This is a genomic window from Serratia quinivorans (assembly GCF_946227985.1).
In the GTDB taxonomy this organism is placed as follows: domain Bacteria; phylum Pseudomonadota; class Gammaproteobacteria; order Enterobacterales; family Enterobacteriaceae; genus Serratia; species Serratia quinivorans_A.
Genome location: NZ_CAMKGL010000010.1, coordinates 1 through 56,270, shown reverse-complemented (window position 1 = coordinate 56,270; position 56,270 = coordinate 1). Strand labels below are relative to the sequence as shown.

Below are 56,270 nucleotides of genomic sequence, written 5' to 3'. Positions count from 1 at the left end.
CTTAGTCCCAAATCTGTCCCACGAGGGAAATGAAAAGCTTGGGTGATTTTCGTAAGCAGTTGAATCTAAATGGTACGCCCTACAGGGCTCGAACCTGTGACCTACGGCTTAGAAGGCCGTTGCTCTATCCAACTGAGCTAAGGGCGCATTGGGATGCGGCAACCTGAGTTGCGGAGTGCGATTATACGGTCAGGGGTTACTGAGTCAATGCCTTTTCATGACGTTACGGCGCTGGTCGTACTTTATGGTGGTTTTTCCACCATTCCCCCTGCCGTTCGCTAAATTCACCTCATCATTCGCAGCCTATCCCCTTCCGATGCGTCTTCTCAGCATAGCCTCCGGCACAGCGCACGCAGGCGTGCTCGCCAGGATGGCGGTGCTTTGTGTACCGCGAGCTGATGCAACACCATCAACTGCGCCACGTCCGCCGGATGCATTGACGAGTCGAACACCGTTTCGCCCACGTGTTTGGGCGGGTTAATCGGGCTGGCAATCTGCTGATGCCATGGATGTAGCCGGGTGATGATCATCATGATAGTGGCTCCGTTAGCGCCTGCGGCTGGCGCGAATACCGCAGTGTGAATAGCCACAGCTTAGGTAGCGCAAGGTAAAAAAGGCGTAGAGGATCATTCTGTTGGCATAAAAAAAGCGTAAATCTCCCCCGGCAAACAGCGTCGAACACGATTCAGCGCCTGACAGCGCGCTCCGCTTCTGACAAAATAGCGCCATCCCCGCTTTTCTTAATTGATGGATTTCCTCACTGATGTCAGCAAAGATTATTGATGGTAAAACGATTGCGCAGCAGGTTAGAAACGAAGTGGCTGAGCAAGTTAAACAACGTCTGGCCGCCGGAAAACGCGCGCCGGGCCTGGCAGTCGTGCTGGTTGGCGAGAACCCGGCCTCACAGATTTACGTCGCCAGCAAGCGCCGCGCCTGTGATGAGGTGGGCTTCCTCTCCCGCTCCTACGATTTGCCTGCCACCACCAGTGAGGCCGAATTGCTGGCGCTGATCGATCGGCTGAATGCCGACGGCGAGATCGACGGCATCCTGGTGCAGTTGCCGCTGCCTGCCGGCATCGATAACGTCAAAGTGCTGGAGCGTATTCATCCGGATAAAGACGTCGACGGTTTCCACCCTTACAACGTCGGCCGTCTGTGCCAGCGCTCGCCTAAACTGCGCCCATGTACCCCGCGCGGCATCGTCACCCTGCTCGAGCGTTACAACATCGATACCTATGGCCTGAATGCCGTCGTGGTTGGCGCATCCAACATCGTTGGCCGCCCGATGAGCATGGAGCTGCTGCTGGCCGGTTGCACCACCACCGTGACCCACCGTTTCACCAAAAACCTGCGTCATCACGTTGAAAACGCCGATCTGCTGATCGTCGCGGTCGGAAAACCGGGCTTTATTCCGGGTGATTGGATCAAACCGGGCGCGATCGTGGTGGATGTCGGCATTAACCGTCTTGAAAGTGGTAAAGTAGTCGGCGACGTAGAATTCGATGCCGCCAGTGAACGCGCGGCCTACATTACTCCGGTTCCGGGTGGCGTTGGCCCAATGACCGTTGCTACACTGATCCAAAATACCTTGCAGGCCTGCGAGGTTTATCACGACGTTCAACCTAAATAAGTAAGGCAGTATGGAAACTTTTAATCTGGATAATCACCCGCACGTCGAACTGTGCGACCTGCTCAAGTTCCAGGGCTGGTGTGAAAGTGGCGGTGCCGCCAAAGAAGTCATCGCCGATGGGCAGGTGAAAGTAAACGGCAAAGTAGAAACGCGCAAGCGCTGCAAAATCGTCGCCGATCAGGTGGTGGAGTTTAACGGCGGCAAGGTTGTAGTTAAGCCATAAACCGTGCTCCATAGAAAAAGGCGCTGAGGGTTAACCCAGCGCCTTTTTTATTTTAAGCCTAAAGCGAATTACTTACGGCGCCAGGTGGTTCCCTGCGGGCCATCTTCCAGCACGATGTTCATCTCGTTCAAACGGTCGCGTGCGGCATCCGCCAGCGCCCAATCTTTGGCTTTGCGCGCGTCATTACGCTGTTTGATCAAGGCTTCGATCTCCGCCACTTCACCGTCGTCCGCCTGTGCGCCGCCCTGCAGGAACAGTTCCGGTTCTTGCTGCAACAGGCCCAGCACCTTCGCCAGCTTGCGCAGTTCTGCCGCCAGGCCGTTGGCTGCAGTCAGATCTTCCGCTTTCAGGCGGTTAACCTCGCGTGCCAAGTCAAACAGCGCCGAGTAAGCTTCCGGGGTATTGAAGTCGTCATCCATGGCTTCGCGGAAGCGGGCTTCAAACACGTCACCACCGGCCGGTTGCGCGTTAACGTCGGTACCGCGCAGCGCGGTGTACAGACGCTCCAGTGCGGTACGCGCCTGTTTCAGGTTCTCTTCGCTGTAATTTAGCTGGCTGCGATAGTGGCCGGACATCAGGAAGTAACGCACGGTTTCGGCGTCGTAGTAACCCAGCACGTCGCGGATGGTGAAGAAGTTATCCAGCGATTTCGACATTTTTTCTTTGTCGATCATCACCATACCGGAGTGCATCCAGTAATTGACGTACGGGCCGTCGTGCGCACAGCTCGACTGGGCAATCTCGTTCTCGTGGTGCGGGAACATCAGATCGGAACCGCCGCCGTGGATGTCAAAATGGGTGCCCAGCTGCTTGCAGTTCATCGCAGAACATTCAATGTGCCAGCCCGGACGGCCTGCGCCCCATGGCGATTCCCAGCTAGGTTCGCCCGGCTTGGACATCTTCCACAGCACGAAATCCATCGGGTTGCGTTTTACGTCATCGATTTCTACCCGCGCACCGGCCTGCAGCTGATCCAGATCCTGGCGTGATAACAAACCGTATTGCGGATCGCTGTCGATGGAGAACATCACGTCGCCGTTGCTGGCCACGTAGGCGTGATCGCGATCGATCAGGCGCTGGGTGATCTCAACGATCTCGGAAATATGCTGAGTGGCGCGCGGCTCGATGTCCGGGCGTTCAATCAGCAGAGAATCGAAGTCGGCGTGCATCTCTGCCAGCATACGCGTGGTCAGTTGATCGCAGCTTTCGCCATTCTCTGTCGCACGGCGGATAATTTTATCGTCAACGTCGGTAACGTTACGCACGTAGTTCAGCGAATAGCCAAGGTAACGCAAATAACGCGCAACGACGTCGAAAGCAACAAAGGTACGCCCGTGGCCGATATGACACAGGTCATAGATGGTTACCCCGCACACGTACATGCCAACTTTACCGGCATGAATGGGTTTAAATTCCTCTTTTTGACGACTCAGGGTATTAAAAATCTTTAGCATCGGGACATTCCGTGGTGTGCGTGATAACAAAAATAGTAATTAGGCGATTCACCCAGCAGCGTATTGAAACCCGAAGCCTGATCTAATGCAAGGTTAAGGCCGCGCTTTGCTAAGCTGAGAGGTGGAAAACGGTGAGAAATCAGCGATCGCCACCAACGTTATAATATAACAATTATCGTTTTACCACAGCCAGCGTGCGGTTTACCCGCTGCTGACTGATTAAAGGAGATATGTTATAACGGCGGTCTGATTGTTCACTCGATCCTTGTGACATCTCAATTCATCTTGTTAGGACTAAAACTATGGTTACTTTCCACACTAATCACGGCGATATCGTTATCAACACCTTTGCTGACAAAGCGCCGGTTACCGTTGAAAACTTCCTGAACTACTGCCGTGAAGGTTTCTACAATAACACCATTTTCCACCGTGTTATCAATGGCTTTATGGTTCAGGGCGGTGGTTTTGAGCCGGGCATGACCCAGAAAGACACCAAAGCGACTATCAAGAACGAAGCCAACAACGGTCTGAAAAACACCATCGGTACCCTGGCAATGGCTCGTACCAACGATCCACACTCTGCGACCGCACAGTTCTTCATCAACGTGGCAGACAACGACTTCCTGAACTTCCGCGGCGAAAACGCCCAGGGTTGGGGCTACTGCGTATTTGCTGAAGTGGTTGAAGGCATGGACGTGGTTAACAAGATCAAAGCGGTGAAAACCGGCCGTAGCGGCATGCACCAGGACGTACCGGTAGAAGACGTCATCGTCACTAGCGTTACCGTCAGCGAGTAATCGCGGCTGCATGAACACGCTGTTCATCGCAGACCTGCATTTAAGCGCACAGGAACCGGCAATCACTGCCGGTTTTCTGCGTTTTTTGCGGCAAGATGCCATACACGCCGACGCCCTGTACATTCTTGGGGACCTGTTTGAAGCCTGGATCGGCGATGACGATCCCGAGCCGCTGCACGGTGAAATTGCCGCGGCGCTGAAGGCGCTGCAACAGGCTGGCGTGCCCTGCTACTTTATCCACGGCAACCGTGATTTTCTGGTCGGTAAACGCTTTGCCCGTGCCAGCGGTATGCAACTGCTACCAGAAGAGAAAGTGCTGGAGCTGTATGGGCGAAAAATCCTGATCCTGCATGGCGACACGCTGTGTACCGACGATCAGGCCTACCAACAGTTTCGCCGTAAGGTACACAATCCGCTGATCCAAAAGCTGTTTCTGGCAATGCCGCGGCGCTGGCGTCTTAAGATCGCAGCCAAAATGCGTGCTCGCAGCCAGCAGAGTAATCAGTACAAGTCGGACTCCATTATGGACGTCAACCCGCAGGCGGTTGAGCAGGCGATGCTGCGCCACCAGGTTCACTGGATGATCCACGGCCACACTCACCGTCCGGCGGTGCATGAATTGGCATTGAGCAGCGGCAAGGCCCACCGCGTGGTGCTGGGAGCCTGGCACCTTGAAGGTTCAATGATCAAAGTCAGTGCCGACGCCGTCGAGCTGATCCAATTCCCGTTCTAAGTTCCTGACTTGTCGCGCAGGTAAAAAAATTCACGCTTTTGGCAATGAAAACCGGCGACGCAACCGTTTTCCTCGCCGAGCGCTCATGGTATGCTCTGTGCCCTCATTCGGCCTCCCGCCGCAGGCAACCGGCCGTCGTTTGTACAATACAGGAGCCTTACACCCATGGGAGCCAACGCCGCTTCAGCCACCCACGCTGGGGTTAAAATCGCAATCGTAATGGGATCGAAAAGTGACTGGGCCACCATGCAGTTTGCCGCCGAAGTCCTGACCTCGCTCGATGTCCCGTTCCATGTCGAAGTCGTTTCCGCTCATCGCACGCCAGACAAGCTGTTCAGCTTTGCCGAGCAGGCAACTGATAATGGCTTTGACGTGATCATTGCCGGTGCTGGCGGTGCTGCGCACCTGCCGGGCATGCTGGCGGCGAAAACGCTGGTTCCGGTGCTGGGTGTTCCAGTGCAAAGCGCTGCCCTGAGCGGTGTAGACAGCCTGTATTCGATCGTGCAAATGCCACGCGGTATTCCAGTGGGCACGCTGGCCATCGGCAAAGCCGGTGCTGCCAACGCCGCCCTGCTGGCGGCACAAATTCTGGCGCTGCACGACGCCGAGCTGGCACAACGCCTGGCCGATTGGCGTCAGGCACAAACTGACGAGGTGCTGAACCACCCGGATCCGCGGGAGGAAGCATGAAGCCGGTTTGCGTACTGGGCAACGGTCAGTTAGGGCGCATGCTGCGCCAGGCCGGTGAACCGCTGGGCATCGCCGTATATCCGGTGGGCCTTGACGCCGAACCTGAAGCCGTGCCCTACCAGAACAGCGTGATCACCGCCGAAATCGAACGCTGGCCGGAAACCGCGCTGACGCGCGAGCTGGCAACCCATAACAGCTTCGTCAACCGTGATATTTTCCCGCGTCTGGCGGACCGCCTGACGCAAAAACAGTTGCTCGACCAGCTTGGTCTGGCCACCGCGCCGTGGCAACTGCTGGCTGACGCCGCCGAATGGCCACAGGTGTTCACTACACTGGGTGAACTGGCGATCGTCAAGCGTCGCGTTGGCGGTTACGACGGCCGCGGCCAGTGGCGCTTGCGCCCAGGGCAAGAGGCCGAATTGCCGGCCGATGCCTATGGCGAATGTATCGTCGAGCAAGGGATTAACTTTTCCGGTGAGGTGTCGCTGGTCGGCGCACGCGGGCATGACGGCCAGTCGGTGTTCTATCCGCTGACCCATAACCTGCATGAAGAAGGCATTCTGCGCACCAGCGTGGCACTGCCGCAGCCCAACCCTGCCCTGCAACGGCAGGCGGAGCAAATGCTGACGGCCATCCTTGATGAACTGAACTACGTCGGCGTGATGGCGATGGAGTGCTTTATCGTTGGCGATCGCCTGTTGATTAACGAGCTGGCCCCCCGGGTGCACAACAGCGGTCACTGGACGCAGAACGGCGCGTCCATCAGTCAGTTCGAACTGCATCTACGTGCTATTCTCGCCCTGCCGCTGCCGAAGCCGGTAGTGAGCACGCCGTCGGTGATGGTCAATCTGATTGGCACAGCAGTGAATCAGCAGTGGCTGGCGCTGCCGCTGGTGCATCTGCACTGGTATGAGAAAGAGGTGCGTGAAGGCCGTAAGGTCGGGCACCTGAACCTGAACGATCCTGACGCCGCTGCGCTGCTGCAGACTTTGCAGGCACTGGCACCGCTGCTGCCGGCCGAATACCAAAGCGGTCTGGCCTGGGCGCAGCAAAAGCTGGCTTAAGCGTTTCCCCGTGCCAAAAGTTGTTTCATGGTAGGGGCGCTGCATACCGCGCCCTATCATATAATCAACGGGTTAAGTCGGGGCGAACATGTTCGCCCCCTACCGGTTTAGCCTTTATGCAGGTTTGTTAGCGGGTATAGCCCTGCGGATTTTTACTTTGCCAGTTCCAGGTATCACGCATCATCACGTCAAGCCCGCGCTGCACTTGCCAACCCAGCTCCTGTTTCGCCAACCCGGCATCGGCCCAGAAGGCTGGCAGGTCGCCCGCACGGCGCGGTAAAATCTGATACGGAATGGCCACGCCCGAGGCTTTTTCAAACGCCTGCACCATTTCCAGCACCGAGTAACCGACCCCGGAACCCAGATTATAGGCTTTAAACCCGGCAATCTGCGCTAAACGATCCATCGCCGCCAGATGGCCCTGCGCCACATCCATTACGTGAATGTAGTCGCGCACGCCCGTGCCGTCTTTGGTTGGATAGTCGCCGCCAAACACGCTCAGAGTTTCCCGCTGACCAATAGCCACCTGTGCGATATAAGGCAGCAGATTATTGGGAATGCCGCTCGGGTCTTCGCCAATCAGGCCCGACTCATGCGCGCCTACCGGGTTGAAGTAGCGCAGTGCAATGATCGAAAACGCCGGTTCGGCCCTGGCAAAGTCCTGCAGGATCTGCTCCACCATCCATTTGGAGGTGCCGTAAGGGCTGGTAGTACCGCCGATCGGCATATCTTCCCGATAAGGTACCGGCGCATGTTCCCCGTACACCGTGGCGGAGGAGCTGAAGATAAACTGATGCACTCCCGCCTGGCGCATGGCCTCCAACAGCACCAAGGTACCGGCCACGTTATTCTGATAGTACTCCAGCGGTTTTTGGGTGGACTCCCCCACCGCCTTCAGGCCGGCAAAGTGGATCACCGAGGCAACGTTGTTTTCCTCAAAGATGCGCTTCAGGCAACCGGCATCCTGTACATCTCCCCGATAAAACGTCGCGGCCCTGCCCGTCAGTTGCTCCACGCGGCGCAAAGACTCTTCAGACGCATTGATCAAATTATCCAGCACCACCACATCTTCACCACGTTCCAGCAAAGCCAGCACCGTATGTGAACCAATGTAGCCGGCGCCGCCGGTAACCAGAATAGACATAATTTCCCCTTAATCAGTATCAGGAGCGAAAGCCCGCCGTGTCAGCGGACCTCGTGTAACTGGCATGCCGCTTAGCGAGAGCCAATGTTGCGTAACGGCTTACCGGCCATCAGATTGCGTTCGATATGTTCCAGCGAGATATTTTTCGTTTCCGGGATCAACGCCAGCGTGATGAAGATAAACACCAGGTTAAGCGCCGCGTAGACCCAGAAGGTGTAGGCGCTGCCCAGCGAATTAAGCATGGTCAGGAAGGTCGCCCCGACGATCATGTTGGCGATCCAGTTGGTGGCAGTGGAACAGGTGATACCAAAGTCACGGCCTTTCAGCGGTTGGATCTCAGAACACAGCACCCAAATCAGTGGGCCGGCGCTCATGGCAAAACCGACAATAAACATCAGTAACATGATAACGGCGAAGTATTGCTCGGCAGGCGAACTCATCCCCACATGCATCATCGTCCCCAGTGCCCCCATGCCCACCGCCATGACGATAAAGCCCAGCGTCAGCGTCGGTTTACGGCCCCAGCGGTCAACCAAACCAATGGCGATAAAGGTGGCCAGCACGTTGACCAGACCCACAATCACCGTCCCCCACATCTGCTGTGCGGTACTGGCAAAACCCGCCAGACCAAAAATCTTCGGCGCGTAATACATGATGACGTTCATGCCGGTGAACTGTTGCATCACCTGCAGCAGCACGCCGAGAAAAACGGCACGGCGGAAGTTTTTATTGTCTTTAAACAGCGACCAGCCGCTCTGTTTCAGCTTGAGGCTCTCACGAATTTCGTTCAGCTCATGCTGCGCCTGGGCACTGCTGTCACGCAGTTTCTCCAACACCTGACGCGCCTGCTCATGGCGGTTACGCGAAGCCAGCCAGCGTGGGCTATCCGGCAGGAAGAACACCCCAACCAGCAGCAACACGGCAGGAATGGTGATCACCCCCAGCATCCAGCGCCAGGCTCCGGTGTAACTGAACGCGGTATCCGACAGGTAGGCCGCCAGGATGCCGATGGTTATCATCAGCTGATACATGGAGATCATGCTGCCGCGAATTTTTTCCGGCGCGATTTCAGACAGGTAAATGGGCGCCGTATAGGATGCGACACCCACCGCCAGCCCGAGCAGAATGCGGGACACCAACAAGACTTCTACGTTAGGCGCAGCCGCTGAGCACAAGGAACCCAACACGAACAGCACGGCGCCAATCATCAGGCTGTATTTACGCCCGATGCGGAAATTCATCCAACCACTGCCCACGGCACCGACCGCAGCGCCAAACATCATTGAGCTGACCACCCACTCCTGCTGGGAACTGGTCATATGAAACGAATCGGTGATAAACGGCAAAGCCCCCGCAATGACGCCGATATCCAGACCAAACAACAGCCCGGCCAGTGCGGCCAAAAAACAGACGAAGAAAGTCATGCCTGCGTTGCTTTGGCTTTCCTCAGCCGCCGACACTTTGACGGTAGTATTCATACTGCCTCCAATCGATAACGTTCTTAAGTTGCCGTTATGATAGGAGGCAATCCGTCAGAGGTAAGTGAGTGCGATCACATTAGTGGAAACGATTACACCGATTTATTTTCATAATCATAAAAGCCGAATAGCCATAAAACAGTAAAATTGCATTGATTAAAAAAGATAATAACCATACTCACTGTTTTAAAATGAAGATAACAGCAACATCTTTTTACCATATCGCAGGGCATCCACTTCAATAAATCGTCCACTAAATGTAATCGATTTCACACTAAGAACGGCCAAATGCCTTGGATGAAAGACCGGGAATGGGGGGTAAGCGAAGGTCAGATAGGGACGTCAATATCGATCGTTGTTCGGCTGGCCCGCTCACCTGGGCCAGCTCGATATTCAGCGAGAATTAACCGTCGTAACTGCGGAACAGCGCCTGCCCGCGCAGCAAGCGCACGCCCAGCCAACCACCGCACAGCGACAACAGCAACGCGCTGAGTAGCGGCAGCGCCCACCACAACACCGGTGTTGGCGCCCATGGGAAGTCAAACACCTGGCTTTGCAGCAACCACAGTGCCGCTTCTGCGCCCACCGCGGCGGCAATGCCTGCCACCAGCCCCAGCAGGGCAAACTCACACCACAGCGTGCTGCGCAACAGACGTTTGCCAGCGCCGAGCGTGCGATACACCACCAGTTCCTGGCGCCGCTGACGCATCCCCACCTGCACCTGCGCCATCAGCAACAGGCCGCCGCAGATCACCACCAGCACCACCATCACTTCCAGCGCGCGGCTCACCTGCTGCAGCACGCCGCCCACCTGTTTAAGGATCGAACCTATGTCCAGCAGGCTGAGCGTCGGGAACTGGCGATTAAGCTGGGTCAGCATCTGCCCGTCACCGTCGTAGCGGAAACTGGTGAGCCAGGTTTGCGGCTGACCGTCCAGCGCACCCGGTGGGAAGATGAAGTAAAAGTTTGGCTTCAGGCTTTCCCAATCCACCTGGCGCAGGCTGGTAACCCTGGCGCTGAACGACTGGGTATCACCGCTGAAGGTCAGCGTATCGCCCAGTTTGATTTTGAGTCGTCCGGCAATGCCCTGATCCATCGACACCTCGCCGGCTTTCGGCGGCCAACTGCCGGCCACCAATGGATTGTGCGCAGGAAGATCGGCCAGCCAGGTCAGGTTCAGCTCACGATTCACCGCCTCGCCGCCCGGATCGTCCTCATGCACCCGTTCGGTCGCGACCTGCTGGTTAATCTCGGTCAGGCGCACGCGGACAATCGGATAGTAGGTTTCCGGTTTAATTTGATGCTGTTGCAGGAAGGTTTTCACCTGTGGCACCTGCGCCTGGGTCATATTCAGCAGGAAGTAGTTCGGGCTGTCCGGCGGCAGTTGCTGCTGCCAACGCTCGAGCAGATCGCCACGCAGCACCAGCAGTAACGCCAGCAGCATAAACGACAGCGAGAACGCCGCCAGTTGGCTGACCGTGACCCAGGGTTGATGCAGCAGACGGTTAACCGCCAGTCGCAGTGCCAGATTCTTCAACGTAATACGGCGCAGCAATAACAGGCTGCCCCAGCCGATAGCACCCAACAGCAGCGCCAGCACCAGAATACCGGCGAGGATCGACCACAGTAGCGTGCTGGCCCCCATCAATGCCGTCAACAGCGCCACCACAATCACCGCCGTCACCGGCAGGAAATAACGCAGTGGCCAGACGTTGGCCACCACATCACGGCGCAGCACGCGCAGTGGCTGGGTCGCCAGTAACTGCCGGTACGGCCGCAGGCCCACCAGCAGCGAAATCATCAGCAATGCGCCGACCGCCCATAGCCACGGCCAGGCCCCGGCCGCAGGCAGTTCCGCCGGCAGCACCGGTGCCAGCAGGCGGATCAACAGCGCTTCAAACCCCAGCCCGATAATGCCCCCGCCAGCGGCTGCCAGCAGAATTACCGCCAACCACTGGCCGACGATCAACTTGCGCAAAGCGCTGCGGCCGGCCCCCAGCGTTTTCAACACCGCGATCAAATCGTAACGGCTGCGGCAATAGTGGCTCATCGCTACCGCGACGGCGGCAATCGACAACAGCAAGGTCAGCAGCGCCGACAGCAACAGGAACTGCTGCGAACGCTGCAGCGATTTGCCCAATGCGCTACCGGACTCCTGCAACCCAAACCAGCGCTGATCGGGGCCAAGCTGCGGCGTCAGGCGATCTTCGTAACGCTGGATATCCTGCGGAGTACCGGCAAACATATAACGGTAGGTCAGGCGGCTGCCCGGCTGTACCGCCCCGGTTTTGTCCACGTCCGCCAGATTGATCATGATACGCGGTGCCGTCTGGAACGGGTTAAAGCCGGAATCCGGCTCCTGAATAATTTCACCGGCAATTCGCAGGCTGGTATCACCCACGTCCAGCCTGTCACCTACCTTCACGTTCAACAGCGCCAGCAAACGAGGTGCCACCAGCACGTTCCCCGGATCCAGTTTGACGTTGGCCGGGCGGGTCTCCAGCTTGCCGTACAGCGGATAGGCCAGGTCGGTGGCCTTCACGTCCGCCAACTGGGGCCGATCCCCGGCATAGGTCATAGTGGTGAACGACAACTGCCGACTGACTTTCAGCCCCTGTTGCTGCGCGTCCAGCAGCCAGCCTTCCGGGACCGGGCGGGCGCTGCGCAGTACCCGATCGCCGGCAATAAAATCGCGGCTCTGCTGGCTCAGGCCTTTGTCCATCCGATCGCTGATACTGCCCAATGCCAACACGCAGGCCATCGACAGTGTCAGCGCCAGCCAGACGATCAGCAGTGACGGCGAACGCCACTCACGCCAAAACCAGCGCCAGATCATGCTTCCTCCCACAGCTGGCCTTCACGCAGACGCAGCCGACGCTGACAGCGAGCCGCCAGGGTTTCGTCATGGGTGACCAGGATTAACGTGGTGGAGAAATCGCGGTTGAGGGAAAACAGTAAATCGGCGATGCGTTCGCCGGTCTGGCGATCGAGGTTGCCGGTGGGTTCATCGGCAAACAGCACCCGCGGTCGGCCACTGAACGCCCGTGCCAGCGCTACGCGCTGTTGCTCGCCGCCGGAAAGCTGTGCCGGCAAGTGGCCAAGGCGCTGGCCCAGCCCAAGTTGCTCCAGCAGTTGCACCGCCTGATCACGGCTCTGACGATCGCTTTCGCCACGCAGCAACGCCGGTAACTGAACGTTCTCCAGCGCATTGAGCGTTGGCACCAACATAAAAGATTGAAAAACAAAGCCGACATTTTTGGCGCGTAGCGCGGCACGGCGCTCTTCATCCAGCGTGGTCAGCGACTCGCCCAACAAATGCACTTCCCCTTCACTGCCGTCGTCCAACCCGGCGAGGATCCCCAGCAGCGTTGATTTACCCGAACCGGATTCGCCAATCAGGGCAATTGTCTGTGCGGGTTTGACAACCAGCTCGACTCCGGTAAGGATGGAGAGCTGATGCTCACCCTGACCAACGTGTTTACTAAGATGATGAACTTCAAGAACGTTTTCCGCTGGCATCTTCCCTTCCTTTTGCTGTTGGGATTATTCAGTTTACGCGCTGTCGCCGCCGATACCTTATTGATATTAGGCGACAGTTTAAGCGCCGGTTACCGCTTGCCGGTGGCGCAAGCCTGGCCGACGCTGCTGGCCGACCAATGGCAGAAAAAACCGGGTGAACCGCAGCTGGTCAACGCCAGCATCAGCGGCGACACCGCCGCTCAGGGGCTGGCACGTCTGCCCGAGCTGCTGAAACAACATAAGCCACGTTGGGTACTGATTGAACTGGGTGCCAACGATGGTCTGCGCGGTTTCCCGGCGCAGGATCTGCAACGCGACCTCAGCCAAATCATCACGCTGGTACAACAAGCCGGTGCACAGCCGCTGCTGATGCAAATCCGTATTCCGCCCAACTATGGCCGCCGCTATACCGAGGCCTTCAGTGCGATTTACCCGCAGCTTGCCAAACAATTCGACATTCCACTGCTGCCGTTCTATATGGAACAGGTGGTGGTGAAAGCGGAATGGATGCAGGATGACGGATTGCATCCCAATAAGGATGCCCAACCGTTTATTGCCACCTGGATGGCGGAACGCCTGGAACCGTTAGTAAAACACGAGTCTAACTAAATAGGGTTGTACACTAGGTAAAGTTATGCAAAAAGCAGTATTGATAACCGGCTGTTCCAGCGGGATTGGATTGATTGCCGCGCAGGATCTGCGTAACCGTGGCTACCGGGTGCTGGCCGCCTGTCGCAAGCCGCAGGACGTTGAAAATATGCGTCAGCTTGGGCTGGAAGGCATTGAGCTGGATCTGGACGACAGTGACAGCGTCGAACGCGCCGCCGCACAGGTGATCGAACTGACCGACGGCCGCCTGTATGGCCTGTTCAACAACGGCGGCTTTGGCGTTTACGGCCCGCTGAGCAGCATTTCCCGTCAGCAGTTGGAACGGCAGTTCGCCACCAACCTGTTCGGCACCCACCAGTTGACCCAGCTGCTGTTGCCGGCGATGCTGCCGCACGGCGAGGGCCGTATTATTCAGACCAGTTCGGTAATGGGGCTGGTGTCCAGCGCCGGACGCGGTGCCTATGCCGCCAGCAAGTTTGCGCTGGAAGCCTGGTCCGACGCGCTGCGGATGGAGCTGCACGGCACGGGCATTCAGGTCAGCCTGATAGAACCCGGCCCTATCTCCACCCACTTTACCCAGAACGTCAATCAGGCGCAGAGCGACAAACCGGTGCATAACCCCGGCATTGCCAAACGTCTGACGCTGCCGCCGGAGGCCATTTTGCCCAAATTACGCCACGCGCTGGAAAGCCCAAGGGCCAAACTGCGGTATCCGGTGACCCTGCTGGCGCACGCGTTAAGCGTATTACGCCGCATTCTGCCCGGCCGCTGTCTGGACTGGGTGTTACGCAGCAACGGTTAATTTGGCTGCCCGGGGTTGAAGAATGCCGTCCCGCCCCCATCTAAAAGCCAATGGCTCCGCAAGATCAGAGAGAAAATTACATGCTAGCTCAAGCTGTTGTTGATATTAACGAAACAAACCTGCACCAGACGCTGGAACAGTCAATGTCCATGCCGGTGGTGTTCTACTTCTGGTCGGATCGCAGCCAACACTGTCTGCAACTCACCCCGATTCTCGATAAGCTGGCGGCGGAATATGCCGGCCAGTTCCTGCTGGCAAAAGTGGATTGTGACGCCGAGCAGGCCATCGCCGCTCAGTTCGGCCTGCGCTCGCTGCCAACGGTATATCTGTTCAAAGACGGCCAGCCGGTAGACGGTTTCCAGGGCCCACAGCCGGAAGAAATGATCCGTGAATTCCTGCAGCGTTTCCTGCCAAAGGAAGAAGATCTGAAACTGGCGCAGGCAACCGAGCTGCTGGCCGAAGGCAATGCGGCAGAAGCGCTGCCGCTGTTGAAAGACGCCTGGCAAGCCAGCCAGCAACGCAGTGATATTGGTTTGACACTGGCGGAAACCCAGATCGCGTTGAACCGTACAGAAGATGCCGAAGCCGTGCTGGCGACCATCCCGTTGCAGGATAAAGATACCCGTTATCAGGGCCTGCTGGCGCAGATTGAACTGCTTAAACAAGCCGCCGACACGCCGGAAATTCAGCTGTTGCAACAGCAAGTGGCGCAGCAGCCGGAGAACGTCGATTTAGCCGTGCAGCTGGCGCTGCAACTGCATCAGGTTGGGCGCAATGAAGAAGCGTTGGAACTGTTGATCGGGCATCTGAAGAAAGATCTCGCCGCCGCCAACGGCAGCGCCCGTAAAACATTGATGGATATTCTGGCCGCACTGGGCACCGGCGACGCGCTGGCCGCCAAGTACCGTCGTCAGCTGTATTCACTACTCTACTAAATACCCTTCGTCTTTCCAGCCGCATCGTTGTTGGCTGCTCGCTCGAACCCCAGTCACTTAGTTATCTAAGCTCCTGGGGTTTCTCGCGTTTGCCGCCTAGATGCAACTGGAAATCCATTGGGTATCTATGCCAAAGCAAATAAGAAATATCCCCTAAATGATATCAGCGGTAGACTCGAATACCGCCGTCAACGCCTTTCGGGCTGAACAACACCTGCCACAGCTGAATATCACGCGAGCGGAATGCGCCCGCGCAGGCGTTCAGGTAATAGGTGAACATCCGTTCAAAACGTTCCGAATAGCCCTCGGACAGCATCGGCCACGCCTGTTTGAAATTCTCATACCAGGCCATCAGCGTGCGATCGTAATCAACGCCGATATTGTGCCAATCCTCCATCACAAAGCGCCCTTCGCTGGCTTGGGCAATATGGCGCACCGAAGGCAGACAGCCATTGGGGAAGATGTACTTGTTTATCCAGGCATCGACGTGAAGATTGGTTTGGTTGGCGCCAATGGTATGCAGCAGGAACAAACCATCGGGCTTCAGATTACGCGCGGCAACACGGAAGTAAGTGTCGTAGTTTTTCGGCCCCACGTGTTCAAACATGCCGACTGAAACAATACGATCAAACTGGCTGTTCAAGTCACGGTAATCCTGTAGCACAATTTCGACCTCCAGACCGGCGCAGCGCTCCTGCGCCAGTTTTTGCTGCTCGGCCGAAATGGTCACACCATGCACTGTTACACCGTAGTTTTCCGCTGCATACTGCGCCAACCCACCCCAGCCGCAGCCGATATCCAGTAATGACATGCCCGGTTTCAACTGCAGCTTTTCGCAGATCATTTTCAGCTTGGCCAACTGAGCCTGCTCCAGCGTATCGGCCTCTTTCCAGTAACCGCAGGAATATTGCATATAGGGATCGAGCATCGCACGGAACAGATCGTTGCCGATATCGTAATGTTCTTTACCCACCTGCCAGGCGCGTTTGCGCGACTGAAGGTTGAACAACCGGGTATAGGCGATACGCGCAATGTCGCTCAGATTTTTTGGCAAGCGTTCATCAACGCCGGCCTGCAAGACGCGGGTGAATAACGCGTCCAACCGCTCGCAGTCCCACCAGCCGTCCATGTAGCTTTCGCCGAACCCCAGCGAACCCTCCTGCAAAATGCGTTTAAACAACGCCGGGTTGTGTACCTTGATATCGCAGGCACGGTTGCCATTGATGGCGATACCGGCAGCGGACAGTAATTCCGCTACAATGCGATACCAACGATCTTTTTTTGGGGCGAGTTCATCAACACTGATTGAGTCCATAACAATCCTTGGAGAAATGTCATTTCAAAAAGCATAGTCGCAAATAAAAATGACAAATATTCGAAGTGAAAAGCGGCAATGCTTTTTACTCTAGCCAAGACGGACAACGTCATGAAATGAATTAAAATTATTGGAAACATGCCAATTTGGAATGTTAATGGCACAACGCTCCTGATTATACCCTATAGCTTTCAAGTCGCAGCCAGGCGGCCAACTCGCTCATCCCCAGGCGCTTACTCAAGTAAGTAACTGGGGTGAGCGAGTGCAGATAACAACGCTGCAACTTGAAAGATGACGGGTATATTAGTCTTTGCACTCTAGCTGGCGTAATATCTGTTTACATATGTCTGACAGGAGGTTTGCCATGTTTACCCTTATTCCCATCGTGATTGTCGTCGCACTGATCATCGTATTCGCCGGCGTCAAAATTGTTCCGCAGGGGTACCAATGGACGGTGGAACGCTTCGGCCGCTACACCAAAACGCTGATGCCCGGTTTGAACCTGGTGGTGCCGTTTATGGACCGCATCGGCAGAAAAATTAATATGATGGAGCAGGTGCTGGATATTCCTTCGCAGGAAATTATCTCGCGCGACAACGCCAACGTGGCCATCGATGCGGTGTGTTTTATCCAGGTCGTCGATCCGGCGCGTGCCGCTTATGAGGTCAGCAACCTGGAGCTGGCGATCGTCAACCTGACCATGACCAACTTCCGTACCGTGCTCGGTTCCATGGAGCTGGACGAAATTCTCTCACAGCGTGACAGCATCAACAGTCGCCTGCTGCATATCGTCGACGAAGCCACCAATCCGTGGGGCATTAAAATCACCCGTATCGAGATCCGTGACGTACGCCCACCGGCAGAGTTAGTCTCGGCAATGAACGCCCAGATGAAGGCTGAGCGAACCAAGCGTGCGGATATTCTGGAGGCCGAAGGTGTGCGTCAGGCTGCCATCCTGCGTGCCGAAGGCGACAAACAGTCGCAAATCCTCAAGGCGGAAGGTGAACGTCAGTCGGCGTTCCTGCAGGCCGAAGCCCGTGAACGTGCCGCTGAAGCGGAAGCGCGAGCCACTCAACTGGTTTCCGACGCTATCGCCAGCGGTAATATCCAGGCGGTTAACTACTTTGTGGCACAGAAATACACCGATGCGCTGCAAAAAATCGGCTCTGCCAACAACAGTAAAGTCATCATGATGCCGCTGGACGCCAGCAGCCTGCTCGGCTCCATTGGTGGCATTGCCGAACTGTTGAAAGACAACAAAGGCAAGTAATCATGCTCGAACAAATTGCAGCAAACCCGCACTGGTTTTGGCTTTCCCTCGGCGGGCTGCTGCTGGCGGCAGAAATGCTCGGTGCCAGTGGCTACCTGTTGTGGAGTGGCGTATCGGCGGTGGTGGTCGGCGCCATCGTCTGGCTGCTGCCGCAGTTGGCCTGGGAGTGGCAGGGGGTGATTTTTGCCGTACTGACCGTGGTGGTGGCCTACCTGTGGTGGTACTGGCTACGCCAGCGCCCGGCCGCGGCTTCCAGCGGTTCGCAGGTGCTGAACCAGCGCAATCGTCAGTTGATTGGCACCCGCGCTACGCTGACCGAACCCATGCACAACGGCATGGGCCGCATTAACATCGGCGACAGCAGTTGGCGCGCCCAGGCCAGTGAAGATCTGGCGGTGGGCACCGAGGTAGAAGTCATCGCCGTCGAAGGTATAACTCTGGTGATCCGCGCCGTTGCCCGTTAATGGTTATGGCAACAGCCCGCCAGGTTATTAATGATTGGGCACTCGGCTCCGTCATCACCCGGGCACTGATCCGCCAGCGCCAGTAAACGCTGGCGCATCTCATCGAGTTCGGTGATGTGCTTTTCAATGTCCGCCACTTTTTGCAGCGTACGCGCTTTCACATCGGCGCTGTGACGGGCCGGATCGTTAAACAACGCTACCAGCTCACCGCATTCATCCAGATTAAACCCCACCTGCCGTGCCTGGCGCAGCAGCGTCAGTTCTTCGATGTGCTTCGGGCTGTAGCTGCGATAGCCATTGTCGGTACGGATCGGCGCAGTCACCAGCCCTTTCTCTTCATAAAAGCGAATGGCCTTGCTGGTTAAACCGGTTTTTTTCGCTACGTCGCTGATATTCATTTTCACTCCTTGACCTTCCCCTTGCTGGAAGGTTTATCCTTTATTCTTAGTGAAAACAGGTAAAGCGGTCAACCTTTAAACACCGCCCTTGAGAGGAATCAAACCATGTCACAAGTTACCGTACTGGCATTGCAGGGGCTGACCTGCATGCATTGTGTTGGCAGCACACGTAAAGCTTTAGAAGCCGTACCTGGCGTTACCGCCGTGGAAGTCGCCCTTGATAGCGCCAAAGTAACCGGCGATGTCGCGCCAAAAACGCTGATTAACGCGGTGGAACAGGCCGGTTATCAAGCCATCCTTGCCTAACCCCTAATAGACTGAACCAATACCACGGGGCGCACATCAATGCGCCCTTTTTTCTTTGGGATAATTCCTTCACTCTTCAGACTTTCTTGTCTGCCTGATAGCGTTTAGCATGGGGGAAATGTTACGCCCCTCACCTTTCAAGCTGAAAGGCGAACAAGTTATTCAGGAGCCACGCTGTATGGGTCAACTGTTACGCCGCATCGCCGCCTTTCTCGGTCTGATCTCCCCCATGACCTACGCCTATCCGGCGCTGGATATTCGACTGCCTGGCGATCGTCAGTTCCATCTGGTCGGCAGCATTCATATGGGTACGGTAGATATGTCGCCGCTGCCGGCCAAACTGGCCGCACGCCTGAAGCAGGCAGATGCCTTGATTGTCGAAGCTGATATTACCGGCTCCGCCTCGCCGTTTGACCATATCGAACAGCAAGCAGAACTTGATCAGCGGCTCTCCGAGCCCGAGTTTCAGCAGTTACTGACGCTGTGTCAGGAACTGGGCACCGATGCGGAAACATTTTCCACCCTGCCCGGCTGGCAGGTGGCGCTAATGATGCAGGCCCGCCAGGCGCAGCGTTTGGGATTGCGTGCCGAATACGGTGTGGATTATCAACTGCTGCAGGCTGCCAGAGCACAGCATAAAAAGGTGATCGAACTGGAAGGGGCGCAGCAGCAAATGGCGATGCTGGAGCAGTTACCTGAAGGGGGCATGGCCCTGCTGCGTGATACGCTGGAACACTGGCATACCAACGCACGACTGCTGCAAACCATGGTGAGCTGGTGGCTGGACGCGAAACCCAGCGGAATGCTGGAAACCCTGCCCGCCACTTTCAGTGCCGATCTTTACGACGTGCTGATGCATCAGCGCAACCGCGATTGGCGACAAAAACTGGAGGCATTACCGGCCGGAAACTACGTGGTAGCGGTGGGTGCGCTGCATCTGTACGGCGAGGATAATCTTCCGGCAATGCTGCAGGGGCAGTAAAAAAGTGGCCAATATCGCTACTGGCCAGTCAAAGAGGAATTTCTTGTATTGTAGTTATACGCATAGCAACCGTGTTAACGGTTACAATACACAGGGTAGCAACCGAGTGAACATCTTGGCAACCCGCTTTACGCTACCGCTGCTCAGGTTGCTGTTACCGTTATATTTTTGTAATTTTGTTGCATCCCGTTGCAACCTTGAGCACCGGGAGAAATAGGAAAACGTATGACGCCTGCAGTGATCCTGCTAGAGAAACAAAAAGTCGCCTTTACCCTTCATCCCTATCATCACGACAGTGCCGAAACCAATTTCGGTGATGAAGCGGTAAAGAAGCTTGGACTGGATGCCGACCGCGTCTATAAAACGCTGCTGGTGGCACTTAACGGCGATGCCAAACATCTGGCGGTGGCCGTCACGCCGGTTGCCAGCCAATTGGATTTGAAAAAGGTCGCCCGCGCACTGGGGGCGAAAAAGGCCGAAATGGCCGATCCGCTGCTGGCACAGCGCGTCACCGGTTATCTGGTGGGCGGCATCAGCCCGCTGGGGCAAAAAAAGCGCCTGCCGACGGTGATTGACAGCCCGGCACAGCAGTTCTCCACTATTTACGTCTCCGGCGGCAAACGCGGGTTGGACATTGAGCTGGCGGCAGAGGATCTTTGCCGGCTGCTGGCCGGCAGCTTCGCCGATATCGCCAAGCGCGACTGAATCGATAGGGGGAGACTTACGCCTCCCCCGCTGACGACTTACTGATACACAATCTCGCCCTTCGGCTCATAGGCCGCCGCATCCAGCGGAGAGTGCTTCTCAATATACTGTTTCAGCACTTCGGCATCGATAAAGCCGGTGTTGACGTAGCTTGGCAAAGTATCCAGCTTCGGATAACCGTCACCGCCCAGCGCATTGAAGTTCAGCGTGGCCATACGGTAAGTTTTATCCGCCTGCAGCGGCTCGCCTTTGATTTTGACATTGCTGACGCCCTGTTTGCCGTCCGCCGTCAGGCTGACGTTGGCAAACTGTGCATAGGCGCCAGAATCCACTTTCATATTAGCCACCACCGCCAGGTATTTCTCCACCTCGCTGCCTTTCATTTCGACGTAGACCAGCGTGTTGCCAAACGGCTGTACCTTCAGCACGTTTTTATAGGTAATGTCACCGGCTTCAATCGAGTCACGTACCCCGCCCCCGCTCATTACAGCAAAGTCGGCCTCGGCACGTTCCATCTGCGCTGCCAACAGCACGCGCGACAGGTTGGTCTGAACAAAGCGCACCTTACTGCGATCGCCTTCCAGCTTGCCATTAACGCTGCCAATTTTAACCTCCAGCTGCGCCTTGCCCTTTTCCTGGAACGGCGTCAGCAGTTTCATCATCGACGCATCTTCCGCGATCTGCTGGGTGTAATACACGCGCTCGCTGGTGCCGTCGGCTTTCTCCACCTTTTTCTTCAGATTGACCGGGATCAGCTGATAATGCACCAGCTTCAGCTCGCCATTACGGAACTGGAAATCGGCACGGCCGACATACTTGCCCCACTCGTGCGCCTGCACGATCCAGGTGCCGTTCTGACGATCCGGCGAGCACGGAGTGCCCGGCACATAATCCACCTGCTTGTGGTTGTCACCGGCCATACAAACCGGATCCTGCGAGTGGCCGCCGACGATCATATCCAGATAACCGGCAGGCAGGCTGCGCGCCATTTCTACGTCACCGGGGGCATTAGAGCCGTGGTTACCGTCATCGTAATGGCCCATGTGGGTCGCGGCGATGATCACGTCCGGTTTCTCGTCTTTACGCAGTTGCTCCACCACCTGTTTGGCTTCCTGCGCTGGCACGTGGAACTCAATGTCGGTGAAATATTCCGGGTTGCCAATCTTGGAGGTGTCATCGGTAGTCAGGCCGATCACCGCAATCTTGATACCCTGCTTATCGAACAAGGCATAGGGTTTGAACAAGCGCTGCTGGGTGCTTTTCTGATAGATGTTGGCCGACAGCAGCGGGAAAGTCGCCCACTTCTCCTGCTGGCGCAACACGCTGAGAGGATTGTCAAATTCATGGTTGCCGATCGCCATCGCGTCATAGCCCACCAGATTCATGCCGCGGAAGTCCGGCTCGGCATCCTGTAGATCGGATTCCGGCACGCCGGTATTAATATCACCGCCCGACAGCAGCAACAGGCTGCCGCCCTTGGCCGCGACCTCCTGACGAATGCTGTCCACCAGCGTTTTTTGTGCGCCCAGACCATATTCACCGTGGTCGTTCTGCCAGAAATGGCCGTGGTGATCGTTGGTATGCAAAATGGTGATGCTGTAGGTCTTATCCTTTTCCCAGGCGCTGGCGGCTCCCGACAGGAAAGTCAGGGACACGGCCAAAGCGCATGCGGTGGTCTTTAACGAAAAGCGCATGGCGGAACTCCATTTGATATTTAACTGCTTTTTTGAGATGGCCGAAATTGTAGCGCGAAACAAAGGTAACTAATTTCAAATTTTTGCGATGTGCGTCAAATTATGTCGGATATGGTAAATATTGAACAACTTGCCTAAGATATCTGCTCTGTCCTCTAAAACTTACCAGGCTAATAATAAAATGACCGACCGTAGCGAAACCGCCCTGCCACCGGCCAAGGGCAGTGCGGTTAAAGGGACTGCTTTCTCGATTCTCGGTGCCATCAGCGTCTCTCACCTGCTCAACGACATGATTCAATCGCTGATCCTGGCGATTTACCCGATCCTGCAGGCTGACTTCAGCCTCAGCTTCGTGCAGATCGGCATGATTACTCTGACCTACCAGCTCACGGCGTCCTTATTGCAGCCGCTGATCGGCTACTACACGGATAAACATCCGCAGCCGTATTCGCTGCCCATCGGCATGGGTTTTACCCTGTGCGGGCTGCTGCTGCTGTCCGTGGCCAATACCTTCCCGCTGGTGCTGTTGGCGGCGGCATTGGTCGGTACCGGCTCTTCGGTATTCCATCCTGAATCCTCCCGTGTAGCACGGATGGCTTCCGGTGGCCGACATGGCCTGGCGCAGTCACTGTTCCAGGTGGGCGGTAACTTTGGCAGCTCCCTCGGGCCCCTGCTGGCGGCGCTGATTATCGCGCCTTACGGCAAGGGTAACGTCGCCTGGTTCTCCCTGGCAGCGCTGCTGGCCATTGTGGTGCTATTGCAGGTCAGTAAATGGTATCAACAGCAGCATCGGGCAACAAAAGGCCAGCCTAAAACGGCCTCTTTGGCGAAACCGCTGCCGAAACGTACGGTTACCTATGCCATTGGCATCCTGCTGGTACTGATTTTCTCCAAATACTTCTATCTGGCCAGCATTAGCAGTTATTACACCTTTTATCTGATGCACAAGTTCGGTGTTTCAGTGCAAAACGCCCAATTTCACCTGTTTGCATTTCTGTTCGCTGTAGCCGCAGGCACCATTATTGGTGGGCCTCTTGGCGACAAGATAGGTCGAAAACGTGTTATTTGGGGCTCAATTCTTGGTGCAGCACCCTTTACGCTTGTTTTACCCTATGCATCTCTGTATTGGACCGGCATTTTAACGGTCTTTATAGGGGTAATCCTCGCATCGGCGTTTTCTGCCATTCTGGTTTACGCACAGGAACTGATCCCAGGTAAAGTGGGCATGGTTTCCGGGTTATTCTTCGGTTTTGCTTTTGGCATGGGGGGATTAGGTGCGGCAGTTCTTGGTTATGTCGCAGATTTGACCAGTATCGAGCTGGTCTACCAAATCTGTGCTTTCCTGCCACTGATCGGCATTATTACTGCATTACTGCCCAATATGGATCATAACTCACAATAACCCTGCTACAGACCCGGTTTGAATTCATCGACAAACCGGGTCATCTCCCACACAAATCCATATTATTTGACTTATTAAGTGTTAAATCTCCTCATTGGCATGCCAAAAGCGGAATCCTCTGCTTTTTCGCAAAATAGCTATATTTAGCTAAGCGCGTCGCGAACAAATGCAATAAACTAAATGTATCTTTTCGTAACTCTGTTGCGTTTCCCCTCTGCTGCAATGCATAGCTAGAAGGAGTCTGGATGCATAATTCAACACCGTTAATCACCACCATTGTCGGAGGCTTAGTCCTCGCCTTCCTCCTCGGAATGCTGGCGAATCGCCTGCGCATCTCCCCGCTGGTCGGGTACCTTGCCGCAGGCGTGCTCGCCGGCCCTTTTACCCCCGGTTTTGTTGCCGACACCTCGCTGGCTCCGGAACTGGCGGAAATCGGCGTGATTTTGTTGATGTTTGGTGTTGGCCTCCACTTCTCTCTTAAAGACCTCCTCGCAGTAAAACATATTGCCATTCCCGGTGCCGTGGCCCAGATTGCCGTTGCCACCTTACTGGGCATGGGGCTGTCGAAACTGCTCGGCTGGGATTTGATTTCCGGTCTGGTGTTCGGGCTTTGCTTATCCACCGCCAGTACCGTGGTGCTGCTGCGTGCGCTGGAAGAACGTCAGCTGATTGATAGTCAGCGTGGGCAAATTGCCATCGGCTGGCTAATCGTAGAAGACCTGGCGATGGTGCTGACGCTGGTATTGCTGCCGGCGTTCGGCAATATGCTGGGCAATAACAACGCCAGCAGCGGCCAGTTACTGATTGAGCTGGCAATGACCATTGGTAAAGTCATTGCCTTTATCGCGCTGATGATTGTGGTTGGCCGTCGCCTGGTGCCGTGGATCCTGGCGAAAACCGCCAGTACCGGTTCACGTGAACTCTTTACTCTGGCCGTGTTGGCATTGGCACTCGGTATTGCCTATGGCGCGGTGAAACTGTTCGATGTTTCCTTTGCCCTGGGGGCATTCTTTGCCGGTATGGTGCTCAATGAGTCTGAGCTAAGCCATCGAGCGGCCCACGACACCTTACCGCTGCGCGATGCCTTCGCCGTACTGTTCTTTGTCTCGGTCGGCATGCTGTTTGATCCGATGATCCTGATCAATGAGCCTCTGGCGGTGCTGGCAACGCTGGCGATTATCGTGTTCGGTAAATCGGCGGCCGCATTCCTGCTGGTGAAAATGTTCGGCCACTCCAAACGCACCGCGCTGACCATCTCCGCCAGCCTGGCGCAGATTGGCGAGTTTGCCTTCATCCTGGCCGGGCTCGGGATCACGCTGGGCATGATGTCGGAGCACGGCCGTAATCTGGTGCTGGCCGGGGCTATTTTGTCGATCATGCTTAACCCGCTGCTGTTCACCCTGCTCGAACGTTATCTGGCCAAGACCGAGACCATAGAAGACCAAATCCTGGAAGAAGCGGTAGAGGACGAGAAGCAGATCCCGGTCGATATGTGCAACCACGCGCTGCTGGTTGGCTATGGCCGCGTCGGTAGCCTGCTGGGGGCCAAACTGGCCGAGGCCGGTATTCCACTGGTGGTGATCGAAAACTCACGGCCACGGGTGGAAGCACTGCGTGAACAGGGCATTAAAACGGTGCTGGGTAACGCCGCCAATCCGGAAGTGATGGATCTGGCACGGCTGGACTGCGCGCGCTGGCTGTTGTTGACCATCCCCAACGGTTACGAGGCCGGTGAGATCGTAGCCTCTGCGCGAACCAAGCGGCCCAACATCGAGATTATCGCCCGGGCGCACTACGATGACGAAGTGTCTTATATCTCCGATCGCGGGGCTAATCAGGTGGTGATGGGAGAACGGGAAATCGCCAACAGCATGCTGAATATCCTTAAGCTGGATACGCTGACTGAAGAAGAGAAAATGGGCGGCTGCCCGATTTGATCGGTCATTCGATTTAACAAAGTCGTCTTTGAATCCGAGATACCCGGGCCTAGCGCACCGAGGGGCCATTATGGGACACGTCCGTGTGTCCCACCCTGCGGGCCGACTGGAAGTCGTTCCCATTTGCTCCAGACAAATGGGTCGGCAGCTAAAGCTGCTACGACCCCTTCAGCACGCTCTCCCTAATAACGGGCTTTGTCAGTAGTCTGAGGTCCGGCGAGCCGGACCTTTTGCTTTTTTACCGTTCCCAGTAAGACTCTTCCAGGCTGTCCTCTCGTTCCGGCAAGCCGCGCGTCAGACGCGGTGAATGCTGGTTCAGCACCTGATAGCTGACGCGGTTGGCGTATTTACACACCTGTGCCAGCGAGGAGTAAGTCAGATAACTGCGAACGTGCTTGCTGGAGTTCGGCACGTTATTGCGGTGAAAACCGTTGGCGGCAATATCATGCAGCAGCGCAGACAGCGCCCCATCACCGGCACCGTTGGTGTTCATGATTTTTTCCGGCCCGCCCATGTAAGGCGCAATATGCGAATAGATGCGGAACGGGCTCTCGCAGCTTTCACGACGCATCGCGCGGCTGAACTCATAGCGGTTGAATTCGGCGATATGCCCCGGCAACAACGGATGCTGAGTTTCTCGCTTGTTGGCCTCTTCGGTGTAGCCCGCCATATACAGGCCACTTGGCCCGGCGGTGCACAGCACCAGATCGACCCATTCCAGCGCCATGTCCGAAGCGGTCAGCGGATCGCTCAGCCCGGTCAGTTCCAACGCTTCATCTTCATTCATCGCCAAAATAGAAACGTGCTGTTTCAGGAAGTCGCGCCACCACTGCGGGTTGTCGGCGATCACATACTTGGTGCCGAGCGTCAGTACCACCGGCACATCGTGCTTTTTGGCAAACTCGATCGCCTGCATGGTCGCCGCCGGCATCGGCTCACCTTCCTTGCAACGCACCAGATAGGACGTCAGCACCAATGCCGAGGCACCGGCGATTACCTCTTCCGTCACGCTTTCCGGCCGCAGTTGGTTCATCTGCCCTGGGCTGATGGCGAAGGTACGTTCGCCACTTTCGCCGATCAGCGTGAAGCAGCGACCAATGGCACCGTCAACCGCCTGCAGGTGGTTAAGATCGGTACGGCTGGAGGTATTGCACAGATAGCGGTAGGCGTAGCTGCCAATCTTAATATTGCTGCACATCACGCCGAGCAGCACCGAACGGTCATCTGCCAGCACTGAATAGTTGTGCAAAGTATTGCCGATGGTACCGCCGGCAAACTGATGGGTGATTAAATTATTGTCGATCAATTCCTGATACAGCGCCTCGGCGACGTCATCCTCGATCACCAAAGAATGCCCCAGACTGAGGCCATAGCGCTGGACGAAGCTGTCGTCCACTTTGGCTTCGATATCTACCAGCGTCTGGTCAATACCGACGACATAAGAGGTGCTGACTTCATTTTCGGGCTGAGCCTGCTGTAACAGCGGATCGCGGGCGTTCACCGGAAAATAGTGTTTGGACTTACGTTTACCAGGAAATTTCATTTAATTGGCGGCAGTGGCAGTTAACAGGCAGAGAATGTTAGCACATTCCTGCCCGATTGATGATGGCTGTCACTATACCCGTCATACTTGAAGCTGTATTTTTGTTGGCTGCGTCTACTCGCCCTGGTCACATAGTTATCTATGCTCCCAGGCTCTTGCAGACTGGCTGCCTCAATGCAACTCCAATTATTTTGGGTATATTTTGCGCTATGAGATTCAGAAGCGTTGCGCCACCAGTTGCTGCATCATATCAATGTGCGCCGGATCGTCGTTGAGCGCTGAAATGTACTCGAACTTCTCACCGCCGGCCTTAAGGAAGATCTCGCGGTTTTGCTCTTTGATTTCCTCCAGCGTTTCCAGGCAGTCCGCCGAGAAACCGGGGCAGATGAGCTGTATATGCTTAACGCCCTGAGCCGGCAGGCCTTTGAGGGTTTCGTCGGTATAAGGCGTCAGCCAGGGCTCACGACCAAAGCGTGACTGATAAGTCATCATCACCCGTTCCGGTGCCAGCGGCAACGTGGCCGTCAGGGCACGCAACGTGTCTTCGCAACGCTGCGGATAATCGTCGCCGAGACGCACATAGCGCTTGGGAATGCCATGGAATGACAGCACCAGTCGGTCCGGCTGGCCATGCTCGGCAAACGAATGCTCAACACTTTGGCGCAGCGCAGCAATGTAGGCCGGGTGCTCGGCATAGTCGCGGATAAAGCTGACTGACGGCAGGCGACGATAACCTTTCAGTATCCGGGCTACCCCGTCCCATACCGCGGCGCTGGTCGAGCAAGAGTATTGCGGGTACAGCGGCAACACCACCAGATTGGTCACCCCTTGCGCCAACAGCTTGTCAATCGCCTCGGCCAGGCTTGGGGAGCCGTAGCTCATACCCAGTTCAACCGGGGTGTTGGGCATACGCGCGGCCAGCGCACGCTGCTGACGGCGGCTATAAACCAGTAACGGAGAACCTTCGTCCATCCATACCGACTGATACAACTTGGCGACCCGCGGTGAACGGATCGGCAAGATGGCGCCGTTGAGGATCGGCCACCAAATCAGCGGGGCCGTATCCACCACGCGGTCGTCACTGAGGAATTCCTTTAGATAGCGTTTTACCGCCGATGGGGTTGGAGCATCCGGCGTGCCCAGGTTCACCAGCAATACCCCGTGTTTCTCTTGCTTCATCACAGTTCCCCTTCGTTCCTTGCAAGCTAACCCCCCGTTCTGGGTCAGGGGGTTAACGTCAATTAATGGCGCCCATTGTAACGGAAAAGCGCCTCATCGGAACCGATATCAGCAACAGGTAAAGGGTATGAACCTCAGGATTGCGCCAGTTTCCAGACCGCCGCCACATTGCGGGCCGTGACCTCAAGATTATCGGCAGCGTCCGTCAGGGCTTCTTCCAGCGTGACGACACGGTCAAGCACCGAAAAAGCAGCGTCAATGCCATGCTGGTGCACCACCTGATAATCTTTCGACAGGCTGCCGGCGATGCCGATCACCGGCAAGCCATGGCGCTTGGCTACCCTTGCCACGCCAATCGGCGTTTTGCCGTGGATCGACTGGCTGTCCAGTCGCCCTTCTCCGGTGATCACCAGATCGGCGTCACGAAGCGCCTCTTCCAGCCGCAAAGTTTCAATCACGATCTCAATTCCCGGCCGCAAGCGAGCGTTGAGCATGCCGAGCAAGGCCGCCCCCATTCCGCCCGCTGCACCGGCGCCCGGTGCGTTGAGCACCTCACGGCCGGTGGCCTGCTGCAGCAAACTGCCGAAATGGCTGAGTGCCGCATCCAACTGCGTCACCATCTCCGGCGTGGCGCCCTTCTGCGGGCCAAACACCGCCGAAGCCCCGTGAGGGCCACATAAAGGGTTGTCCACGTCACAGGCAGCCGTCACGCTCACCTGCTGCAGGCGCGGATCTACCGCTGAAAGGTCAATTTGCGCTAACCGGGCCAGTGCCGCGCCACCCGGCGGCAGCGGTTGCTGTTGGTCATCCAGCAGCCTGGCCCCCAGCGCCTGCATCATACCGGCCCCACCGTCGTTGGTGGCACTCCCGCCGATGCCCAGAATAATCGCCTTCACGCCGCGTTCCAGCGCCGCCAGGATCAGTTCACCGGTACCGTAGCTGGTGGTAATACGCGGATCGCGCTGTCCCTTGGGCGCCAAATGCAAACCGGAAGCGGCCGCCATCTCGATAACGGCAGTTTCCCCCTCCCCCAGCAAGCCGTAAAAGGCAGAGACTGGCTGGCCCAACGGGCCGGTGACCTCAACCCTGACAATTTCTCCGCCGGTGGCCGCCACCATCGAATCCACCGTGCCTTCGCCGCCGTCCGCCATCGGCAATTTCACATACTGCACCTGCGGGTATATCTGGCGGAATCCGCGCTCGATGGCCTCAGCCACCGCCATCGCGCTCAGGCTCTCTTTAAACGAGTCTGGGGCAATTACCACTTTTTTCAGCGTTTTCATCAGTATTCCTTATCCTGCCAGATTAAATACGCCAAACATCAACGCCGAGACGGCGGCAATGGTAAAACCGATCAGGGTTTCATACGGCAGTAACTTCAGCCGTTGATGAACCACCATATTGACGCTGCCGCCGGTGGCGTGGAAAAAACTGCCGTGTGGCAGGTGATCCAGCACCGTGGCACCGGCATGGATCATCGCTGCTCCTGCCAGCCCACTGATGCCCAGTTCCAGCAAAGTGCTACTGAATACGCCGGATGCCACGGCGGTACCGGCGGTGGTGGACGCGGTCGCCATCGACATCAATGCCCCGGAGAGCGGGGCCAGCAGCCAGGCCGGCATACCGGTGTGGGTCAATCCGTTAATCAACGCGTCTTTGAGCGCCGAGTTGGCGATAATGCCCGCCAGCGTCCCCGTGCCGAGCAGCATAATAGCCACCGGTGCCATGCGGCTCAGGCCAGAAACCATAAACTGATTACACTGGCGAATACGTCCCATCAATAACGCCCCCACCAATCCGCCAGCAGGTAGCGCAATCAGCGGATCGACGGCGATACCGGCAATCGGCCGCAGCGACAACAGCACAATGGCAACCAACGGTGCGCTGATCGCCGCCGCAAAGCCTGGACGAGCCCCCTCAGCATGCTGCGTCAGTTCCTCTGCCAGCACCTTGTCACCCTTGTTGCTCAAGCGCCGGGCCAGCAGATAGGCCAGCAGATAGGCCACCACCAGCCCACACAGACCAGGCACGATGCCGGCCATCATCACCGAGGTCAGCGGCACGTGGAAATTATCGGCGGCCGCAATGGTGTTCGGGTTGGGTGACATCACGTTACCGGCCTTGCCGCCACCGATCATTGCCAACAGGATGGCACCGCGCGAGATCCCGGCCTTCTGGGCAATGGAGAGCGCGATCGGCGCTACGGTGATCACCGCCACGTCGATAAATACCCCAACCGCCGTAAGGATCAGTGTAGCTATCGCCAGCGCCAGCAGCGCACGGGTTTCCCCGACCTTGCGGACAATGGTTTCAGCAATGGTGTGCGCCGCGCCGGACTCAATCAGCACCCCGGCCAAGACCCCCGCGGCCAGAATGCGCATCACGGCGTTGGTGATGCCCTGAGCGCCGGTGATCATCAGCGTCACGGTCTGAACCAGATCGGCGCCGCCGCACAGCCCACCGGCCAGCGCGCCTGCAATCATGCCGTAGGCTGGCGGAACCTTGCGTAAAATCAGAACGATAGCGACGACCAATGCCACCAGCGCCCCAAGTGTGGATACCGTTGTCATTATTGTTTTCCCCGTTGTTGGTGTGGGGAAAACATATCCTGAGCGCCGAACATTAGCGTGAGAGGAAGCCACAAAAACCCACCGCATGGCGCACTGGAAAGTTGTGGTTTTACACAACTCAGTCGTGCATCAGCATGCCGATATACAACTGCAAGGCATCAGTTAACTGATTGATTTTCAATCCAGTAATCGCCTCAATGCGCTGCAGGCGATAGCGCAGGGTATTGACGTGGATATGCAGCTCTGTGGCGGTCTGCGTCTGATCACAATTCCGCGAAAAATAGTGCCGCAGGGTACTGCGCAGTACGCCTTTTTCATCACTGGTCCCCAGGATCTGCCAGGGGCGTGAAAGCTCCTGCGCACGCCAGTCTTCGCCCAAATCGCACAGCAATGACGGCAGCGGATAATCTGGGTAGAACAGCGTCTTGTGGCGCAGCTTCAAGCGCTGCGCCATCGCCTGCGTGGCGCGGGCAGTCAGGTTAGAACGGTGCAGCCCCGCCTCACCGCTAAAGAAGCCACCGATAATCAAACGCAGGTTGAAACGCGACTGAAGCTGGCTTTGCAACTGCTGTGCCTGCTTGCGCTCCTGCTTCAAGTTCCATTCCCCCTGCACCAGGCTGGCGGGCCGCAGCAGGACCATTTCGTTAAGGCCGGTAATGGCGAGCAGCGCTTCACGCTGGGTATGTTCCAGTTCCGCCAGCAGTTCACGCAACAAATTCGGCTGGGGATCCTGTAACTCCAGGATCCAGACGATACGCGGCAGTTGCAGATCCAGGCCCAGATAGGCAGCCATCGCCTCCAGCGAGGCCGATGCCGGCTGCGACTGCAGCAACTGATTCGCCAGTTCCTCGCGATAACGCTTTTCCCACTGATTTTGGCTGAGCAATGCTGCCTGCTCCACCATCAGCTCAGCCGCCATTTTTACCAGTTCGGCATAGGCACGCACCTGGGTAGGCTCGCCGGAAATGCCGATCACCCCCACCTGTTGGCTACGAAAGCTAAATGGCAGGTTAATGCCTGGCCGTACACCTTTAAGATGCGCTGCGGTCACCGTATCGATTTCCACTACCCGGTTCTCAGTTAGCGCCAATACCGCCCCCTCATGGCGCTGGAACAGGCGTGAGGGATTACCGGAGGCGATGATGACACCGTTGCTGTCCATCACGTTGACGGAATGGTTGATGATGCCCATCGCCCGCTGCACTATCTGACGCGCGGTGGATTCTGCCAGCAAATTGGTGGTTCTGAGCATCAGGAGAGTCCCCATGGGTTATTATGGAGGCAGTTATACGTTATTTATCGTGGGTGATTAAAGCGCACTGGCTCAACAAGCCACGGCGATCACAGTTCGGCTGGAAAATGGCGAAAAAAAACGCCAGACCGATAAGGCCTGGCGCTATGCACCGCAATGAAAAACCGATCAGCCGAGGATGGTCGCCAGTTCAGCGCTCACTTCGGTCACTTTGCGGGTGCCGTCGATTTTACGGTATTGGGTGTTGCCTGCTGCAGCTTCTTTGCTGTAGTAGGAAATCAACGGTGCCGTCATCTGGTGGTATTCAACCAGACGTTTGCGCACGGTTTCTTCCTGATCGTCTTTGCGGGTCGTCAGGTCTTCGCCGGTTGCGTCGTCTTTGCCTTCCACCTTCGGTGGATTGAATTTAACGTGGTACACGCGGCCAGATGGCGCATGCACGCGGCGACCAACGATGCGATCAACGATCAGTTCGTCCGGTACGTCGAATTCCAGCACATAATCCACGTTGATGCCGGCTTCTTTCATCGCGTCAGCCTGTGGAATAGTGCGTGGGAAACCGTCCAACAGGAAGCCGTTACGGCAGTCTTCCTGGGTGATGCGTTCTTTAACCAGTGCAATGACCAGTTCATCGGTTACCAGCTTGCCGGCATCCATGATTTCTTTCGCCTGCTTGCCCAGTTCACTGCCGGCCTTCACGGCTGCGCGCAACATATCACCCGTAGAGATTTGCGGAATACCGTATTTCTCCATGATGAATTGAGCCTGAGTACCTTTACCAGCGCCCGGAGCGCCCAGCAGAATGATACGCATTGCGTAAATCCCCTTGCTATGTAGTTTTTATAAAATTGCGAAAACGCTCAACCATACCATTTCAGAGGGGGCTGGCTCAAGGTACGCGAGGAAATCGATTGCGGAGCAGAAAGGGCAAAAAAGAGGGTAAAACGCTGAAAATCAGTGAGAAAAGCAAAAAAAAACGCCTCCAACCTTTAGGTCAGAGGCGTATAAGGTCAAAATTATGCGGACAACAGCTTATTCATGCGGCGGATAAACTGATTGGGGTCTTCCAGCGTGCCGCGTTCGGCCAGCAGCGCCTGATCCAATAACAGGTCTATCCATTCGGCGAATTGTTCGTTATCGCCCACATCGGATGCGCGTTTGACCAGCGCATGCTCCGGATTCAGCTCGAAAATGTATTTCACGGCCGGTGCTTCCTGGCCCGCAGCAGCAAACAGTTTTGCCATCTGGGTGCTCATTTCGTCGGCGTCGGTGATGACGATAGCCGGCGTATCGGTCAGGCGGTGCGTCAGACGCACGTCCTTCACACGATCGCCCAGCAGAGTCTTCACGCGGTCAACAAACGGCTCCAGCTGCTTCTCAGCGGCCTTCTGCTCTTCGGTTTCATCCGCCAGTTTGTCCAGCGCGTCGTCCGCCTTGCTGACCGACTGGAACGGCTTGCCGTCAAACTCGGTCAGGTAGCTCATCATCCATTCATCGATACGGTCAGAAAGCAGCAATACCTCGATGCCTTTCTTGCGGAACAGTTCCAGGTGCGGGCTGCTCTTGGCGGCGGCATAGCTGTCGGCAGTGATGTAATAAATCTTCTCCTGCCCTTCCGCCATGCGGCCAACGTACTCTTCCAGCGACACCGTCTGCGCCGAGCTGTCACTCTGGGTAGAGGCGAAACGCAGCAGCTTGGCGATGGTTTCTTTATTGTTCGCGTCTTCCGCCGGGCCTTCTTTCAATACCAGGCCGAACTGCTGCCAGAACTTCTGGTAACCTTCCGCGTCGTCTTTGGCCAGTTTTTCCAGCATCTGCAGCACACGCTTGGTCAGCGCACCACGCAGGTTTTGCGTCACACGGCTGTCTTGCAGAATTTCACGCGAGACGTTCAGCGGCAGATCGTTGGAATCTATCAGACCACGCACGAAACGCAGGTAGTTCGGCATGAACTGCTCAGCTTCGTCCATGATAAACACGCGCTGTACATACAGTTTCAGACCGTGCTTGTGATCGCGGTTCCACATGTCCCACGGGGCCTGAGCCGGGATATACAGCAGGCTGGTGTATTCCTGCTTGCCTTCCACCCGGTTGTGGCTCCAGCTCAGCGGATCGGTAAAGTCGTGAGCAATGTGTTTGTAGAACTCTTTGTATTCTTCGTCGGTGACGTCAGCCTTGCTACGGGTCCACAGGGCCTGCGCCTTGTTGATTTTTTCCCAGGTAACGGTGCCGTCTTCTTCGTTTTTGGTTTCAATCTCAACCGGCAGTGCGATGTGGTCGGAGTATTTACCGATCACCGAACGCAGACGCCAGGCGTCGAGGTATTCATCTTCGCCTTCGCGCAGATGCAGGGTGATTTCGGTACCGCGGTCTTCTTTGCTAACGTCGGCAATGGTGTAATCGCCCTCACCGACAGACTCCCAGAACACGCCCTGATCGGCGGCGGCACCGGCAGCTCGGGTACGCACGGTGACTTTATCCGCCACGATGAACGCGGAGTAGAAGCCCACGCCGAACTGGCCGATCAGTTGGCTGTCTTTGGCCTGATCGGAGCCGATAGACTCCAGGAAGGCTTTAGTCCCTGATTTTGCGATGGTGCCCAGGTTTTCAATCACTTCTTCGCGGCTCATGCCAATGCCGTTGTCGGCAATGGTCAGCGTACGCTGGTCTTTATCGAAGGAAAGACGCACACGCAGCTCGCCATCACCTTCATACAGCTCAGGCGCGGACAGCGCGCGGAAACGCAGCTTGTCGGCGGCGTCTGAAGCGTTGGAGATCAGCTCGCGCAGGAAAATTTCTTTATTGGAGTACAGCGAATGAATCATCAAATGAAGCAGTTGTTTTACTTCAGACTGGAAACCACGGGTTTCTTGACCTTTCATACTCATTGATTACCTCAAAGATATAGCTACCAAAATCGGACAATGAGGATCAAGTGGGGGTCAGGGCATTGTTTTTCAAGCGACTGGGGGGAATTTTTTTGGAAAGTAACGGGGCCGCGATGGCCCCGCTAAGCATCAGAATTTGATAACGTGGCGACCGGCCAGGGAATGCGACAACGTGGTGCCGTCGACCATTTCCAGTTCGCCACCCACCGGCACGCCGTGGGCAATGCGACTGGCCACTACGCCATACTGGCCACACATCTCGGCGATGTAGTTGGCGGTTGCGTCACCTTCCACCGTCGGGTTGGTCGCCAGGATCACTTCGGTAACGCTTTCTTTTTCCAGCCGTTGCTCCAGCCGATCCAGACCGATATCGCCTGGGCCAATGCCGTCCATCGGCGACAGATGGCCCATCAACACAAAGTAGCGACCGGCGAACTGGCCGGTCTGCTCGATGGCGTGAATATCAGCCGGGCTTTCCACTACGCAAATCTGGCCGTTTTGTTGACGGCGCGGATTGGCGCAGATGGTGCAGATGTCCTGCTCGGTGAAAGTGCGGCAGTCGGCACAGTGACCGATTTCCGACATGGCGCGGGTCAGCGCCTGCGCCAAACGCATTCCACCGCTGCGATCGCGCTGCAACAGTTGGAATGCCATGCGCTGCGCTGACTTTGGGCCAACGCCCGGCAGGCAACGCAACGCTTCCATCAGTGTTTCAAGGAGCGGGCTGGTTTGCATCAGAACGGCATCTTAAAGCCAGGTGGCAGTTGCATGCCATTGGATACAGACGCCATCTTCTCTTTCTGGGTTTCGTCGATACGACGTGCGGCGTCGTTGATCGCAGCAGCGATCAGGTCTTCCAGCATATCTTTATCGTCTTCCAACAGGCTCGGATCGATCTCCACACGACGGCAGTTGTGCGCGCCATTGATGGTGACTTTCACCAGGCCGGCACCGGATTCGCCTGTCACTTCCAATTTGGCGACTTCTTCCTGCATCTGCTGCATTTTTTCTTGCATTTGCTGGGCTTGCTTCATCAGGTTGCCCAGACCGCCTTTACCAAACATAGTCGTCTCTCGTCGCTAGGGCCGCGCACTTTACGCAGCGTTTAAATGGGGCGAATACTCTCTTCATCCAGGTCCGCGTCGAAGAAACGGCGCAGGGTCTGGATATTGGTATCCGCAACGATCGACTGGCGCGCCTGCGCCAGTTTTTCTTCATAAATGGCTTGTCGCCACTCCAGCGGAGTCCGCTCCGCCGGATTATCGTCTTCCACCACGGTCAACTCAACCGGGCTACCGTACAGCTCGCTGAGCGCATCGGTCAGGACCTTCTGCGCCGAAGGCGAATTCAGATGGCGCTGCGACGACCGCAGGTGAAGACAAATCTTACCGGGTTCCAACTGTTGTTTAACCGCGTTTAATGCCAGTTGCTGCACCAGTTTTGGAATTTTAAGCTTATCGATTTCCGCCGCCCAGGCGTCGCGTTCCAGCGATTCAACCACCAATTTGGCCGACAGCTCGGGCGTTTTCTCATGCTCGAGCGCGGTGCGCAACGCTTTCGGCGTAGCCAGCGGCTCTGGTTCGGCCTCCGGTTCGGTCAGTGCGCGCCAGCGATAAGCCTCCGGCTTGGCCGGTTTTTCCTGCACGATCTTTTCCGCCTGGCGCTGCTGGCTGCGCTCAGTCACGGAAGCCAACCGCTCCAGTGCCGAGTTCGCCGGCCGCGCTTTTCCAGGCGCCGCCGGTTCACTCTTTTTTGTTGTGGATGCTCCCTGCTGCCTCAGCAGTTGGGTACGCGCCTTTAATAATTGCGCGGTGGCATCCGGTAAATTCGCTTGTTGACTGTTTTGCGGCGCAACCTGCCCTAACGGCGGTGGTGCGTCCTGAAACTGTGGCGGCTGGGCCGCCTGTGGCTGTGCCATTTGCACCGGCGCGGTCTGCACCATGGCTACCGGCTCGGGGATCATCGCTTTCGGGTGAAACGCCAGCGCGCGCAGCAGGGTCATTTCAACCCCCATGCGACGATCCGGCGCAAAGGCCAGCTCTTTGCGTCCAACCAACAGCGTTTGGTAATAGAGTTGTACGTCAGTCGGCGGCAAGGTACGCGCCAGCTCACGCAGCCGCTGTTCAATGGCGGCGTAATGATTATCCAACACCGACGGCAGCAACTGCACCATCGCAATACGGTGCAGCAACGCCAACGTCTCGATCAGCAGATTTTCCCAATCGACACCGCGCGAAGCAGCCTGCGCGACCTGGGCCATCACCTTTTCGCCATCGGCACTGACCAGCGCTTCGAGGATCGCCAGTGGTTGTTCATCGTCAAGCGTGCCAAGCATTTGGCTGACGGTGGCGGTGGTCACCTGCCCCTGTCCCATGGCAATCGCCTGGTCAGTGAGGCTCAGTGCATCACGCATACTGCCATCGGCGGCGCGCGCCAATAGCTGTAACGCACGCTGATCGCTGGTGATCTGTTCTGCCTGCAGCACCGTTTCCAACTGACTGCGGATCTGATCGACGTCCAGCGCCTTCAGATGAAATTGCAGGCAGCGGGACAAAATGGTCACCGGCAACTTCTGCGGATCGGTGGTTGCCAACAGGAATTTGACGTGCGAAGGCGGCTCTTCCAGCGTTTTCAACAGCGCATTAAAGCTGTGACGCGAGAGCATGTGCACTTCGTCAATCAGGTAAACCTTGAAACGACCGCGGGCGGGGGCGTATTGGACGTTATCCAGCAGATCGCGAGTATCTTCCACCTTGGTTCTGGACGCGGCGTCGATCTCGATAAGATCGACAAAGCGCCCCTGCTCAATCTCGCGGCAGTTATCACATTGACCGCACGGCGTGGCGGTGATGCCGGTTTCACAGTTCAGGCCTTTGGCCAGCAGGCGCGCAATGGTGGTTTTACCCACGCCGCGCGTACCCGAGAACAGATAGGCGTGATGGATCCGCCCCAGCGAGAGGCCGTTAGCCAGTGCCGTCAGGACATGTTCCTGTCCGACCACATCTGCAAACGTTTGAGGGCGCCACTTACGGGCTAGAACCTGATAGCTCATTAATACCGGAAAAGTCGAGTAATCTGGAGGGTCATGCTAACACAGCCCCGCGGCGATCCGCGAGGCCGTTGTGGTAATGCAGATCAGTGGCCGGAGAAGTTGACCAGGCTGTAGCATTCAATACCCAGGGTGTTTAAACGCGCTTCACCGCCGAGATCCGGCAGATTGATAATGAAGGCAGCGTCTGTCACTTCACCACCCAGACGGCGGATCAGTTTTGCGGTGGCTTCGATGGTGCCGCCAGTGGCCAGCAGATCGTCCACCACCAGCACTTTATCTCCGGCGCTGATAGCATCGGTGTGGATTTCCAACTTGTCGGTGCCGTATTCCAGCTCATAGCTTTCGCTGAGAGTGGCACGCGGCAGCTTGCCCGGTTTGCGCACCGGAACAAAACCCACGCCCAGCGCCAACGCAACCGGGGCGCCAAACAGGAAGCCGCGCGCTTCGGTACCAACCACTTTGGTAACCCCCGCTTCGCGGAAACGCTCAACCAGCAATTCGATGCTGGCGGCGTAGGCCAGCGGGTTTTCCAGCAGGCTGGTGACGTCACGGAACAGTATGCCCGGCTTAGGGTAATCCGGGATGGTTTTGATACTGTCTTTAATAAACTGAAGCTGCTGCGCAGAAGCGGTCATAATTGTTGCCTGATAAAACTGCCTGATGACTTGCGCGCAGGTCATCTTAACCCGCACACGAAAACGCTCAAATTTATGCAAACTGGCGCACAAATGCAACCGACGGAGTGCGATCAGCGCTGTTTTTGTTGCGGCAGGTCAACAACCGGCAGCCGCAACATAAAGATCAGCAAAACGGCCAGCATCACTAACAGTAAACCGCGCACCCACCAAAGCTTCACCAACCACAGCGAAACCGCAAACGTCAGCACAATCATCAATACGGCCTTCCATTTGGTCCCTGGCGGCAATGCGCGGTGCTGTTGCCAGTGGCGCAGGTAGGGGCCAAACCATGAACGGTACAGCAACCAGGCGTGAAATCGCGGGGATGAACGGGCAAAACACCAGGCGGCCAACAGCAGAAAGGGCGTGGTGGGCAGCAGCGGCAATACCACACCCAGCGTCGCCAGCACCACCGCCAGCCAACCGAGGATAATCAATAACCAACGCGTCATGGGGGCCTTGTCCATCAACCTGTCTGACGTCACTTTATCACCAGCCTCCCCAGCACCACCAGTCGCAGCGGCCGGAATATGCGTACAGCGCTTGTTTCACGGTGTGAACGCGTGCAAGCTGGGCCCACTATCCTCGTCATGGAGCCAACGTGAGTACTCAGCGTCTTTTACAAGTGTTAGAACAACAGATCACGGTGTTAGCCGGCGAAATCACACCGCAAGGCGACGCCCCGATCCCTCAGGCACGCTTTGACGCTGCGTTATTTTCCAACCGCGGCACCCGGCTGCGCGATTACCTGACAGAAGTACAGAAGAACTTCGCCCAGTTACAGACCGCAGCCAACGACAGCCGCACCACCCAGGTGGCCTTTCTGGCCGAGAGACTGGTGGCGCAGATCACCGCCCTGCAGCGCGAATTGGCGACCCAGGCACTGCGCCGGAAAAATCAGCCCAAGGAAGTCGTGGCGGCCGATTTGTACCATAAACTGGCTGAACATCAGGATTATGAGCGTCGGATTATTTCGATGATCCAGGATCGGGAAAGCCTGTTGGGCAGACAGACCACGCTGGCAGCGCAGCAAAAACTGCAGCATGAGCTGGCGGCGCTGGAAGGCCGATTGATGCGTTGCCGCCAGGCGCTGGCACGAATCGAGCGCAGTATTGAACGTAAAGAAAACGGTTTTTGAAGATTTATCACAATATTTTAATGATTATTCCCCTCCGCGGACCTTGTTCACTATACTCAGCCGAAGCAAAGCATCACTCATTCATCTCAATTTAAACGTGGGTTTTATGTCTCTAGAAAATGCCTCAGCAGAATTGCAACTGGCGGTAGATCTGATTTACCTGCTGGAATGCAATGAGATCGATCCGGCCACCGCGCTGGCGGCGCTGGATATTGTCAAACGGGACTACCAGGAAAAGTTGCAGCGCAACGGTGTAACCTCCCCTTACCTGCCTGTCGGCCAGTAAAAAGGGTTCAGCCTGCGCTGAACCCTTGCTCCTCACTCCATTAGCCCGCCGACGTACCGCCTTCATCCGGCGATAATGTCCGTTTCACTTCCTGCACCTCATTACCCTGCTGATTGTGCAAATACACCTCAAGCTGGTTGAAGGCGATATTGATATCGTTCTCACGGCACAGGCGTTCGATCGAGCGGTTCAGTTCGTCAACGGTATAGCTGCGGTCACGCAACTCACGCACGTAAAGGCGCAGTTCGTGATCCAGCGTGCTGGCGCCGAAATTCAGGAAGAATACCTGCGGTTCGGGATCGGTCATCACCCGCGGGTTATCGCGCGCCGCCTGCAACAGCACCGCCTTCACCTTGTCCAGGTCAGACCCGTAGGCTACGCCAACCTTGATCAATACGCGGGTGATGGTGTCTGACAGCGACCAGTTGATCAACCGCTCGGTGACAAACGCCTTGTTAGGGATGATCACTTCTTTGCGGTCAAAGTCGGTGATGGTAGTAGCACGAATGCGAATTTTGCTGACCGAGCCTGAGAAACTGCCGATAGTAATGGTATCGCCGATACGGATCGGCCGTTCAAACAGGATAATCAGACCGGAGACAAAGTTGGCGAAAATCTCCTGTAAACCGAAACCCAGCCCAACGGTCAAACCGGCCGCCAGCCATTGCAGCTTATCCCAGGATACGCCCAGCGATCCCAGTGCAGTCACCGCCCCCACGGTGGTGATCAAATAGGTCAGTATGGTGGTGACGGCGTAAGAGGTCCCCTGCCGCAACTGCAGCCGCGACAACACCACCACCTCCAGTAAACCCGGCAGGTTGCGCGTCATGACGTAAGCAACGATAACCGCAGCTATTGCTACCATCATATTGCCCAGCGTTACCGCCTGCGCCACGCTGCTGCCGGCAACGGTCGCGGTGTAATGCCATAGCGTGATGCTGTCCAGATACGAGATTACCGTCACCAGATCGGACCAAATGGCATAAAAAGCGCTGGCGAAGATAATAAACAGCGCCATGGTGGTCAGACGCAGCGACTGCTGGTTGATTTGGTCGAGCGCCAAAGGAGGTTCTTCAACCGGCTCCAGCCCTTCGGTCCCCTCTTTCTCTTTCGCCAGGCTCTGGCGACGGGCCAGTGCGCGGCGGTAGGCCAGACGGCGGGCCGCGACGCTCAACCCACGGATCGCAGTCAGATAAACAATATTCCACAGGAAAAACAGGTATAAACTGTCGATCCAGCGGCCGGCCAGCCGCAGCGTGGTGTAGAAGTAACCGGCAAACATCAGCCCAAGCAGGATCAACGGCGTGGCCGCAATGGCGGTAACAATCACCAGCCGCACCGCATGTGAACCTTTTTCTCGCCAACTGTCACGGCACATCGGGAACACCAGCACGGTCAGCAGTGCCAGCGTCAGCATGACCACCACCTGGCCGATCACGTCTTCCACCAGCCGCAGCGGCGCTTTCTCGCCCAATACCGACCAGAAGATTAACGGCAGCAGCGCCAGGCCCAGCCGCACCGTCTGACGACGGTAATGCGCACAAAGCTCAGGGGCAAAATTAAAGTGCCGCTCACAAACGCCGCCGACTGCCAACATGCGGTAGGTGAAGCCGAAAATCAGCCAAAATAGCGCCAACTGCTGCGACAGCGCCCAAATGAAATCACTGAGGCCAATTTCGGCTCGATCCCCCCAGAACCCCGCCCCCAGCAGCAGCGCCGAGCCGGGTACTACCTTCAGCAAGGTCAGTAAGATGGCTTTTGGTGTGTGCAGTTGGCCATCGCGCTTTAACTGCCCGACATCATTGGCCAACCGTTGCAAATGGCTGTCGATCAGCTTGTAGCGCCAGCGTAACAGGCCGAGCAACAGCAGTAACGGGATCAGCACCACCAGCGAATTCAAACCGCCCTGCACTATTTTTCCAAGGTCTAATTTAAAATCGAGGGTGGCAAGCTGATCTCTGACCGCCCCCGGCAAAGCTTTCAACCACGCCAAATCAACCGGTTTGTTACTGTTAACCCAGAAAATCTGCTGGGTCAGCGTATCCCGCAGCGAGCTGTTAACGCTGGTCAACTGCTGCTGGTTGATCTGCAGGTTGATCGACTGCGCCAACTGATTGCTAAGCTGTTTGTTCAACTGATCCAGCAGCTCACGGCGCATATCGACGATTTCGTTTAAAGCGTCCAGCACGTCCGCACTGGCTTTTTCCTTACTGTCGGCAACCAGCTTATTGATGTAATCGTCGCCTTTGAACAGGTCGTCGCGCTGCTGGTTGATATCAAACTGTTCCAGACGCAGATCGGCGATGCGCGTGCCCATATCTGCCACCAGCGTCCCCTGCGGCAGGCTCTGTTGCTGCTGATACAAAATGCGTGACAGCACCAGACTGCCTTTCAACACCTGGATCTGTTCTTTTAAATTACGTTCCGCCTGCAGGCCACGATCGAGCCAGTTCTTCACCCGAATATTCTGCTGGAACAGCACGTTGCTCTCTTCGGTGGCGGCAATCAGCCGTTGGCTGAGTTGGCGGTTAACATCCAGCTCTTTACTGACCAATTGATCGTGTTGAATGTCAGTCGCATCTTCCGGGTTCTGCGCCTCTTTGGCGGTTTTTTCCGACAGCGTCAGGCGCTTGCTGTTGACCACTTCCTGCAGCAATTGCACGCTGTGGTCCAAAGCATCAATATGCCCGGTGGTGTAATCGCGCTGTTTCTGCAGCAAATCCTGCAGGGTGGTGTTGGCTTCCAGGCTTTTGCGCTGCAGATCAATTTGCGCATTGAGCAACGTCTGTTCGGTTGCCAGCATCACTAACTGGCTATCGCGCAGTGAATTTTGGCCCGGCGTCTGATCGTTGATCTGGTTACGGATCTCCTGCAGACGCTGCGAAGCGGTGTACATGCTGCTCTGCACCCGCTCCGGCTGGGTCTGCAGTGAAACCAGTTGGCTGTTATAGGTCGACAGGTTTTCCTGCGCAGTCTGCAGGTCGTCGAGGGTTTGATAAAGGCGGGTTTCCAACTGGCGCAGTGAAAGCTGCAGCAATTCGGCCCTGGCAGCCGTGCCGTCTACCGGCGTCTTGAGTGCTTCGAGATCGGCGGTTACCTGACGCAATTTGCCCGGCGCCAGTTGCAACTGCTGCTTAAGCTGAGCGCCATCCTGTTTGGTGCGTTCAATCGCGTCCAGCAGCTCAAGCGTGCGGGCCAAATCTTGTTGCGTGAGTTTATTGACCGGGGTCTGCGTCTTTTGCTTGTTCAGCGCTTCAATCTGGCTTTGAATTTCGCTGCGGGACGGCAGGTCGCCATTCAGGGAGGCATAGGCCACAGGTTGGCACACCGCACAAACCGCGATCAGTAAAAACAGGGCCAGGGTGCGGGAAAGGCCCACACTCAGGAACGAGGGGAACGCCAGAAAAGAACCTTTAGCTAACCTGCGATGCATGATGTGGCTTCGAATCAATAATAAAGAAGCCTAAAGATTATCACGATCGCAGATAGCCAAAGAATAAGAAAAGCATTGCTGATGATGTACAGATGTCGCAGGATCAGAACGTCAGCACTTTTCCTGCCGCCAGCGTCCACTGTGCCAACTCTGCCAGGGTGCCGATCTCTACCCCATCCGCCAGTGGCAATTGGCTCACGCCACGTGCGTCGGCGCAGGTCTTGCACAGTTTCACCGGCACCTGTTGCGCTGTGAGAATTTCCAGCATCTGCTGTAAATGGTAACCTTCGCGCGGCTGTTGGCCTGCCAGCCCGGCCACCACCGCATCGGACATCAGAAACAGTTTCAGGTCGAGATCGCTTTGCTGCTCTTTCAGGGTAATGGCCAGACGCAGGGCGTTAAACAGGGATTCGTGGCCATAGGCGGCGCCATTGGCAATCAACACTACGGATGACATGGTGTTTCTCCTATAAAGGATGGATTTCGACGCTGCGTGGCTGCGTCGCCAGTTCTTCCGGCTTGACGCGTAAGGCGGGACTGAATTGGACCATTTCGAGAAAGGAGTCGATCAGCGCCGTCGCTTCGGCTTTCAGATCAAAGCTCTCCGGCATAAACAGCCAATTCTCCATCAGGCCGGTAATATAAGCATGCAGGATAATTGCCGCGCGGCGGGTGTGCAAATCAACGGGCAGTTGGCCATGGCCCATACAGTCACGCAGCACCGACTCAATCCGTTCATAACCTGCCAGGTACAAGACTTTACGCGCTTCATGCAGCGGCATCATCTCACCCACGAATTCGCACTTGTGAAAAACGATTTCCATCAGCGCTCGCCGACGGCTGTCATCGACCGTAGCCGTCAGAATGTAAATCAGAATTTCTCGTAAAATACGCAGTGGATTCTCTGGGAACTTTGCCTGATACTCTAGCTCCAGATCGCCAATTTTTGACTCTGATAATTCCCAAACTTCGTTAAACAGGTCTACCTTGTTCTTGAAGTGCCAATAAATTGCACCACGCGTAACTCCGGCAGCAGTGGCAATATCTGTCAGTGACGTTGCAGAAACGCCACGTTCAGAAAATTCTTGCACCGCAGCATCAAGTATGTGCTGTCGAGTTTCTAGCGCCTGTTGTTTGGTTTTTCGTGCCATGACGTTGTTTTTTCGGGGGAGTGTGATTTACATACATTCGCGTATGTATGTACCATAGCACGCACATATAATTAACGCAGCAATGGGTTTTAAAGCTTGTGATCCATTGATCATTTTGAAATCGGACACTTGAGGTTTTTCTATGAACAAAAACAGAGGGTTAACGCCTCTGGCGGCAGTTCTGATGCTTTCAGGCAGCTTAATGCTTACAGGATGTAACGATAAAGAAACCCAACAGCAAGGCGCCCATCCACCGGCACCCGAAGTGGGTGTAGTGACATTGAAGGCCGAGCCTCTCAATATGACTACCGATCTTCCTGGCCGCACCGCTGCGTATCGTATCGCCGAAGTTCGCCCTCAGGTCAGTGGCATTATCCTGAAACGCAACTTTGTTGAAGGCAGTGATATCAAAGCAGGCACTTCCCTGTATCAGATTGATCCTGCTACCTATCAGGCAAGCTATGACAGCGCCAAAGGCGACCTGGCTAAAGCACAGGCCAGCGCTTCTATCGCGCGCGTAACGGTCAACCGCTACAAACCCTTGCTGGGCACCAGTTACATCAGCAAGCAGGATTACGATACAGCCGTTTCCAACCTGCAGCAGGCAGACGCCGCTGTGATAGCCGCAAAAGCGGCGGTTGAAACTGCGCGTATCAACCTGGCTTACACCAAAGTGACGTCCCCAATCTCCGGACGTATCGGCAAATCTTCTGTAACCGAAGGCGCGCTGGTCAGCAACGGTCAAACCACGGCGCTGTCTACCGTGCAACAGTTGGATCCGATTTACGTCGACGTAACCCAATCGAGCAACGACTTCCTGCGGCTGAAGCAAGAATTGGCCAGCGGTGCGCTGAAACAGGAAAACGGTAAGGCCAAGGTGAAACTGCTGCTGGAGAACGGCGCGCAGTACGCTCAGGAAGGCACGCTGGAATTCTCTGACGTCACCGTGGATGAAACCACCGGCTCCATCACCATTCGCGCCCTGTTCCCTAACCCGAACGATACGCTGCTGCCAGGTATGTTCGTTCGCGCCCGTCTGGACGAAGGCGTGCGCAGCGATGCATTGCTGGTGCCGCAACAGGGTGTAACACGTAACCCGCGTGGTGAAGCTACCGCGATGGTAGTGGGCGCTGACGATAAAGTCGAAATGCGCACGCTGAAAGCGGACCAGGCGATTGGTGACAAATGGTTGGTTACCGACGGCCTTAAAGCCGGCGACCGCGTGATTGTCACTGGCCTGATGAAAGTCCGCCCAGGCGCTCAGGTAAAAGTGCAGGAAGTTGACACTCAGGCGCAAAAGCAGCCGCAGTCTGAAGCGCAGAAGTCATAAAAAGGAGCCGGTAAGACATGGCTAAGTTCTTTATAGATCGCCCGATTTTCGCCTGGGTAATCGCCATCATCGTCATGTTGGCGGGTGTGCTGTCAATAATGAAACTGCCGATTGCGCAGTATCCAACTATTGCACCACCGGCGGTTAGTATTTCCGCAAACTATCCGGGCGCAGATGCAAAAACGGTACAGGATACCGTGACTCAGATTATCGAACAGAACATGAACGGTATCGATAATCTGATGTACATGTCCTCTACCAGTGATTCCTCTGGTAGCGTCACCATTACACTGACGTTTAACTCTGGAACAGACCCTGACATCGCACAGGTTCAGGTACAGAACAAACTGTCATTGGCTACGCCGTTACTGCCGCAAGAAGTACAGCAGCAGGGTCTGAAAGTTGAAAAATCCAGCAGCAGCTTCCTGATGGTAGCCGGCTTCATTTCCGACGATCCGAGCATGACTCAGGACGATATCGCGGACTATGTGGCCTCCAACATCAAGGACCCGATCAGCCGTTCATCCGGCGTGGGTGAAGTACAGCTGTTTGGTGCCCAGTACGCGATGCGTGTCTGGTTGGATCCTAACAAGCTGAATAACTTCCAATTGACCACCACGGATGTGACGTCCGCCATCACTGAGCAGAACAACCAGATCGCCGCAGGGCAATTGGGTGGGATGCCACCGGTGCCGGGTCAACAGCTTAACGCCTCGATCATCGCGCAGACTCGTCTGACCTCTCCGGAAGAGTTCGGCAAAATTTTGCTGAAGGTGAATGCCGACGGTTCTCAGGTTCGCCTGAGCGACGTGGCACACATTGAGCGCGGCGCTGAAAGCTATGCCGTGACCGCACGTTATAACGGTAAACCGGCGGCGGGCCTGGGTATTAAACTGGCTACCGGTGCCAACGCCCTGAACACCGCGCAAGGTGTGAAAGACGCGCTGACCAAAATGCAGCCTTTCTTCCCGCAAGGGATGAAAGTGGTTTATCCGTACGACACCACACCGTTCGTTAAAATTTCGATTAACGAAGTGGTGAAAACGCTGATCGAAGCCATCATCCTGGTATTCCTGGTGATGTATTTGTTCCTGCAAAACTTCCGCGCAACCCTGATCCCAACCATTGCGGTACCGGTGGTATTGCTGGGGACCTTTGCCATTCTGGCGGCCTTCGGCTTCTCGATAAACACCCTGACGATGTTCGGCATGGTGTTGGCGATAGGCTTGTTGGTGGATGATGCCATCGTGGTGGTAGAGAACGTCGAGCGTGTGATGTCCGAAGAGGGACTGCCGCCGAAGGAAGCCACCAAGAAATCGATGGAACAGATCCAGGGCGCGTTGGTCGGTATTGCCATGGTGCTGTCTGCGGTATTCGTTCCTATGGCGTTCTTCGGCGGCTCGACCGGGGCCATCTATCGTCAGTTCTCCATCACCATCGTTTCTGCGATGGCGCTGTCGGTGCTGGTTGCATTGATTCTGACGCCGGCGCTGTGCGCCACCTTGTTGAAACCCGTAGCGAAAGGCGACCACGGGGTTAAAACCGGCTTCTTCGGTTGGTTTAACCGCATGTTCGAAAAGAGCACCCATCACTACACCGACAGCGTAGCCAACATCCTGCGCAGCACCGGTCGTTATCTGGTGATCTACCTGCTGATCGTTGTCGGCATGGCGCTGCTGTTCCTGCGCTTGCCTTCCTCGTTCCTGCCGGACGAAGACCAGGGCATTTTGCTGACCATGGTGCAGTTGCCTGCGGGTGCTACCGAAGCGCGTACCTCTAAGGTTCTGGAAGAAGTCACCGACTACTTCATGACCAAAGAAAAAGACAACGTGGTTTCGGTGTTTACCGTTGCGGGCTTCGGCTTTAACGGTAACGGTCAGAACAACGGTCTGTCATTCGTCAGCCTGAAAGACTGGTCTGAACGTAAAGGTGAAGAGAATAAGGTACCGGCGATTGCAGGCCGCGCAATGGGCGCGTTCTCGCAAATCAAAGATGGCCTGGTATTCCCGTTCAACCTGCCGGCGATTATCGAACTGGGTACCGCGACCGGTTTTGACTTCCAGCTGATTGACCAGGGTGGCCTGGGGCATGAGAAACTGACCGAAGCACGTAACCAGTTGCTGGGCATGGCTGCCAAGCATCCGGATATGCTGGTGGGCATGCGCCCTAACGGTCTGGAAGATACGCCGCAGTTCAAGCTGATTATCGACCAGGAAAAAGCCAAGGCACTGGGCGTTAGCATCACCACCATTAACAGCACGCTGAGCACCGCGCTGGGTGGCTCTTACGTTAACGACTTCATCGACCGTGGTCGTGTGAAGAAAGTGTACGTACAGGCTGATGCGCCGTTCCGTATGTTGCCGGAAGATATCAATAAATGGTTTGTCCGCGGCACCAGCGGCCAGATGGTTCCGTTCTCCGCCTTCTCCTCGGCGAAATGGGAATACGGTTCACCGCGTCTGGAACGTTATAACGGTCTGCCTTCCATGGAAATTTTGGGACAGGCAACGCCAGGCAAGAGTACCGGTGAAGCAATGAACCTGATGGAAGAACTGGCCTCCAAGCTGCCGAGCGGCATTGGTTACGACTGGACTGGTATGTCCTATCAGGAACGTCTGTCCGGCAACCAGGCTCCAGCACTGTATGCCATCTCGATTCTGGTGGTGTTCCTGTGTCTGGCTGCATTGTACGAGAGCTGGTCAATTCCGTTCTCGGTCATGCTGGTTCTGCCACTGGGGGTTATCGGTGCGTTGCTGGCGGCTACCATGCGCGGCCTTAACAACGACGTTTACTTCCAGGTGGGGCTGTTGACCACCATAGGTCTGTCGGCGAAGAACGCCATATTGATTGTGGAATTCGCCAAGGACCTGATGGATAAAGAAGGCAAGGGTCTGATAGAAGCCACGTTGGAAGCGGTGCGTATGCGTCTGCGTCCAATTCTGATGACTTCCCTGGCATTCATCCTCGGGGTTCTGCCGCTGGTTATCAGCAGCGGTGCAGGCTCCGGCGCACAGAACGCGGTAGGTACCGGCGTTATGGGCGGGATGATTACCGCAACCGTGCTGGCCATCTTCTTCGTTCCGGTCTTCTTCGTGGTGGTTCGCCGCCGCTTCAGCAAGAAGTCCGATGATGTGGAACACAGCCACCCGGTTGATCATCACTGATTAAAGTCGTGATCCCAAACCTCTGAATACAAAGGCCGCTTATGCGGCCTTTTTCTTTGGCGTCATCGGCTTAATGCAAACCACTCTCATTAATTTATCGACAGATGCATTTTGTACTTGATCCGCCTTGCCGTGCGGCGCATAATTATTGTTATAGTATAACATTACATTGGAGCGCATAATGAAAGCAGGCATCCACCCAAACTACCGTACCGTGGTGTTCCACGACCTCAGTGCCGATACCTACTTTAAGGTGGGTTCGACCATTAACACCGATCGCACCATTGAGCTTGAAGGTGAAAGCTGGCCGTATGTCACTCTCGACATCTCTTCCGCTTCGCACCCGTATTACACCGGCAAGCAGAAAGAGTTCTCTAAAGAAGGCAGCACCGCGCGCTTCCAGCAACGGTTTGGCCGCTTCTTTACCGGCAATCAGTAACAGGGGATCCACATGCAGGTTTTGAGTTCATTGCGTTCGGCGAAGAATCGCCATCCGGATTGCAAGGTCGTGCGCCGTAAAGGCCGTATCTATGTGATTTGTAAAACTAACCCACGCTTCAAAGCGGTACAGGGACGTAAGAAAAAGCGCTAAGTAAAGCAGTGCCATCTGTCTGTCGCAAAGCCCCGTTGCTGCTCAACGGGGCTTTTTTTATGGAGAAAGCTGAAACACCAAAAATGCCCTGCCTGACAGACAGGGCGAATCCGTTATTTCATGCTGCCGAGTAGAGTCTCAACATTGTGCTTAAATGCCTGCACGTAAGTGGCTGCTGGACCATTAGCTTTGGATAAGGCTTCCGGATACAGTTCCCCCCCAGCCTTGGCCCCCGTGGCGACGGCAATTTGCTTCACCAGGCGCGGATCGGTTTGGTTCTCGATAAAGTAGGCATTCACTTTCTCCTGCTTGATCTGCTTGATCAGCCCGGCCACGTCGCTGGCACTCGCCTCAGCCTCGGTCGAGAAGCCGACCGGGGCAAGGAAGGTGACGCCATACTCTTGGCCAAAGTAGCCAAAAGCATCGTGGCTGGTCAGCACCTTGCGTTTTTGCTGCGGCACTGCGGCAAACTGCGTTTTAGCCCACAGATCCAACTTATGCAGCTGCTGGATATACTCCGCGCCGCGCTGACGGAAATAGTTGGCATCCTCAGGGTCTGCGGCAATCAGCGCGTTCATCACGTTGGTGGCGTACTGCACGCCGTTCTTCATGCTGTTCCAGGCATGCGGATCGGTGACCTCTTTGCCGTCTTCATTCATCTGACGCGAGTTGATCCCCTGCGATGCGGTAATCACCTGCCCTTTGTAACCCGAGGCACTGACCAGGCGATCGATCCACCCTTCCAGTCCCAGGCCACTGACGAACACCACATCAGCCTGCGACAATAGCTTACTGTCTTTCGGTGAAGGTTCGAAGCTGTGCGGGTCGCCGTCAGGCCCCACCAGCGTAGAGACATTGACATGTTCTCCCCCCACCTGCTTGACGATATCACCGAGGATAGAAAAACTGGCGACAGCGTCAACAGTCTTCGCCATAGCCAATGGGCTGGACAGCAGAGCAGCGACTGCCAGCGATATAGGTAAACGTTTCATACTTTCTCCTTGCACTTGGCACTTCTCAACGGCGCGCCAGGGAATAAATCCCCCCACGCGTCCCAAACAAAATTGACCCAAAGAAAATCACGCTGGCGCTGAGCACAATCGCCGGCCCCGCCGGCAATGACGCGTAGTACGACCATTCCAGCCCGATAAGGCTTGAAAGCATGCCGATACCCATAGCCACCGCCAACGTATGCGGCAAATTACGCGCCCAAAAGCGCGCGCTGGCGGCGGGAAGCATCATCAGCCCGACCGACATCAATGTGCCGAGGATCTGGAAACCAGCGACCAGATTGATCACCACCAACGCCAGGAACAATCCGTGTATCAGCGCCAGCCAACGCGGTGCGCTGACGCGTAAAAAGGTGGCATCGAAAGATTCAATTACCAGGGCACGGTACAGTGCGGCCAATGCCAGCAGCGACAAGCTGGCTATCGCCCCCACCATCACAATCGCATGAATATCCACCGCCAGAATCGAGCCGAATAACACATGCAGTAAATCAACGCTGGAACCACGCAGCGAGACTAAAGTGACGCCCAGCGCCAGCGACCCCAGGTAAAAACCGGCGAAACTGGCGTCCTCTTTCAGCGGCGTTCGCCGACTGACCAACCCGGATAACATTGCCACGGCCAGCCCGGCAATAAAGCCACCGACGCCCATCGCCACTATCGACATACCGGAAATCAGATAGCCTATCGCTGCACCGGGCAAGACCGCATGGGACAGCGCATCTCCGACCAAACTCATGCGCCGCAAAAGCAAAAAAACGCCCAACGGCGCTGCGCTGAGTGACAGGGCAAAGCAAGCCACCAGCGCACGCCGCATAAAGCCGAACGAGGCAAAAGGATCGACAAGGAGATCAATTAACATCATTGCGTTACCGCCATTCGACACAGCGGCGAGCTGGCAATATTCAACGCTGGAATGTGTTCCAGCACCCGATCTGCCGCTCCCCAGTGGCAACACTGTGACGTCAATAACAAGGCCTGTGGGAAATGGTTCGCCACCATCGACATGTCATGCAGCACCGCGATGACCGTCTTGCCTTGTCGATGCAACTGAGCAATCACTTGCAGCAATAGCTGGATAGTGGCGCTGTCGATACCGGTAAAAGGTTCATCCAGTAAAATCAGCGGTGCCTGCTGAACCAGCAGACGGGCAAACAGTACCCGCTGCAGTTGACCACCGGAAAGCTCACCAACCGGGCTGCGGGCCATCGATGTCATCCCTACGGTATCCAGCGCCTCGGCAATCTGCTGTGCAGCGCGCTTATTCAGCCCAGCAAACATACCCATCTGCGGCCAACTGCCCATCGCCACCAGATCGCTGACTACTATTGGAAATTGGCGATCCAACTCGGCCTGCTGCGGTAAATAAGCCATACGCGGTAATTTATTTTCGCTAAAAGACAGGCTCCCACTTTGCAGAGGCAAAAGCCCGGCCAACGTTTTCAACAGTGTTGACTTGCCGGCACCGTTCACTCCGACGACGGCAGTCAAAGAGCCGACGGTGAAGTGACCGCTGAGCGGCGGGAAAAGCGGTGTACTACCGTAACCCACGACAGCCTGTTTTAAGGTAATCATGGCAGCGCCACCGCCCAGTAGATGCCTAACCAGAGTATGGCCAGCAATAAAATGGCGATGCCACAGCGCAATCGGGCAGAGGCGGTGAACAATGAATTCAAGGACGGCATGGCACCATCTTGCGGTGTGAATGTCAGTTTCATGATCATACGGAGGAGGTCTTGGTGTTACAATATAACATCACATAAATTTTAATGACTCAAGCTCTCAGCCAACGATTAATGCAACTGAACGTAACAAGGGGTGAGCTACTTTCGTTGGCAATTCACCGCTTTAACAACATCAGCGCGACGCCTTCCGGGATATACCGAGAAACATCAGGGCTATTAACCGGCAAACACCGTTGCGATTCTGTAAAAAATCCGACTGTTAACGAAAAGTTTACCGACGAATTGACAAAAAAGGAGTAAGATTAATAGATAGGATCGCTATACTGCCAGGCATTAAATGCAAGTAACTCTTCGCTGCGACACAATGACTGAAGCACTTTCTGTTAAAAAACTAAAGAAAGTGATTAACGAAAAAATATCAGAGTTGGTCCCAGCATTGACCAGCGGCCTGAGTTTTTATTCGGAAAGCGCGCGTTATGCTGAAGGTTCATTAGAAATACTTGATATTCAGGAATTGAGCATCAGCCAGTATTCAATGAGTTACCGCTATAAATGGTCAATTTTCAATGCCTGTCTCGATATCAGCGCCGAGGAATACATCAGTGATAGCGTCACTTTCAGCCTTGCCGAAGCGGGACTTATCTTTGACCTCATTGATAACACCCGGCCATCTACCGCAGATGAATTGTAAGTTTACGTAATAACAGCAGGCCAGATGCGAAGAAATGATTTATATTCATTATACGGGAAGTTTATTTTATCATCATCTTTAAGCTACCTCTGTCCATGATGTAAATCAGCTTACTCACAGAGTGTTATCAACACCGAAATTAAGACTTACGGAGGGGATGATATGGATGAGTATTCGCCTAAAAGGCACGATATTGCTCAACTGAAATTCTTGTGTGAAAACCTGTATGATGAAGGTATCGCTACGCTGGGCGACAGCCATCATGGCTGGGTGAACGATCCGACGTCTTCCGTCAACCTCCAGCTTAATGAGTTGATCGAACATATTGCTTCGTTCGTGATGAGTTATAAAATTAAATACATGGACGAAAGTGATTTATCGGAACTCGTCGAAGAGTACCTCGATGATACCTACACGCTGTTCAGCAGTTACGGTATAAATGATTCCGATCTGCGTCGTTGGCAGAAAACCAAGGCGCGATTATTCAGAATGTTCTCAGGAGAGGGCATCTGTACGACAATGAAAACTTAGGGGATAATTATCCCCAAATTATTCTATTCGACGGTTTATAACACCAAAGGTTATCATGACTAAAATTGATTATCTGATGCGTTTACGTAAATGCACCACGATCGAAACACTGGAACGCGTTATTGAAAAAAACAAGTATGAGCTTTCAGATGACGAGCTGGAGCTGTTTTACTCTGCAGCCGACCACCGCCTGGCCGAGCTCACCATGAATAAACTCTACGATAAAATCCCTACTGCCGTTTGGAAATTCGTAAGATAATCCAGGCTAAAACGCGTTGAGCCGATACATTCGTCGGCCTCAATGTTAAGATTAAATACATCTTTCTCCTATTGACAACAAAATGTTAATTACATTACGTACCGTCGATAATAACAAATAGAAGCCATTCCCTTTTAATGCCAAGCGAGTATGCACACGACTGCATTAACGCGAAAAATTAACCTATGTTGCCTCCACGGCGGTAAAACGTTCCCATGCAGCCCTAGCTGGCAAAAAATCGCCTGTTCTGCAGAATCACGCCGCCCACGCATTGTCCCACCGGGCGGCGCGATAAAGCACTATGTGGATTAGAGCATACGCTGCAGAATCGCCTTTCTGGATAAACAGTGGTGTTTGATCACCGCCGTCACATGAAGCACAATCATGACCGACAACGCGATACATGAATAACGGTGCACGACGAAAAAAAAGCGGTTCACTTCAAGATTAGCGACCGGGCGAGGAAAATCGATATTTCCGAAAATGGAAAATCCGCTCTCCAGCATTAAAAATCCACTGATCAGCACCATGAAAATAAGCAGATAGAATATTTCATGCAGCAAATGCACCAGCCCCTTCTCATGCCCTTTCAGCATTTCGCCATAGGGCACCGACGGACGGAAAAAGCGCCAGGCAAAGCGCACGGCCATCAATGGCGTTATGACCAGAGCCAACGACATATTGGTAACCGAGAAAAAAGTAAAAATCCGCATATCAGTCATAAAGTGCAATGAATAACCGACGATCATTACATAAATAATTACCGCAGCAATACCCCAATGCAATATACGGCTGAAAAAATCGTAGCGATTGATTTTGTGTGACATAAAGCTCCCTTATAAGTGGCCATCGCTGGCCACTTGAATATCCGGTTCGTCGTTACTTTTTCACCACCCAGGCGTCCTGCCAGTTGGAACCTACGCCCGGCTCATAATGATTCGCACTGCTGCTCCACTGCATGCAGTAACCGCTGTAAGGGAAAGGCTTGCACTCATAAACTTTGCCGTCTTTCGGTTGCAGCACAGTGGTACCTGCGACGTATTTTTTCTGATCGTTCGGGAAGACGAAGTCATAGTTGCCGCTGTCGCCGCCGGTGTCAGTACCAGTGCCGGTATCAGTGCCGGTGCCGGTGGAGTCAGCCTCCAGGTTGAAGTTCCCGATGTCAGGCTGAATGCTCTGCCCTTTGTCGTTGGTGGCGATCACTTTCAGCATATGATGGCCTTCGCTGACATTGTTCAGATCTATCGTCAGCGACTGACTGGCGTCTTCCAGCGTGGTCTTCAGGTAGCCTTTTTCGGTCTGACCGTGATCGTATACGCGCGCTTCAACCGTCAGCTTGCCTTTGACTTCGGCATTGAAGGTCAATTGAGATTTTCCGTCCTTGATCTTGGTGCTGGACAACCCACCCATGCGGATTTCTTCAGTCATGGCCGGCGTTTCTTCCTCGTAGGAAATCACCAGGCTCTTCATGGTACTGCCCTGTTTGGCGAAGACCGCGTTATTGCCGAAGACCGGGTTGACGTTACCGTCTTTACCTTTCACCCCGGCGCGCACTTCTTTCTGACCGGCGTTGATTTTTTTCGCCAGCGCCTCACTCCAGCGATTCTTGTCGGTCAAGGCTTCGCTGTCGATAGCCAGTTCAGTTTGCATGGCGAGCACTTCGCCGGCTTCGTTGAAGAAGCGCACGATCACTTTGTCGCCAATCTGCAGGTTCTTACCGGTGAGCGCCCCCTTCAGTTGCTTGCGCCATTCGGAAACGACGCCATCGTTTTCGAAGTTAACGTCAACCACCTGATAGAAACTGTTCCTCGTATCGTTGATTTCCCACACGCCGTAAATCAGCTGATAACCGGTTCTTTCCGGCACTACGCACTGGTGAACTTCGCGATCGTTTGGAATCTTGGCTTGGCCGTCTACTTCACAGAAAGGCTCTTTTTCAAAAGCGTCGCGTGACAGTGGCTTGTTCACGTCCCAGTCTTGCTTGGTGATGTAGTAACGCCAGTTATTGGTTTTGTGCTTGGCGGTGATAAACCAGGTAAAAGCCTGAGGCCCTGGCTTTATCGTATTCAATGCCCAAACGTTGACGCCCTGACGATCCAAAGGTGCAAAATCGCTCGTGCTGCCGCTGGCCAACTCGCCTTCGAGCGGTAAATCATTGTTGGGGAAACCGGAAATTTGCTCGATGCTCTGTGAATAGACCCGGATTTCCTAGACGGTTCCGTGCCTCATGAACCAGGCACTTTCATAAACTGCAGGGGGTTGATCCTCACAGGCACTGTGGCGGCGTT

At 55.4% G+C, this 56,270-nt stretch carries 54 protein-coding genes, 1 tRNA gene, 2 pseudogenes and 1 other annotated feature (1 of these 58 running past the window's edge); of the genes and pseudogenes, 26 read left to right on the top strand and 31 right to left on the bottom strand.

The genetic code is table 11. The features are described from left to right. Positions 1-46 (top strand): annotated as a pseudogene (locus OCH02_RS20285) (integrase) (its annotated part extends 110 nt beyond the left edge of the window); the annotation flags it as partial. Between the two features lie 24 nt (positions 47-70). Here the strand turns inward: OCH02_RS20285 and OCH02_RS20280 are convergent. Together OCH02_RS20280 and OCH02_RS20275 are read right to left on the bottom strand one after the other, a co-directional pair. After that, a tRNA-Arg gene (locus OCH02_RS20280) sits at positions 71-147 on the bottom strand. A gap of 179 nt (positions 148-326) precedes the next feature. Next, entirely contained in the window at positions 327-533 is a 207-nt protein-coding gene (locus tag OCH02_RS20275; RefSeq protein ID WP_261432708.1) for a hypothetical protein, read from the bottom strand. A 230-nt stretch (positions 534-763) separates the two neighbouring features. On the opposite strand from OCH02_RS20275, the gene folD reads away from it, so the two are divergent. Then, positions 764-1,630 (top strand): bifunctional methylenetetrahydrofolate dehydrogenase/methenyltetrahydrofolate cyclohydrolase FolD, encoded by an 867-nt coding sequence (gene folD, locus OCH02_RS20270; protein WP_012005607.1) that lies wholly within the window; start codon positions 764-766, stop codon positions 1,628-1,630. Positions 1,631-1,640: 10 nt separating this feature from the next. Further along, positions 1,641-1,853, top strand: coding sequence for a ribosome-associated protein YbcJ (ybcJ, locus tag OCH02_RS20265; RefSeq protein WP_012005606.1), 213 nt, complete (start codon positions 1,641-1,643; stop codon positions 1,851-1,853). A gap of 68 nt (positions 1,854-1,921) precedes the next feature. Here the strand turns inward: ybcJ and cysS are convergent, their stop codons facing one another. Next, entirely contained in the window at positions 1,922-3,307 is a 1,386-nt protein-coding gene (cysS, locus tag OCH02_RS20260; protein WP_261432707.1) for a cysteine--tRNA ligase, read from the bottom strand. Positions 3,308-3,609: 302 nt separating this feature from the next. Here cysS and ppiB point away from each other — a divergent pair, with 302 nt between their 5' ends. The 4 genes from ppiB to purK all read left to right on the top strand — a co-directional run bounded on the left by ppiB (position 3,610) and on the right by purK (position 6,591). Further along, complete coding sequence (gene ppiB / locus OCH02_RS20255) at positions 3,610-4,104, top strand: peptidylprolyl isomerase B (RefSeq protein WP_012005604.1); 495 nt, start codon at positions 3,610-3,612, stop codon at positions 4,102-4,104. Between the two features lie 10 nt (positions 4,105-4,114). Continuing rightward, the gene (locus OCH02_RS20250) at positions 4,115-4,837 is read left to right on the top strand and encodes a UDP-2,3-diacylglucosamine diphosphatase (protein WP_261432706.1); all 723 of its coding nucleotides are present in this window, start codon (positions 4,115-4,117) and stop codon (positions 4,835-4,837) included. A 165-nt stretch (positions 4,838-5,002) separates the two neighbouring features. Beyond that, positions 5,003-5,527, top strand: a complete 525-nt coding sequence (gene purE, locus OCH02_RS20245) for a 5-(carboxyamino)imidazole ribonucleotide mutase (RefSeq protein WP_261432705.1) — start codon at positions 5,003-5,005, stop codon at positions 5,525-5,527. Continuing rightward, positions 5,524-6,591, top strand: a complete 1,068-nt coding sequence (gene purK, locus OCH02_RS20240; RefSeq protein WP_261432704.1) for a 5-(carboxyamino)imidazole ribonucleotide synthase — start codon at positions 5,524-5,526, stop codon at positions 6,589-6,591. The genes purE and purK overlap by 4 nt, the downstream gene beginning before the upstream one ends. Positions 6,592-6,718: 127 nt before the next feature. On the opposite strand, the gene galE is transcribed toward purK, so the two are convergent. The 4 genes from galE to ybbA all read right to left on the bottom strand — a co-directional run bounded on the left by galE (position 6,719) and on the right by ybbA (position 12,732). Beyond that, positions 6,719-7,735: a UDP-glucose 4-epimerase GalE gene (gene galE, locus OCH02_RS20235; protein WP_261432703.1), complete on the bottom strand. Its 1,017-nt coding sequence runs from the start codon at positions 7,733-7,735 to the stop codon at positions 6,719-6,721. A 71-nt stretch (positions 7,736-7,806) separates the two neighbouring features. Continuing rightward, positions 7,807-9,213 (bottom strand): sugar porter family MFS transporter, encoded by a 1,407-nt coding sequence (locus OCH02_RS20230; protein ID WP_261432702.1) that lies wholly within the window; start codon positions 9,211-9,213, stop codon positions 7,807-7,809. Positions 9,214-9,616: 403 nt separating this feature from the next. After that, positions 9,617-12,049, bottom strand: coding sequence for a putative ABC transporter permease subunit YbbP (gene ybbP / locus OCH02_RS20225; RefSeq protein ID WP_261432701.1), 2,433 nt, complete (start codon positions 12,047-12,049; stop codon positions 9,617-9,619). Continuing rightward, positions 12,046-12,732, bottom strand: a complete 687-nt coding sequence (ybbA, locus tag OCH02_RS20220) for a putative ABC transporter ATP-binding protein YbbA (RefSeq protein ID WP_261432700.1) — start codon at positions 12,730-12,732, stop codon at positions 12,046-12,048. Before ybbA ends, ybbP begins: the two co-directional genes overlap by 4 nt. Between ybbA and tesA the strand changes: the two genes are divergently transcribed. The 3 genes from tesA (at position 12,703) to OCH02_RS20205 (ending at position 15,078) form a co-directional block, all read left to right on the top strand. Next, the gene (tesA, locus tag OCH02_RS20215) at positions 12,703-13,341 is read left to right on the top strand and encodes a multifunctional acyl-CoA thioesterase I/protease I/lysophospholipase L1 (protein ID WP_261090892.1); all 639 of its coding nucleotides are present in this window, start codon (positions 12,703-12,705) and stop codon (positions 13,339-13,341) included. The two genes, ybbA and tesA, sit on opposite strands and share 30 nt — an antisense overlap. A gap of 25 nt (positions 13,342-13,366) precedes the next feature. After that, positions 13,367-14,143, top strand: coding sequence for an SDR family oxidoreductase (locus OCH02_RS20210; protein ID WP_261432699.1), 777 nt, complete (start codon positions 13,367-13,369; stop codon positions 14,141-14,143). 80 nt (positions 14,144-14,223) lie between these two features. Continuing rightward, positions 14,224-15,078 carry a co-chaperone YbbN gene (locus OCH02_RS20205; RefSeq protein WP_261432698.1) on the top strand — a complete coding sequence of 285 codons (855 nt, stop codon included), beginning with the start codon at positions 14,224-14,226 and terminating at the stop codon, positions 15,076-15,078. A gap of 163 nt (positions 15,079-15,241) precedes the next feature. On the opposite strand, the gene cfa is transcribed toward OCH02_RS20205, so the two are convergent. Then, entirely contained in the window at positions 15,242-16,393 is a 1,152-nt protein-coding gene (cfa, locus tag OCH02_RS20200) for a cyclopropane fatty acyl phospholipid synthase (protein ID WP_261432697.1), read from the bottom strand. A gap of 364 nt (positions 16,394-16,757) precedes the next feature. On the opposite strand from cfa, the gene OCH02_RS20195 reads away from it, so the two are divergent. Together OCH02_RS20195 and OCH02_RS20190 are read left to right on the top strand one after the other, a co-directional pair. Further along, positions 16,758-17,663 carry an SPFH domain-containing protein gene (locus OCH02_RS20195; RefSeq protein WP_261090290.1) on the top strand — a complete coding sequence of 302 codons (906 nt, stop codon included), beginning with the start codon at positions 16,758-16,760 and terminating at the stop codon, positions 17,661-17,663. A 2-nt stretch (positions 17,664-17,665) separates the two neighbouring features. After that, positions 17,666-18,127 carry an NfeD family protein gene (locus tag OCH02_RS20190; protein WP_261432696.1) on the top strand — a complete coding sequence of 154 codons (462 nt, stop codon included), beginning with the start codon at positions 17,666-17,668 and terminating at the stop codon, positions 18,125-18,127. Here the strand turns inward: OCH02_RS20190 and cueR are convergent. Then, a complete protein-coding gene (cueR, locus tag OCH02_RS20185) occupies positions 18,124-18,525 on the bottom strand; it encodes a Cu(I)-responsive transcriptional regulator (RefSeq protein ID WP_261090292.1) in 402 nt (133 codons plus the stop codon). The genes OCH02_RS20190 and cueR overlap by 4 nt on opposite strands. A gap of 105 nt (positions 18,526-18,630) precedes the next feature. Here cueR and OCH02_RS20180 point away from each other — a divergent pair. The 3 genes and pseudogenes from OCH02_RS20180 to ybaK all read left to right on the top strand — a co-directional run. Beyond that, positions 18,631-18,825, top strand: a pseudogene (locus OCH02_RS20180) (cation transporter); the annotation flags it as partial. A gap of 184 nt (positions 18,826-19,009) precedes the next feature. After that, the gene (locus OCH02_RS20175) at positions 19,010-19,813 is read left to right on the top strand and encodes a TraB/GumN family protein (RefSeq protein ID WP_218215519.1); all 804 of its coding nucleotides are present in this window, start codon (positions 19,010-19,012) and stop codon (positions 19,811-19,813) included. A gap of 225 nt (positions 19,814-20,038) precedes the next feature. Continuing rightward, positions 20,039-20,518 carry a Cys-tRNA(Pro)/Cys-tRNA(Cys) deacylase YbaK gene (gene ybaK, locus OCH02_RS20170; protein WP_261432694.1) on the top strand — a complete coding sequence of 160 codons (480 nt, stop codon included), beginning with the start codon at positions 20,039-20,041 and terminating at the stop codon, positions 20,516-20,518. 38 nt (positions 20,519-20,556) lie between these two features. Here the strand turns inward: ybaK and ushA are convergent, their stop codons facing one another. After that, the gene (gene ushA / locus OCH02_RS20165) at positions 20,557-22,212 is read right to left on the bottom strand and encodes a bifunctional UDP-sugar hydrolase/5'-nucleotidase UshA (RefSeq protein ID WP_261432693.1); all 1,656 of its coding nucleotides are present in this window, start codon (positions 22,210-22,212) and stop codon (positions 20,557-20,559) included. 181 nt (positions 22,213-22,393) lie between these two features. Between ushA and OCH02_RS20160 the strand changes: the two genes are divergently transcribed. Together OCH02_RS20160 and ybaL are read left to right on the top strand one after the other, a co-directional pair. Then, complete coding sequence (locus OCH02_RS20160) at positions 22,394-23,614, top strand: MFS transporter (protein WP_261432692.1); 1,221 nt, start codon at positions 22,394-22,396, stop codon at positions 23,612-23,614. A gap of 245 nt (positions 23,615-23,859) precedes the next feature. Then, the gene (gene ybaL / locus OCH02_RS20155) at positions 23,860-25,551 is read left to right on the top strand and encodes a YbaL family putative K(+) efflux transporter (protein WP_261432691.1); all 1,692 of its coding nucleotides are present in this window, start codon (positions 23,860-23,862) and stop codon (positions 25,549-25,551) included. Positions 25,552-25,789: 238 nt separating this feature from the next. On the opposite strand, the gene OCH02_RS20150 is transcribed toward ybaL, so the two are convergent. The 12 genes from OCH02_RS20150 to OCH02_RS20095 form a co-directional block, all read right to left on the bottom strand. Beyond that, a complete protein-coding gene (locus OCH02_RS20150) occupies positions 25,790-27,094 on the bottom strand; it encodes an inosine/guanosine kinase (RefSeq protein ID WP_261432690.1) in 1,305 nt (434 codons plus the stop codon). A gap of 216 nt (positions 27,095-27,310) precedes the next feature. Further along, the gene (hemH, locus tag OCH02_RS20145) at positions 27,311-28,273 is read right to left on the bottom strand and encodes a ferrochelatase (protein ID WP_261432689.1); all 963 of its coding nucleotides are present in this window, start codon (positions 28,271-28,273) and stop codon (positions 27,311-27,313) included. A gap of 134 nt (positions 28,274-28,407) precedes the next feature. Beyond that, positions 28,408-29,556 (bottom strand): glycerate kinase, encoded by a 1,149-nt coding sequence (locus OCH02_RS20140; protein WP_261432688.1) that lies wholly within the window; start codon positions 29,554-29,556, stop codon positions 28,408-28,410. A gap of 9 nt (positions 29,557-29,565) precedes the next feature. Next, positions 29,566-30,843: a GntP family permease gene (locus tag OCH02_RS20135; RefSeq protein ID WP_261432687.1), complete on the bottom strand. Its 1,278-nt coding sequence runs from the start codon at positions 30,841-30,843 to the stop codon at positions 29,566-29,568. Positions 30,844-30,961: 118 nt separating this feature from the next. After that, positions 30,962-32,095 (bottom strand): sugar diacid recognition domain-containing protein, encoded by a 1,134-nt coding sequence (locus OCH02_RS20130; RefSeq protein WP_261432686.1) that lies wholly within the window; start codon positions 32,093-32,095, stop codon positions 30,962-30,964. A gap of 168 nt (positions 32,096-32,263) precedes the next feature. Beyond that, entirely contained in the window at positions 32,264-32,908 is a 645-nt protein-coding gene (gene adk / locus OCH02_RS20125) for an adenylate kinase (RefSeq protein ID WP_012005578.1), read from the bottom strand. 203 nt (positions 32,909-33,111) lie between these two features. Then, a complete protein-coding gene (gene htpG / locus OCH02_RS20120; protein ID WP_261432685.1) occupies positions 33,112-34,977 on the bottom strand; it encodes a molecular chaperone HtpG in 1,866 nt (621 codons plus the stop codon). 135 nt (positions 34,978-35,112) lie between these two features. Beyond that, positions 35,113-35,718 (bottom strand): recombination mediator RecR, encoded by a 606-nt coding sequence (gene recR, locus OCH02_RS20115; RefSeq protein WP_012005576.1) that lies wholly within the window; start codon positions 35,716-35,718, stop codon positions 35,113-35,115. Then, the gene (locus OCH02_RS20110) at positions 35,718-36,047 is read right to left on the bottom strand and encodes a YbaB/EbfC family nucleoid-associated protein (RefSeq protein ID WP_261411604.1); all 330 of its coding nucleotides are present in this window, start codon (positions 36,045-36,047) and stop codon (positions 35,718-35,720) included. Before OCH02_RS20110 ends, recR begins: the two co-directional genes overlap by 1 nt. Positions 36,048-36,088: 41 nt before the next feature. Continuing rightward, positions 36,089-38,035, bottom strand: coding sequence for a DNA polymerase III subunit gamma/tau (gene dnaX, locus OCH02_RS20105; RefSeq protein WP_261432684.1), 1,947 nt, complete (start codon positions 38,033-38,035; stop codon positions 36,089-36,091). Continuing rightward, positions 36,692-36,756: a sequence feature (DnaX frameshifting element), on the bottom strand. It overlaps the preceding gene by 65 nt. 83 nt (positions 38,036-38,118) lie before the next feature. After that, positions 38,119-38,670: an adenine phosphoribosyltransferase gene (gene apt / locus OCH02_RS20100; protein WP_261432683.1), complete on the bottom strand. Its 552-nt coding sequence runs from the start codon at positions 38,668-38,670 to the stop codon at positions 38,119-38,121. 113 nt (positions 38,671-38,783) lie between these two features. Next, positions 38,784-39,164, bottom strand: a complete 381-nt coding sequence (locus OCH02_RS20095) for a DUF454 family protein (protein ID WP_261432682.1) — start codon at positions 39,162-39,164, stop codon at positions 38,784-38,786. Positions 39,165-39,313: 149 nt separating this feature from the next. On the opposite strand from OCH02_RS20095, the gene priC reads away from it, so the two are divergent. Then, positions 39,314-39,850, top strand: a complete 537-nt coding sequence (gene priC, locus OCH02_RS20090; RefSeq protein ID WP_012005571.1) for a primosomal replication protein PriC — start codon at positions 39,314-39,316, stop codon at positions 39,848-39,850. Between the two features lie 106 nt (positions 39,851-39,956). Next, complete coding sequence (gene rsmS, locus OCH02_RS20085) at positions 39,957-40,136, top strand: pleiotropic regulatory protein RsmS (protein ID WP_012005570.1); 180 nt, start codon at positions 39,957-39,959, stop codon at positions 40,134-40,136. Positions 40,137-40,176: 40 nt separating this feature from the next. Here rsmS and mscK read toward each other — a convergent pair whose 3' ends face one another. The 3 genes from mscK to acrR form a co-directional block, all read right to left on the bottom strand. Continuing rightward, positions 40,177-43,569 (bottom strand): mechanosensitive channel MscK, encoded by a 3,393-nt coding sequence (gene mscK / locus OCH02_RS20080; RefSeq protein ID WP_261432681.1) that lies wholly within the window; start codon positions 43,567-43,569, stop codon positions 40,177-40,179. Positions 43,570-43,672: 103 nt separating this feature from the next. Further along, positions 43,673-44,026, bottom strand: a complete 354-nt coding sequence (locus tag OCH02_RS20075) for a DsrE/DsrF/TusD sulfur relay family protein (RefSeq protein WP_261432680.1) — start codon at positions 44,024-44,026, stop codon at positions 43,673-43,675. A gap of 10 nt (positions 44,027-44,036) precedes the next feature. Then, positions 44,037-44,720, bottom strand: a complete 684-nt coding sequence (gene acrR / locus OCH02_RS20070) for a multidrug efflux transporter transcriptional repressor AcrR (RefSeq protein WP_261432679.1) — start codon at positions 44,718-44,720, stop codon at positions 44,037-44,039. 142 nt (positions 44,721-44,862) lie between these two features. Between acrR and sdeX the strand changes: the two genes are divergently transcribed. The 4 genes from sdeX to ykgO all read left to right on the top strand — a co-directional run bounded on the left by sdeX (position 44,863) and on the right by ykgO (position 49,806). After that, the gene (sdeX, locus tag OCH02_RS20065; protein ID WP_261432678.1) at positions 44,863-46,050 is read left to right on the top strand and encodes a multidrug efflux RND transporter periplasmic adaptor subunit SdeX; all 1,188 of its coding nucleotides are present in this window, start codon (positions 44,863-44,865) and stop codon (positions 46,048-46,050) included. Between the two features lie 17 nt (positions 46,051-46,067). Further along, a complete protein-coding gene (gene sdeY, locus OCH02_RS20060) occupies positions 46,068-49,214 on the top strand; it encodes a multidrug efflux RND transporter permease subunit SdeY (RefSeq protein ID WP_261432677.1) in 3,147 nt (1,048 codons plus the stop codon). 181 nt (positions 49,215-49,395) lie between these two features. Next, entirely contained in the window at positions 49,396-49,653 is a 258-nt protein-coding gene (locus tag OCH02_RS20055; RefSeq protein WP_261432676.1) for a type B 50S ribosomal protein L31, read from the top strand. A gap of 12 nt (positions 49,654-49,665) precedes the next feature. Then, on the top strand, positions 49,666-49,806 hold the full coding sequence (gene ykgO, locus OCH02_RS20050; RefSeq protein WP_012005563.1) for a type B 50S ribosomal protein L36: 141 nt from the start codon (positions 49,666-49,668) through the stop codon (positions 49,804-49,806). Positions 49,807-49,919: 113 nt separating this feature from the next. On the opposite strand, the gene OCH02_RS20045 is transcribed toward ykgO, so the two are convergent. Genes OCH02_RS20045 through OCH02_RS20030 form a run of 4 tightly spaced genes read right to left on the bottom strand, consistent with a single transcriptional unit; the run spans position 49,920 to position 52,534 of the window. Continuing rightward, the gene (locus tag OCH02_RS20045) at positions 49,920-50,798 is read right to left on the bottom strand and encodes a metal ABC transporter substrate-binding protein (protein WP_261432675.1); all 879 of its coding nucleotides are present in this window, start codon (positions 50,796-50,798) and stop codon (positions 49,920-49,922) included. A gap of 25 nt (positions 50,799-50,823) precedes the next feature. Continuing rightward, positions 50,824-51,681, bottom strand: coding sequence for a metal ABC transporter permease (locus OCH02_RS20040; protein ID WP_261432674.1), 858 nt, complete (start codon positions 51,679-51,681; stop codon positions 50,824-50,826). After that, entirely contained in the window at positions 51,678-52,391 is a 714-nt protein-coding gene (locus tag OCH02_RS20035) for a metal ABC transporter ATP-binding protein (RefSeq protein WP_261432673.1), read from the bottom strand. Before OCH02_RS20035 ends, OCH02_RS20040 begins: the two co-directional genes overlap by 4 nt. Then, entirely contained in the window at positions 52,388-52,534 is a 147-nt protein-coding gene (locus OCH02_RS20030; protein ID WP_261432672.1) for a hypothetical protein, read from the bottom strand. Before OCH02_RS20030 ends, OCH02_RS20035 begins: the two co-directional genes overlap by 4 nt. A 304-nt stretch (positions 52,535-52,838) precedes the next feature. On the opposite strand from OCH02_RS20030, the gene OCH02_RS20025 reads away from it, so the two are divergent. The 3 genes from OCH02_RS20025 to OCH02_RS20015 all read left to right on the top strand — a co-directional run bounded on the left by OCH02_RS20025 (position 52,839) and on the right by OCH02_RS20015 (position 53,982). Beyond that, positions 52,839-53,192, top strand: coding sequence for a hypothetical protein (locus OCH02_RS20025; protein WP_410001269.1), 354 nt, complete (start codon positions 52,839-52,841; stop codon positions 53,190-53,192). A gap of 162 nt (positions 53,193-53,354) precedes the next feature. Further along, entirely contained in the window at positions 53,355-53,723 is a 369-nt protein-coding gene (gene tomB / locus OCH02_RS20020; RefSeq protein ID WP_004949348.1) for an Hha toxicity modulator TomB, read from the top strand. Positions 53,724-53,778: 55 nt separating this feature from the next. Next, entirely contained in the window at positions 53,779-53,982 is a 204-nt protein-coding gene (locus OCH02_RS20015; protein WP_012005558.1) for an HHA domain-containing protein, read from the top strand. Positions 53,983-54,290: 308 nt separating this feature from the next. Here the strand turns inward: OCH02_RS20015 and OCH02_RS20010 are convergent, their stop codons facing one another. Together OCH02_RS20010 and gbpA are read right to left on the bottom strand one after the other, a co-directional pair. Beyond that, positions 54,291-54,809 (bottom strand): cytochrome b, encoded by a 519-nt coding sequence (locus tag OCH02_RS20010; protein ID WP_261432671.1) that lies wholly within the window; start codon positions 54,807-54,809, stop codon positions 54,291-54,293. Between the two features lie 52 nt (positions 54,810-54,861). Continuing rightward, positions 54,862-56,166: an N-acetylglucosamine-binding protein GbpA gene (gene gbpA / locus OCH02_RS20005; RefSeq protein ID WP_261432772.1), complete on the bottom strand. Its 1,305-nt coding sequence runs from the start codon at positions 56,164-56,166 to the stop codon at positions 54,862-54,864. Positions 56,167-56,270 lie beyond the last annotated feature (104 nt).

Excerpts from the sequence above, each read along its gene's own strand:
- OCH02_RS20275 (WP_261432708.1), bottom strand. The coding sequence starts at position 533 with ATGATGATCATCACCCGGCTACATCCATGGCATCAGCAGATTGCCAGC.
- folD (WP_012005607.1), top strand. The coding sequence starts at position 764 with ATGTCAGCAAAGATTATTGATGGTAAAACGATTGCGCAGCAGGTTAGA.
- ybcJ (WP_012005606.1), top strand. The coding sequence starts at position 1,641 with ATGGAAACTTTTAATCTGGATAATCACCCGCACGTCGAACTGTGCGAC.
- cysS (WP_261432707.1), bottom strand. The coding sequence starts at position 3,307 with ATGCTAAAGATTTTTAATACCCTGAGTCGTCAAAAAGAGGAATTTAAA.
- ppiB (WP_012005604.1), top strand. The coding sequence starts at position 3,610 with ATGGTTACTTTCCACACTAATCACGGCGATATCGTTATCAACACCTTT.
- OCH02_RS20250 (WP_261432706.1), top strand. The coding sequence starts at position 4,115 with ATGAACACGCTGTTCATCGCAGACCTGCATTTAAGCGCACAGGAACCG.
- purE (WP_261432705.1), top strand. The coding sequence starts at position 5,003 with ATGGGAGCCAACGCCGCTTCAGCCACCCACGCTGGGGTTAAAATCGCA.
- purK (WP_261432704.1), top strand. The coding sequence starts at position 5,524 with ATGAAGCCGGTTTGCGTACTGGGCAACGGTCAGTTAGGGCGCATGCTG.
- galE (WP_261432703.1), bottom strand. The coding sequence starts at position 7,735 with ATGTCTATTCTGGTTACCGGCGGCGCCGGCTACATTGGTTCACATACG.
- OCH02_RS20230 (WP_261432702.1), bottom strand. The coding sequence starts at position 9,213 with ATGAATACTACCGTCAAAGTGTCGGCGGCTGAGGAAAGCCAAAGCAAC.
- ybbP (WP_261432701.1), bottom strand. The coding sequence starts at position 12,049 with ATGATCTGGCGCTGGTTTTGGCGTGAGTGGCGTTCGCCGTCACTGCTG.
- tesA (WP_261090892.1), top strand. The coding sequence starts at position 12,703 with ATGAACTTCAAGAACGTTTTCCGCTGGCATCTTCCCTTCCTTTTGCTG.
- ybbA (WP_261432700.1), bottom strand. The coding sequence starts at position 12,732 with ATGCCAGCGGAAAACGTTCTTGAAGTTCATCATCTTAGTAAACACGTT.
- OCH02_RS20210 (WP_261432699.1), top strand. The coding sequence starts at position 13,367 with ATGCAAAAAGCAGTATTGATAACCGGCTGTTCCAGCGGGATTGGATTG.
- OCH02_RS20205 (WP_261432698.1), top strand. The coding sequence starts at position 14,224 with ATGCTAGCTCAAGCTGTTGTTGATATTAACGAAACAAACCTGCACCAG.
- cfa (WP_261432697.1), bottom strand. The coding sequence starts at position 16,393 with ATGGACTCAATCAGTGTTGATGAACTCGCCCCAAAAAAAGATCGTTGG.
- OCH02_RS20195 (WP_261090290.1), top strand. The coding sequence starts at position 16,758 with ATGTTTACCCTTATTCCCATCGTGATTGTCGTCGCACTGATCATCGTA.
- OCH02_RS20190 (WP_261432696.1), top strand. The coding sequence starts at position 17,666 with ATGCTCGAACAAATTGCAGCAAACCCGCACTGGTTTTGGCTTTCCCTC.
- cueR (WP_261090292.1), bottom strand. The coding sequence starts at position 18,525 with ATGAATATCAGCGACGTAGCGAAAAAAACCGGTTTAACCAGCAAGGCC.
- OCH02_RS20175 (WP_218215519.1), top strand. The coding sequence starts at position 19,010 with ATGGGTCAACTGTTACGCCGCATCGCCGCCTTTCTCGGTCTGATCTCC.
- ybaK (WP_261432694.1), top strand. The coding sequence starts at position 20,039 with ATGACGCCTGCAGTGATCCTGCTAGAGAAACAAAAAGTCGCCTTTACC.
- ushA (WP_261432693.1), bottom strand. The coding sequence starts at position 22,212 with ATGCGCTTTTCGTTAAAGACCACCGCATGCGCTTTGGCCGTGTCCCTG.
- OCH02_RS20160 (WP_261432692.1), top strand. The coding sequence starts at position 22,394 with ATGACCGACCGTAGCGAAACCGCCCTGCCACCGGCCAAGGGCAGTGCG.
- ybaL (WP_261432691.1), top strand. The coding sequence starts at position 23,860 with ATGCATAATTCAACACCGTTAATCACCACCATTGTCGGAGGCTTAGTC.
- OCH02_RS20150 (WP_261432690.1), bottom strand. The coding sequence starts at position 27,094 with ATGAAATTTCCTGGTAAACGTAAGTCCAAACACTATTTTCCGGTGAAC.
- hemH (WP_261432689.1), bottom strand. The coding sequence starts at position 28,273 with ATGAAGCAAGAGAAACACGGGGTATTGCTGGTGAACCTGGGCACGCCG.
- OCH02_RS20140 (WP_261432688.1), bottom strand. The coding sequence starts at position 29,556 with ATGAAAACGCTGAAAAAAGTGGTAATTGCCCCAGACTCGTTTAAAGAG.
- OCH02_RS20135 (WP_261432687.1), bottom strand. The coding sequence starts at position 30,843 with ATGACAACGGTATCCACACTTGGGGCGCTGGTGGCATTGGTCGTCGCT.
- OCH02_RS20130 (WP_261432686.1), bottom strand. The coding sequence starts at position 32,095 with ATGCTCAGAACCACCAATTTGCTGGCAGAATCCACCGCGCGTCAGATA.
- adk (WP_012005578.1), bottom strand. The coding sequence starts at position 32,908 with ATGCGTATCATTCTGCTGGGCGCTCCGGGCGCTGGTAAAGGTACTCAG.
- htpG (WP_261432685.1), bottom strand. The coding sequence starts at position 34,977 with ATGAAAGGTCAAGAAACCCGTGGTTTCCAGTCTGAAGTAAAACAACTG.
- recR (WP_012005576.1), bottom strand. The coding sequence starts at position 35,718 with ATGCAAACCAGCCCGCTCCTTGAAACACTGATGGAAGCGTTGCGTTGC.
- OCH02_RS20110 (WP_261411604.1), bottom strand. The coding sequence starts at position 36,047 with ATGTTTGGTAAAGGCGGTCTGGGCAACCTGATGAAGCAAGCCCAGCAA.
- dnaX (WP_261432684.1), bottom strand. The coding sequence starts at position 38,035 with ATGAGCTATCAGGTTCTAGCCCGTAAGTGGCGCCCTCAAACGTTTGCA.
- apt (WP_261432683.1), bottom strand. The coding sequence starts at position 38,670 with ATGACCGCTTCTGCGCAGCAGCTTCAGTTTATTAAAGACAGTATCAAA.
- OCH02_RS20095 (WP_261432682.1), bottom strand. The coding sequence starts at position 39,164 with ATGACGCGTTGGTTATTGATTATCCTCGGTTGGCTGGCGGTGGTGCTG.
- rsmS (WP_012005570.1), top strand. The coding sequence starts at position 39,957 with ATGTCTCTAGAAAATGCCTCAGCAGAATTGCAACTGGCGGTAGATCTG.
- mscK (WP_261432681.1), bottom strand. The coding sequence starts at position 43,569 with ATGCATCGCAGGTTAGCTAAAGGTTCTTTTCTGGCGTTCCCCTCGTTC.
- OCH02_RS20075 (WP_261432680.1), bottom strand. The coding sequence starts at position 44,026 with ATGTCATCCGTAGTGTTGATTGCCAATGGCGCCGCCTATGGCCACGAA.
- acrR (WP_261432679.1), bottom strand. The coding sequence starts at position 44,720 with ATGGCACGAAAAACCAAACAACAGGCGCTAGAAACTCGACAGCACATA.
- sdeX (WP_261432678.1), top strand. The coding sequence starts at position 44,863 with ATGAACAAAAACAGAGGGTTAACGCCTCTGGCGGCAGTTCTGATGCTT.
- sdeY (WP_261432677.1), top strand. The coding sequence starts at position 46,068 with ATGGCTAAGTTCTTTATAGATCGCCCGATTTTCGCCTGGGTAATCGCC.
- OCH02_RS20055 (WP_261432676.1), top strand. The coding sequence starts at position 49,396 with ATGAAAGCAGGCATCCACCCAAACTACCGTACCGTGGTGTTCCACGAC.
- ykgO (WP_012005563.1), top strand. The coding sequence starts at position 49,666 with ATGCAGGTTTTGAGTTCATTGCGTTCGGCGAAGAATCGCCATCCGGAT.
- OCH02_RS20045 (WP_261432675.1), bottom strand. The coding sequence starts at position 50,798 with ATGAAACGTTTACCTATATCGCTGGCAGTCGCTGCTCTGCTGTCCAGC.
- OCH02_RS20040 (WP_261432674.1), bottom strand. The coding sequence starts at position 51,681 with ATGATGTTAATTGATCTCCTTGTCGATCCTTTTGCCTCGTTCGGCTTT.
- OCH02_RS20035 (WP_261432673.1), bottom strand. The coding sequence starts at position 52,391 with ATGATTACCTTAAAACAGGCTGTCGTGGGTTACGGTAGTACACCGCTT.
- OCH02_RS20030 (WP_261432672.1), bottom strand. The coding sequence starts at position 52,534 with ATGAAACTGACATTCACACCGCAAGATGGTGCCATGCCGTCCTTGAAT.
- OCH02_RS20025 (WP_410001269.1), top strand. The coding sequence starts at position 52,839 with ATGCAAGTAACTCTTCGCTGCGACACAATGACTGAAGCACTTTCTGTT.
- tomB (WP_004949348.1), top strand. The coding sequence starts at position 53,355 with ATGGATGAGTATTCGCCTAAAAGGCACGATATTGCTCAACTGAAATTC.
- OCH02_RS20015 (WP_012005558.1), top strand. The coding sequence starts at position 53,779 with ATGACTAAAATTGATTATCTGATGCGTTTACGTAAATGCACCACGATC.
- OCH02_RS20010 (WP_261432671.1), bottom strand. The coding sequence starts at position 54,809 with ATGTCACACAAAATCAATCGCTACGATTTTTTCAGCCGTATATTGCAT.